The organism is Streptomyces sp. NPDC057694 (genome assembly GCF_042799415.1).
GTDB lineage: Bacteria > Actinomycetota > Actinomycetes > Streptomycetales > Streptomycetaceae > Streptomyces.
Genome location: NZ_JBHVIX010000001.1, coordinates 1,128,206 through 1,185,104, shown reverse-complemented (window position 1 = coordinate 1,185,104; position 56,899 = coordinate 1,128,206). Strand labels below are relative to the sequence as shown.

Sequence of the window (56,899 nt, the reverse complement as noted above, 5' to 3'; positions counted from 1 at the left end):
CATCGCCGGACTCGCCCTGCTGCTCGCCGTCCTCATCGGCGGCGGCGCGGGGATCGCCGCCGCGCTGCACGCCGGCGGACGCGTCGACCGGGCCGTCACGCTCGTCTGCTCGGTGCTCGCGACGCTGCCGCCGTTCCTCATCGGCATCGTCCTGATCGTCGTGTTCGCCGTCCAGTTCGGCGCACTGCCCACCGGCGGCTACGAACCGCTGAACGCGGGCGCGGGCCCCTGGCTGCGCTACGCGATCCTGCCCGCCTTCGCCCTCAGCCTGGACGCCGCCGCCTCCATCGCCCGGCAACTGCGCACCTCCCTGGTCGGGGCGCTGCGCGAGAACTACGTCATCGGCGCCGAGATGCGCGGCTTCTCCGCCCGCCGGGTCCTGTTCGGCCACGTCCTGCGCAACGCGGCCGGACCCGCCCTCACCGTCCTCGGGATGAGCGTGCCGGTCATCCTCGGCGGCGCCGTCGTCACCGAGAAGATCTTCAACCTCCCCGGCATCGCGCAACTCTCCCTCCAGTCCGCCGAACGGCACGACATCCCCGTCGTGCAGGGCACGCTCCTCGTCACCGTCGCCGTCGTCCTCGTCGCCAACATCGCGATCGACGCGGCACTCGGTGCGCTCAACCCGGCGGCCCGCAGGAGCGGACGCGCCGCGCGCAAGGGGGAGATCGCATGAGGGTGCTCCGGATCACCTGGCGACAGCGCTCGGCCAGGATCGCCCTCGCCGTGCTCGCCGTGGTGGCGGTGCTAGCCGTCGCGGGCGGCGCGCTCGCGCTGGACGACCCGCTGGCGCAGCACCCCGCCGACATGCTCCAAGGCCCCAGCGCAGCCCACCTGTTGGGCACCGACTACCTCGGCCGTGACGTCCTGAGCCGTGTCGTCTCCGGTACGGGCCTGTCGATCGGCGGCGCCCTGGAGGCCGTCGGCGCCGCCCTGCTGGTCGGCGTGGTCCCGGGACTCGCGTCCGTCTGGCTCGGCCCGGCCGTGGAATGGACGACGCAGCGGGCCGCCGACACGCTGATGATCATGCCGTTCACGGTCTTCGCGATCGCCGTCGTCGGCGCCCTCGGCAACGGCGTGCACCAGGCCATGCTGGCCCTCGGCGTCCTCTTCGCGCCGCTCTACTTCCGCGTCACCAGGGCCGCCGCGCTCGGCCTGAAGCAGGCGCAGTACGTGGAGGCCGCCGAGCTGATGGGCGCGTCCCGCCGATGGATCCTGCGCACCCACGTCTGGGGCAAGATCCTGCCGACGGTCGCGGTGACCACCGCGCAGGTGGCGGGGCAGGCCCTGCTGGTCGTCTCCTCGCTCACCTTCCTCGGCCTCGGCGTCAAGGCGCCCGCGCCGACCTGGGGCGGGATGCTCGCCTCCGACCTCGGCTACCTCGCCCAGCAGCCGTGGGCACCGCTCGTCCCCGGCGCCGCGATCATGATCACCGTCGGGGCGCTCAACCTGCTGGCGGACGCGATCCGCGACGGCGGGACGCAGCCGGTGACACGAACCCTCAATGCTCTCGCAGTGCCGACGAGTTCGGTGCCCGAGGAGCCCGTCGTCGAGCCGGCCGTCCGTGTCGAGAAGTCCGAGCAGACCGAGCAGAGCGAGGAGGCCGAGCGCCGTGTCACCACTGGCTGAAGCAGAGACGGCCGCCCCCGTCCTCACCGTCGAGGGCCTCGACGTCACGGTGGGCCGTTCCGTGGCCGCCGTCCGCGACGTGTCCTTCACCCTCGCCCGGGGCGAAGCGGTCGGCCTGGTGGGGGAGTCGGGCAGCGGCAAGAGCCTGACCTGCCGGTCCGTGCTCGGTGTCCTGCCGCAGGGGTGCGAAGTAGCCGCCGGACGGGTCGCGCTTTCCGACACCGGCTCCGCCGCCACCGACCTCACCGCCCTCACCCGCCGGGAGTGGAACGCGGTACGGGGCCGACGCGTCGGAGCCGTCTTCCAGGACCCCGCCTCGTACCTGAACCCCTCGCTCACCGTCGGCAGGCAGCTCGCCGAACAACTGCGGGTGGGCCGGGGCCTCGCCCGGTCCGCCGCACGGCAGCGCGCCGTCGAACTGTTCGCGGCGGTGGGCCTGCACCGGCCCGGCGAACTCTTCCACCAGTACCCGCACGAACTGTCCGGCGGCATGCTCCAGCGGGTCCTCATCGCCATCGCCGTCTCCTGCGAGCCGGAACTCCTCATCGCCGACGAGGCGACCACCGCCCTGGACGTCGTCATCCAGGCGGAGATCCTCGAACTGCTCCGCACCCTGCGGGCCGAGCGCGGGCTCGCCCTCCTCCTCGTCACCCACGACCTCGCCGTCGTCGCCGAGGCCTGCGACCGCGTCATCGTCATGTACGCGGGCGAGATCGTCGAGGACGGCCCGACCGCCGAGGTACTGGCCGCACCCGCGCACCCGTACACCGAGGCGCTGCTGCGGGTGGCGTCCCTCGGCGACTGGGGACGCAGGGAACTCGACACGATCCCCGGCCGGCCGCCCGAGACGGGCGCCGACCTGCCGGGCTGCCGGTTCGCCGACCGGTGCGCCCACGCGACCCGCGAGTGCGTCGACGGGCCGATCGCCCTGCGCACCCTGGACGGCGGCCGGCGCACCCGCTGCGTACGCCCGGCGAGCCTCGCCGCACCGGAAGGAGCCGCCCGATGACCACCACCCCGGAAACCCTGCTGGAGATCGACGGCCTCGACGTCTCCTTCGGCCGCCGGGGCGCCCTGCGGGGAGCCGCCCGGCGCACCCGGGTCCTCACCGGTGTCCGACTCGACGTCCGGGCCGGGGACATCATCGGCGTCATCGGCGAGACCGGCTCCGGCAAGACCACCCTGGCGCGGACCGCCGTCGGCCTGGTGCGGCCCGACGCGGGCGCCGTCCGCTTCGACGGACACGAGCTGACCGGACTCGACCGGCGGGCGCTGCGCGAGTTCCGGCGGTCCGGACAGGTCCAGTACATGTTCCAGGACCCGCTGCGCTCCCAGGACCCGGACCTGACGATCCGCCAGATCGTCGCCGAACCCCTCACGGTGGCGGGATCGCTCACCCGCCAGGAGCGGGCCGCGCGTGCCGACGAGGCGCTGGCCCTCGTCGGCCTGGACGCCGACCAGTTCGGGGACCGCGTCCCCGGGCAGCTCTCCGGCGGGCAGCGCCAGCGCGTCTCGCTCGCCCGCGCCATCGTCACCCGGCCCCGGCTGCTCTTCAGCGACGAACCCGTCAGCGCCCTCGACGCCTCCAACCGCAACCTCGTCCTCGCCCTCCTCGACCGGCTCCGCCGGGAACTCGGCCTCGCCGTCGTCGTCATCTCCCACGACCTGTCCTCACTCGCCGGCATCGCCGACCGGGTGGCCGTCCTCTACCGGGGACGGCTCGTCGAACAGGGCCCCATCGGCGACGTCCTCCAGCACCCGCGCCACCCGTACACGGCCCTGCTCACCGCCTCCGCACCCAGCGTGCGGACCGAACACCGGCTGCTTCCGGCCCAGTTGAGGGCGTCCGGCGAACGCGAGCCCTGGCCGGACGACACCGGATGCGTGTTCGCCCCGCGCTGCCGGTTCGCCGACGACACCTGTCGTACGGAGCCCGCCGCGGTCCGCACCGCCGCGCGCACCGTCGCCTGCCACCACGCCGAGACGTGGCGCGACCGCATCGGCTGAACCGTCCCTCCCCTCACCCCTTCAGGAGTCACCCCGTCATGCCCATCGACGCCACGCCCAGCGAAGCAGCGCCCATCGAGTTCATCGGGTTCGCCGCCACCCACGAGTCCAGCGAGAGCGGCCCCCGCGCCGAAGGCCCCGTCGTCCAGCCCGACTACGTACGCGAAGTCGCCCGCGTCCACGAGGCGTCCGGCTTCGACCGGGTCCTGATCGCCCACTCCTCGGCCAGCCCCGACGGCTTCACCGTCGCCGACCAGGTCCTCCAGCACACCAGCCGCCTCGGCGTCCTCCTCGCGCACCGGCCCGGCTTCGTCGCCCCGACCCTCGCCGCCCGCAAGTTCGCCACCCTGGACGCCTTCCACCCGGGCCGGGTCGCCCTGCACGTCATCACCGGCGGCGACGACGCCGACCAGGCACGCGACGGCGACTTCACGGACAAGCCGACCCGCTACCGCCGCACCGACGACTTCCTCGACGTGGTCCGCAAGGAGTGGACCGCCACCGAACCCTTCGACCACGAGGGCGAGTTCTACCAGGTCAAGGGCGGCCTCTCCGCGGTACGCCCGGCCGCCCCGATCCCCGTCTACTTCGGCGGCGCCTCCGCCGACGCCGTCCGCACCGGCAGCAGGCACGCCGACGTCTACGCCTTCTGGGGCGAGCCCCTCGCAGGGATCGCCGAGCGCATCCGCGAGGTCCGGACCGCCGCGGCGCCGCACGGCCGCGACCCCCGGTTCAGCGTCAGCCTGCGGCCCATCGCCGCCGCGACCGAGGCCGAGGCGTGGGAGCGGGCCAGGGAGATCCTGCGCCTGACCAAGGAGCGCTTCGGCGAACCGCGCAAGTCCTTCCCCCTCGACCACGCCGAGCAGCGTGGCTCCCAGCGCCTTCTGGAGTACGCCGCCCAGGGCGAGGTCCACGACAAGCGGCTGTGGACCGAGATCGCCAAGACCACGGGCGCCGCAGGCAACTCGACGGCCCTGGTGGGCAGTTACGAACAGGTCGCCGACGCCCTGCTCGACTACGTGGCGCTCGGCGTCACCACCCTCCTCATCCGCGGCTTCTCCCCGCTCGCCGACGCCCGCGACTACGCCACCCTCATCGACCTGGTGCGCACCTCCCGCGCGGCGACCGCCGCGGCGGACGAGGCCGTGGTGCCCGCGTGAGCGCGGCCCGCACGGAATCCGGGCAGGAACCCGCCGTCGAGGAAGCCGTCCTCCCAGCCCTGCGGCTCGACCGGCTCCCGGACGTCACCCGCGCCCTCGCCGCCCGCGCCGACACGCACGACCGGGAGGCGTCCTTCCCCGCCGAAGGCATCGCCCACGTCCACGAGGCGGGACTGCTCACCGCGACCGTCGCCGCCCGGCACGGCGGGCCCGGCGCCGGGCTCGCGGACACCGTCCGCATCCTGCGCGCCCTCGGCGCGGGCGACCCGGCCGTCGCGCTGATCAGCGCGATGACCCTGTTCGTGCACGCGGCCGAGGCCCGTACACCGAGATGGCCGACGGCCGCGTACGCCGACTTCCTCCACGGAGCCGCGGCCCGTCCCGCCCTGGTCAACCACCTGCGGGTCGAGCCCGAGCTGGGCAGCCCGGTCCGCGGCGGACTGCCCGCGACCACCGCCCGCCGCGACGGCGACCACTGGCTGCTCACCGGCCGCAAGATCTACTCGACGGGCGCCGTCGGCCTCGACCGCATGCTCGTCTGGGCCCGCACCGACGAGGACCCGGTGCGCGTCGGCTCGTTCCTGGTCCGCCGCGACAGCCCGGGGCTGACGATCCTGCCGACCTGGGACCACGTCGGACTGCGGGCGAGCCGCAGCGACGACGTCCTGTTCGACGGCGTACGCGTCCCCGTGGACGACGTCGTGGCGCTCGGAGCCCCCGGCCCCGCGACGCCGGACGCGGTGGGCGGCGCCTGGGGCGCCCTCGGACTGACCGCCCTCTACCTCGGCGTCGCCGGGGCGGCCCGCGACTGGCTCGTCGGCTTCCTCCACGAACGCGTCCCCACCGGACTCGGCGCCCCGCTGGCCACCCTGCCCCGCTTCCAGAGCGCCGTCGGCGAGATCGAGACCGCCCTCACCGGCGCCTCCGTCCTGGTCGACGCGCTCGCGGCCCGCGTCGACGCGGGCGACCCGGACGCCCCCGCCCAGGCGGGCACCGCCAAACTCCTCGGCACCCGCGCCGCCATCGGCGCCGTCGAACAGGCCCTCCAGCTCACCGGCAACCACGGCCTGACCCGCGCCAACCCGCTCCAGCGGCACTACCGCGACGTGCTCTGCGGCCGGATCCACACACCGCAGGACGACTCCCTCCTCACCGCCGCCGGCCGCGCGGCCCTCGACCGTCACCCCCTCGCAGCGAAGGACACCCCGTGACCACGAACCAACCCCCGGCCAGGTCAGTCGAGTTCATCGGCATGATCGGCACCCAGGACGGCTCCGAGACCCGGCCCGCCACCGGCCCGGTGATCGACGCGGCGTACACCGCCCGGTTCGCCCGCGCCCACGAGGACGCCGGCTTCGACCGCATCCTCATCGGCTACAGCTCCACCCGGCCCGACGGCCCCCAGGTCGCCGCGTACGTCGCGGCCCGCACCGAACGCCTCGGCCTGCTCATCGCCCACCGGCCCGGCGTCATCGCCCCGACGCTCGCCGCCCGCAGCTTCGCCACCCTGGACCAATTCACCGAGGGGCGCGTCGCCGTCCACACCATCACCGGCGGCAACGACGCCGAACAGCGGCGCGACGGCGACTACTTGGACAAGGAGGAGCGCTACGACCGTACCGACGAATACCTGGGCATCCTCAGGCGTTCCTGGTCCGCCGACGCGCCCTTCGGCCACGAAGGCCGCCACTACCGCTTCGAGGACTACGCGCCAGGCGTGCTGCCGTACCGGGAGTCGGGCATCCCGCTCTACTTCGGCGGCTCCTCCGAGGCCGCGTACCGGGTGGGCGGCAAGCACGCCGACACGTTCGCCCTGTGGGGCGAGCCGCTCGCCGAGACCGCCCAGCAGATCGCCGCCGTCCGCGCCGCCGCCGAGGCCGCGGGCCGCACCGAGGCCCCGGGCATCAGCGTCTCCTTCCGCCCCGTCCTCGCCCCGACCGAGGAGCTGGCCTGGGAACGCGCCCACCGCATCCTCGACACCATCAAGGGCGGTGCGGGACGCGCCTTCTTCCCCAACTCCGCGGCCGTACCGCAGAACACCGGATCCCGGCGGCTGCTCGCCGCCGCGGCCAAGGCCGACCTGCACGACCGCTGCCTGTGGACGCCGACCGCCGCCGCGACCGGCGCGGGCGGCAACACCACCGCCCTCGTCGGCACGCCCGAGACGGTGGCGCGGGCACTGCTCGACTACATCGACATCGGCGCCACCACGATCCTCATCCGCGGCTACGACCCGCTCGACGACGCCATCGACTACGGACGCCATCTGCTGCCCCTCGTCCGCCAGGAACTCGCCCACCGCGCCGCCCTCACCCCCGCAGGAAGCACCCGATGACCCATGTCGCCCCGGCCACCACCGCGCACACCTGGCGCCCGCCCGCGCCGGTCGCCCCGCGCGGCACCCTCGTCGTCCTGCCCGGACGAGGTGAACACAGCCTGGTCTACGAGCGGTTCGGCCGCCGCATCTCCGCCGACGGGTACGTCGTGCACGCGCTGGACACCACCCCGGACCACGACGACGCCGACCTCCTCGCGGCGGTGACCGGCGTCCTCGGCGCCGCCCCCGCCGCCCCGGTCGTCCTCGTCGGCAGCGACACGGGCGCCCTTCAGGCCCTGAACATCGCGGCGCGGACCGGGGTCGACGTGCCGCTCGCCGGACTCGTCCTCGCCGGGACGGCCCTGAAGACCGAAGGGGACGCCCTGGACTGGGAGTCGGAGCTGACCGCCCGCACCTCTTGCCCGACGCACCGTCAAAAGCTTTCGGAGGATAAGGAGTTCGGTCGGGGGCGGCTCACCGACCCCGTCCCCGTACACCTCCTGCCCGCAGGCCCCCTCCCCTCCGTCCCCGCACTGGTGCTGCACGGCGCCGCCGACCCGCTGACGCCCCTCGGTGAGGCCCGGGCACTGGCCCGCCGCCTGCCGCACGTCGACTTCGCCGTCGTACGCGACGGGGTGCACGACGTCCTCAACGACGCCTCCCACCGCACGACCGCGGCCGCCGTCGTCCAGTGGCTGGAACGGCTGCGCGCCGACGACGGCCTGCGCCCGATCCTCACCGTCGAGCCGCTCGACCAGCCCCGCCCGTGACCGACCGAAAGGCGAGCGCCATGACCACCACGTCCCTCCAGTCCCTCCGTCAGCCCACGGCCTCCCAGGCCGCCGATACCTCCGAGGCCCGGGGCGCCGACGCGATCCTCCGCCGCACCCTGCGCCGACACGCCTCCGGAATCACCGTGATCACGGTTCCCGGCCCCGCCGGCTTCACCGCGACGTCCTTCACGTCCGTCTCGCTCGACCCGGCCCTCGTCTCCTTCTGCCTCGGCGCCACCGCGTCGACCGCGGCCGCGGTGCGGCGCGCCGAGCGATTCGCCGTCCACCTGCTCGGCGCGGAGAACACCGACCTGGCACGGCAGTTCGCCCGCAGCGGCATCGACCGGTTCGAGGGCGTGCGGTACCGGCAGGAGACCGACGGCCTGCCCGTGCTGGCCGACGCCCCGGCCTGGCTCACCGCCCGGGTCGTCTCCCGGCAACGCCTCGGCGACCACTACCTCGTCGTCGGGCAGGTCGAATCGGGCGACGTACGGCAGGAGGCACCGGCGCTGGTGCACCACGCGGGGGAGTTCGCGGCGGTGTCCCGCGTGGCCTGAACCGGTCCGGAACGGACGAGCCGGCACACCCGGGGTTCAGGCGGTGTGCGGTTCGTCGTTCACGGCCGTCGGCGCAGCCGACGCCGGCGTCAGGGAGTGGTAGGCGGCGCGGGCATGGGCAACGCGCGCCGCCGTGGTGCCGACGAGCGTGGCGGCCAGCAGGCAGATGAGCCAGAGAGTGTCACGGTCCGCGGTCCAGCTGAGCGTTCCCGCGGGCGGGATCGCGAAGCCGTTGAGGAACAGCCAGCACAGCACGGCGGTGCCGGGCGCCGCCGTGAAGCGGGCGAAGAAGCCCAGCAGGGTCGCGAGCACGGACAGCACGGTGAGTGCGAGCAGCGCACGGCCGGGACCGGCGACCGTGTTGAGCAGTGCCACGAACAGCAGCGCGGTGGCGCAGGCCGCCGTCCACACCAGCGGCGTCGCCACGGGCCGGGGAACGGGGCGCTGCCCGGCCCTCAGGAACACCCACTTGATCACGGTCTGCTTCCTTCCGGCTGCGGCGGACGGGCAGGCCGACGCACACCGCGGACGCGGCCATGGCCGTACGGGCTGCCAGGACCGTCATTCTCCCACCCGGCGACACGCCGACCGGCCTCGGTCCCGTCCCCGTCCTCGGCCACCTCCCTCTCTGCGTCGCTGATTCGCTGCTCATCGAGGCCAGGCACCTTGGTTCTTGCCGGCCGCTGGGCGGCAGCAAGCACACGCAAGAGCGAGAAGGGCCTGTCATGGCATACGAGATTCCCGGATTCGAGTACACCCGGCTGCGGGGGGCGGACGACGTCGAACTGAACGTCGCCACAGGCGGCAGCGGCAGCCCGGTCGTCCTGCTGCACGGCTTCCCGCAGACCCACCTGATGTGGCGCCACGTCGCCCAGAAGCTGAGCGCCGACCACACGGTGATCGTCCCCGATCTGCGCGGCTACGGGGCGAGCGACAAACCCGACGCGGCCGATGAGGACATCTACTCCAAGCGCACCATGGCCGCCGACATCGTCTCGATCGCCTCGGGGCTCGGCCATGAACAGTTCGCCCTGGTCGGCCACGACCGTGGTGCGCTCGTCGCCTTCCGGGCGGGCCTCGACCACCCCGAAACCATCACCCACCTGGGCATTCTCGACGTCGTACCGACACTTGACATGTGGAACGTGCTGCAGGGACGCGCCGCGGCGGTCGGCTACCACCTGTTCCTGATGGCACAGCCGCAAGGCCTGCCGGAGACGATGATCGCCAACAGCGCCGACGCGTTCTTCGGCTCGTTCCTCGACGCCTGGGTCAAGGACCCGGCCGCACTCCCGGACGACGTACGGGCCGAGTACCTGCGGGCGAGCGCGGATGCGGTGGACTCGATCGTCGCCGACTACCGTGCCTCGGCGGGCATCGACGTCGCCCACGACCAGGCCGACTTCGACGCCGGCTCGCAGTTCGCCATGCCCGTCACCGTGATCCAGCAGGACTGGGGCGCGCAGCTCGGCTACGACGCCGCTCAGGTGTGGCGGGCCTGGGCACCCGACCTCGATCACCGACTCACCCGGGCGGGACACTTCATGGCCGAGGAGGCACCCGACGAGATCGTGTCGGCTGTCCGGGATCTTCTCGACCGCTGACACTGGGGCTGGCGACAACACTGACGGCGACGAGTCTCTTCGAGGACAGACGCGTCTCTTTAGGAAAAGGGCAGAAGCGCATGCGCATCGATGTGCTCGGCGCGGTGCAGGCGTGGCACGACGACGGCCGGCCGGTACCGCTGGGCGGGCCACGCCACCGCGAGGTGCTGGGGCGGCTCGTCGCGGCCCGGGGCCGCATGGTCCCCACCGATGTCCTGATCGAAGACCTGTGGGCGGTGCCGCCGGCCGGCGCCCTGGGCGCGCTGCGCACGTTCGTCGCCGCGCTGCGCCGGGCGATCGAACCGGATCGCGCACCCCGCACCACGTCGCGGGTACTGGTCACGCAGGGGCCCGGGTACCTCCTGCGCCTGCCGGGAGAAGCGGTGGACGTCCACCGCTTCGAGGACGCCGTGGCCGCGGCCCGCCGTTCCCCGGACGAGGCCGCGGGGCTCGGTGAGGCCCTCGCCCTGTGGCGCGGGCCCGCCTACGCCGACCTGCCCGACTCGCTGTGGCTCCAGCAGGAGCGCACCCGGCTTGAGGAACTGCGGCTGCAAGGCCTGGAACTGCGGGCGGACGCGCTGCTCACGTCCGGTGCGGGCGCCGACCTGGTCGCCGAACTGGGCGGACACGTCGCCGAACATCCCTGGCGCGAACCGGCTTGGGGGCTGCTGGCCCGGGCGCTCTACCGGGACGGGCGCCCGGCCGAGGCCCTGGACACCCTGCGCCGGGCCCGCACCATGCTCGGGGAACAGCTCGGCCTGGACCCGGGCCCGCGCTTGCGGCGTCTGGAATCCGACATCCTCAACAGATCCCCCGACCTGGAACCACCCGGCGAACGACACCCGGGCATCCCACCCCGCACCAGAAACCGGCTGGGCCCGCGCACCACCGTGGAACTCGCCCGCACTCTCGCCCTGGCCGGAGGCGACGCGCTCGTCGGCTCCCGCCGCGACCGGCTCGCCGCCATCACCGCCGCGGAACGCACCGGAGACGCCACGCTGACCGCACGCGTCATCGGCGCCTACGACGTCCCCGCCATCTGGACCCGCGCCGACGACCCCGACCAGTCGCGTGCCGTCGTCGCGGCGGCCGGACGCACACTCGCCAAGATCGGCCCCGACGGGCCTGCCGACCTGCGTGCCCGCCTGCTGGCCACCATCGCCAACGAGAGCCGAGCCGCCGACACCACGGGCTCCGCGCTCGACACCGCCCGCGACGCCGCGCGCGAAGCCGAGTCCCTGGCCCGGGACCTCAAGGACCCGGCCCTCCTGGCCCACGCCCTCAACGGCGTGTTCCTGCAGTCCTTCACCCGCCCGGGCCTCGCGGCACGGCGCGATGCCATCGGCGTCGAACTCGTCGCCGTGTCCGGTCGGCACGCGCTTCCGGCCTTCGAGATCCTGGGCCGTCTCGTCCGGCTCCAGTCCGCGTCGGCGCGCGGTGATCTCGCGGCGGCGGCCGAGCACGCCGGCGCCGCGGAACAACTGGCCACCGCACACGAATCCCTGCTCGTACCCGTCCTCACGGCATGGTTCAGAGCCCGGGTCACCGCAGCCCGCAGCGCCGAGCCCGACGGCCCCTCCGCCGCAGCGGCCGCCGCGGCCTACCGGGCCGCGGACGACGACCTGGCCGAAGCCGGGATGCCGGGACTCCATCGCGGCCTGCTCCCGCTGGCCCTGCTCGGCCTGCGCCTGCTCCACGGCCGGCCCGCCCCCACCGATCCCCGCCTCGACTGGGGGCCGTACCTGCCCTGGGCGACGCCGCTGCTCCTGCTGGCGCAGGAACGCACCGAAGAGGCCCGTGCCGCGCTGCGCGCCGTGCCCGAACCGCCGGGCGACCACATGCAGGAAGCCCTCTGGTGCCTCACCGCGCACGCCGCGACCCGCCTGGACGAACCCGGGATCGCGGCGCTCGCGGCGACGGCACTGCGTACTGCGCGGGACGAACACGCGGGCGCCACCAGCGGCATGCTCACCCTCGGCCCCGTGGCGACCTATCTCGCCGGGGCGGAATCCTGCGCCCGAGGAAGAGGCTGAGGTCGCCGGAGGTCCCGCCGCGCTGACATGACCGTCGGCGCTCAGGCCGCGGCCTCCTCCTGGCTCCTCGCCGCGACGCGGGCCAGGACCTCCGGGTCGGAGGCCCACAGGAGGGTGCCGCCGAGCCGGGTGATGCGCCAGCCGTCCGCCGTGCGGGCGGCGTCGACGCGGCAGCGCTCGCCCAGGGTGAGAGCCGGCGCCGGGACCGCCTCCGGTGCTCGTGCCGGGTCGTCGGCCACCGTGAAGATCAGCCGGTTGATGCCGATGGTGGCCCGGTCGCCGTCGATCTCGACGACCGGATCGGTGTGCAGGTGCTGGGTCGCGGCCCAGCGCCGGTGGCTGCGCGCCGCCTGGGCGGTCAGCGCCTCGATGCCGCGGCTGGTGCCACCAGGCGTCACCGCCTCCGCGTCAGAGGTGAAGATCTCCGCGGTCTCGTCGGCGGTGAAGCGGGACTCGTCCAGCCAGCGGTCCCAGCGGGCGAGCAGATCGAGCAGAGCGGTGCGGTCGTCGAGCACGGCGTCGGACACGGTATCGGACCTGACATCGGACATGAGGAACCCCTTTTTGCGTTAGTGACACTAACGTTTGTGGCACTAACGAAAGTAGGTCGTTAGGCGGACTAACGCAAGGGGTACGATCCGGCCATGCCCGCAGAGCCGTCGGAGTCCTCAGAGCCGGAGTCCCCAGAGTCCGCACCCCCGGTGCCCGCCCGTCTCGACGGCCTCCCCAGCCGTCTGCTCGCCCTCGCCGCCATGCGTGCCGAGCGGGTGGTGGGGGAGAAGCTGGCCGGCGCCGATTCCCGCCGGTGGCACTACGCGGTGCTGGCCGTCCTCGCCGAGGGCGGCCCCGCCAGCCAGGCCGAACTCAGTCGCCGCACCGGCATCTACCGCAGCGACATGGTGGCCGTCCTCAACGAACTGGCGCAGCGGCGGCACGTCGAGCGGGCCCCCGACCCCGACGACCGCCGGCGCAACGTCGTGACCCTCACCCCCTCGGGCCGCCGCCACCTCGCGCGCCTCGACGGGCTGGTCACCGAGGCGCAGCGGGAAGTCCTGGCGCCGCTGACGGATCCTCAGCGAGCGGAACTGATCCGGCTGTTGGGCCGCCTCACCGCGGGAGGGCATCCTTGACGGGGGCGGCGGCGGCCAGCCGGGCGCGGCGGGTGCGCGGACCGAAGACCGCCAGGACGAGCGCTCCGACCGTCCACGTACCGGCGATGAAGAAGAACACGCTCTGATATCCGTGGCCGTTGTAGAGCGCCGCCACGATCAGCGGTCCCGCGGCGTTGGACAGCCGGCCGAGCCCGTAGGAGACGCTCGTGCCCAGTGAGCGGCCGGGGGTGTCGAACAGCTCGGGCGAGTAGGCGTACGCGAGGGCCGTGTAGCCGCGCTCGAAGAAGTTCACCAGGAAGCCGAACACGACGATGAGCGCGGGGCTGAACGTGAGCCCGTACAACAGGCCGCACACCGCGATCACCACACCGAAGGCCGTCAGTGACCACTTGCGCTCGAACCGGTCCGTGACCAGGGAGGCGAGGTAGGAGCCCAGCGGCGCGCCGACCGTCGTCAGCGCCACGTAGAAGACGGACTTCTCCACGCTGAAGCCCTCCTTCGCGAGCAGGGTCGGCGCCCAGCTCGAATAGCCGAAGAAGCCGATGGTCTGCGTCACCCACAGGACCGTGAGCAGCAGCGTCGGGTACAGGTACTTCTTCTGCAGCAGCAGCTTCAACGGCGCCCTGGTGGAGGGGACTTCGTCGACCGGGGGCGCCGGCTCGGGGAGCGGACCCCGCTCCATGGCGACCTGTGCCTCGATCTCGCGCAGCACCGCGTCGGCGGCGGCGTGGTCGCCCCGGCTCTCGTGCCAGCGCGGCGACTCCTTGAGGTGCCGGGTGAACAGGACCAGCAGGATGCCCAGGGATCCCCACAGGTAGACCAGGCGCCACGACCAGTCGTTGTGCGGGACGACCAGGCTGGCGATGAGGTTGGTGACCGGGGTGCCGCAGATGCCGATGACGATGGCGTAGGCCTGGTACTTGCCGCGGACCGCCGCCGGGTACATCTCGTTGACGTAGACGACGGCGACCACCGTCATCGCCGACAGGCCCGCCGAGGTCAGGACGCGGAACACGCCCAGGGACACCAGGTCCCAGGAGAACACCGAGGCGAACGAGAAGAGCGCGAAGAACAACGTCGTCCACAACAGCGCCCGTTTGCGTCCCCAGCGGTCGGCGATCACGCCGCCGACGAGCGAGCCGATGAACATGCCGACGAACGACAGCGAGGTGACGTACGCGACCTGATCGACCGTCACCCCCCAGACGTCGACGAGTTTCGGCGCGGTGGTGGCGAAGCTGTTGATGTCCGCGAACTCGAAGAAGTACGCGAAGGACACGGCGAGCAGGGTCAGTTTGTGGAACCGGGATATGGGGAGCCTGTCGAGCCGGTTCAGCGCGTTGGCGGGTTGCATGGTGACGCCTTTGTCAGAGGGGGACGGGGAGGGGAGCGGTGTGTTCTGGGTGGTCAGGCGTCGTCGCCGGGCCAGTACAGGCGCATCGGATTGGCGACGAGGAGCCGGCGCCGCTGGTCCCCGGTGACCGCCACGTGGCGGACGTGGTCGACGAGGAGCCCGTCGTCGGGCATGTGGTCCGTGAGGTTCGGGTGCGGCCAGTCGGTGCCCCACAGCACCCGGTCGGGGAACTCCTCCACCACGCGGCGGCCGAACGGCACGACATCGGTGTAGGCGTGCCGTTCGCCGTCGAGGGCGGCGGGCCCGGTGACGCTCAGCCGCTCCGGGCACGTCACCTTCACCCAGACGTCGTGCCGCTCCACGAACCGCAGGAACCCGCCGAACTCCGGGCCGTCCACCGGCTGGGTCACGTCCGGGCGCCCCATGTGGTCCACGACCAGCGGAGCGGGCAACGAGCCGAAGAAGTCGGCCAGTTCGGGCAGGTCGGCGCTCTCGAAGTAGAGGACGATGTGCCAGCCCAGCGGGGCGATCTTCCGGGCGATCGTGCGCAGCGCCTCCTTGGGCGACGCGTCGACCAGGCGCCGTACGAAGTTGAAGCGGACGCCCCGCACGCCCGCGGCGTCGAGCTCGCGCAGCTCGGCCTCGCCGATGTCCGGCCGGACCGTGGCGATGCCGCGTGCCCTGCCGCCCGCGGCGCGGACGGCGTCGACCATCGCGGAGTTGTCCGCGCCGTGGCAGGTCGCCTGCACGATCACGTTGCGGGCGATGCCCAAGTGGTCCCGCAGCGCGAAGAGATCGTCCTTGCCGCCGTCGCAGGGCGTGTACTTGCGCTCGGGCGCGAAGCCGAACTCGGCCTGCGGACCGAAGACGTGACAGTGGGTGTCGACCGTCCCGGCCGGCAGCCGGAGTCCGGGCGACGACGGGTCCTGGTACCAGTCCAGCCAGCCGGGCGTCTTGGGGGAAAGCATGTGCATGGTGTTCCGGATCTCCTGAGGGTGTGCCGGTCTCGGGTCAGCGGCCCTGGCGCTTCAGCAGGGCGTCCAGGCGGGGATAGACCGCGCGGGCGTTGTGCTCCTGGACCGCCGCCAGATCGTCCGCGGGCAGCCGTGCGGCCTCGGCGTACCGGCGCGTGTCGTCGAAGTGGTGGCCGGTGCACGGGTCGATGTCGCGGACGGCGCCGATCATCTCGGAGGCGAAGAGGATGTTGCGGCGCGGTACGACGTCGTAGAGCAGGTCGGATCCCGGCTGGTGATAGACGCAGGTGTCGAAGAAGACATTGCCGAGGACGTGCTCCTCCAGCGGCGGTTTCCCGAGCGCCATCGCCAGTCCCCGGAAGCGGCCCCAGTGGTAGGGCACGGCGCCGCCGCCGTGCGGGATGACCAGGCGCAGCGTGGGGAAGTCGGCGAACAGATCGCCCTGGACGAGCTGCATGAACGCCGTGGTGTCCGCGTTCAGATAGTGGGCGCCCGTGGTGTGGAAGGCCGGGTTGACGCTCGTACTGACATGGACCATCGCCGGAATGTCGTACTCCACCATCTTCTCGTAGAGGGGGTACCACGACCGGTCGGTGAGCGGCGGCGCCGTCCAGTGGCCGCCCGACGGGTCCGGATTGAGATTCAGCGCGACCGCGCCGAACTCCTCGACGCAGCGCGTCAGTTCGGGGATGCAGGTCGCCGGGTCCACGCCGGGGGACTGGGGGAGCATCGCGGCGGGCGCGAAGCGCTCCGGATACAACTGGCTCACCCGGTGACAGAGTTCGTTGCAGATCGAGGCCCAGGCCGCCGACGTGGCGAAGTCCCCGATGTGATGCGCCATGAACGAGGCGCGCGGTGAGAACACGGTCAGGTCGATGCCGCGCTCGTCCATCAGCCGCAACTGGTGCGGCTCGACGCTCGCGCGCAGCTCGTCGTCACTGATCCGCAGCTCCGCACGGGCGGGAGTGAGCGAGGCGTCGTCGAGCGAGGCGATCTGCCGCGTGCGCCACGCCTCCAGGGCCGGTGGCGCGGTCGTGTAGTGACCGTGACAGTCGATGATCATGGTGATGCCCTCCGGTGTGCGGCTCGGGGTCGACCGCTGCACCCTGACCCCGCCCGCCCGGCCCGCCGAAAAGCCCGCGCACGGAACTAACCGTCCCTTAACATTCCGGCCCCCGGAGCCCTCACATCCCTGTGGTCTACATTCGACGGAGAGCGGTATCCGCGCAGACACCGCTGATGGGAGGCGGGAAACGTGCAGATACTGCTGGCCGAGGACGACGACGGAGTCGCCGGTGCGCTCCTGGAGGTCCTGTACGACCACGGGCATGTCACCCGGCGCGTACAGCACGGCAAGAGCGTGCTGACCTACCACCGCAGCGCCGATCTGCTCCTGCTCGACCTGGGCCTGCCCGACATGGACGGGCTCGACGTGCTGCGGTCCCTGCGGGCCGTCAGCGCGCTGCCCGTGGTCGTGCTGACCGCCCGCGGCGACGAGCGGTCGGTGGTCCGCGGCCTGCGCCTGGGAGCCGACGACTATCTGGTCAAACCGGTACGACTCGCCGAGCTGCTGGCCCGTATCGACGCCGTCACCCGCCGTGCCGCCGCGCGCGGCGGCACGGCCGCACGTACGGTCCGCGCCGGTGATGTCGAGGTCGATCTCGACGCGCGACGGGTCCTGGCCGACGGCGCCGCCGTCGAGCTGACCACCAAGGAGTTCGACATCCTCGCCGTGCTCGCCGCCCGCGCCGGCACCGCCGTCAGCCGCGAGCAGCTCCTCGACGAGGTGTGGGGCGACGCCCACCACGGCGTGTCCCGCTCGCTCGACGTGCACCTCACGCAGCTGCGCGCCAAGCTGTCCCGCCCCGAGCTGCTGACGACGATCCGGGGCTTCGGCTACCGCTTCGGCGACTCGGCCGCCTGAGGAGCCCCGCACGTGCGCCACCGGGTCCAGGCAGCGCTCCTCGCGTTCGTCGTGCTCGCCGTCGCCGCGTTCGCCGTGCCGCTGCTGCTGTTCACCGCGTCGGACCGGACCCAGGAACTCGTCCTCGCCCGCAGCTCCGACCTCGACCGCTTCGCCTCCCTCATGGACCAGGCGGCCGCCACCGGCGACACCGCCGCGCTCGTCGCCGAGGCCCGGCGCTACACCGGCCTCTACGGGGAACCCCTCGTGGTCACCGACGCCCGGCACCGGGCCGTCGTCGAGACCGGCGGCATGCGCGCCGCCGACCCGGCCGTGTCCCGGCTCATCGACGCGGCCCTGCGCAACCAGACCGCGCACCCGTCGGCATCGCTGACCCCCTGGTCACGGGGGAGCCGCATGTTCGCCGAGCCCGCAGGCGCCGGCACCCGGGTGTCGGGGGCCGTCGTCCTGCGCGCCTCGGTGCGCACCGCCGCCGCCGACATCACCTGGCGCTGGGCCGCCGTCCTCGTCGCCGCCGCGCTGGTCGCCCTCGCCTGCACGGCACTGGCCCGCGCGGTCACCCGCTGGGTGGTCAGACCGCTGCGCCGCCTCGACCGCGCCGTCGGCCAGCTCGCCGCCGGACTCCCGCCGGAACACACCCGCGCCTCGGGCCCGCCCGAACTGCAACAGCTGGCCACCGGCTTCAACCGCATGGCCGGCACCGTCACCCGCGCCCTGGAACAGCAGCGACGCCTGGTCGCCGACACCTCCCACCAGATGCGCAACCCGATGGCGGCGCTGCGGCTGCGCGTGGACGCCCTGCACACCCAGCTGCCCGCGTCGGCGCACCGCACGTACACCGGCGTCACCACCGAACTCGACCGCCTGGAGATCCTGCTCGACGACATGCTCGCCCTCGCCACGGCGGAACACCGGGCCGGCGAACTGACGGTGACCGACGGACCGCACGACCACTGCGACGCGGCGGCCGTGGCGGCCGACCAGCACCGCCGCTGGGAACCGCTCGCCCGCCGGGCGGGAGCGCACCTCACCGTGCACACCGCCGATGTCCCGGTCATGGCCGCCTGTACGGAGCACGAGCTGGTCCAGATCACCGACATCCTCCTCGACAACGCCATCAAATACGCGGGCCGGAAAGCGGAGATCACCCTGCGCTGCGCCGCCGAGGGACCCCGCACCGTGCTCACCGTGACCGACGACGGACCGGGCCTGGACACGGAGGACCTCACCCGCGCCACCGAACGGTTCTGGCGCTCCTCCCACCACACCGGCACCACGGGCACCGGCCTGGGCCTCGCCATCGCCGAACAGCTCCTCGCGGGGCGCGGCGGCCTGCTCGAACTCGGCGCCGCACGGCCCCGGGGCCTGCGCGTCCGGGCGGTCCTGCCGCGCGCCCGCGAGGAAGGAGCCCCACGGTGAACCGCCGCACCGCCCTGCGCGCCGCGCTCGGCACCGCGTCCGCCGTCGCCCTCGGCGGCGCCCTCGCGGGCGACATCGGCGGACAGGGCCGCGGCCCCAGCGGCGTCCTGCGCCTGGCGACCGGCGAACCGACCGCTTTCTACGAGGCGTTCGGCCACCTCCTCGCACAGCAGCTCGGCGCCGAGCACCCCGGCCTGAGCTGCCGCGTGCGGACCACCGCGGGCAGCGTCGACAACATCGAGCTGCTCCGCGACGACCGCGCCGACCTCGCCCTCGTCCTCACCTCCACCGCACGGGACGCCGCGGGCACCGACGTGTTCCCGCGGCCGGTGCCGCTGCGGGCGATCGGCCGCGTCTACGAGACCTACCTCCAGTTCGCCGTGCGCGCGGACGCCGGCGTACGGACCATGGCCGACCTGCGCGGACACGTCGTCTCGCTGGGCGCCGCCGGATCGGGCGCGGCCGTGTTCGGGGAGCGGCTGCTGCGCGCCGCCGGACTGTCCGCCGGCACCGACGTCCGGGTCCGCCATCTGCCGTTGAACGACGCCGCCGACGCGATGCGGGCGGGCTCCGTCGCGGGGCTCCTCGTGGCCGGCGGTGTCCCGCTGCCCGCGCTCAAGGACCTCGACCGGCGGCCCGGCCTGCGCTTCCTGCCACTGGCCGAACTGCTGCCACGCCTCGGCGGCCCCGCGGCCCGCGCCGCCGCAGGCCTGGAACAGGTGACGCTGCCGCAGGGCGCCTACCGGTCCGCGGGCGGCGTCGCCACCATCGGTGTCTCCAACCTCCTCGTGTGCCGCCCCGGCCTGGACCGCGACGTGGCCGGCGCCCTCACCCGGCTGCTGGTGCGCCGCGCGACCTCACTCGTCCCCGGCAACGCGGTGGGCACCCAGTTCCTCGACGTCCGCAGCCTCATCGGCACGGGCGGCGTCGCCCTGCACCCAGGAGCGCTCGCGGCATACCGGTCGCTGCACGGCTGAGACCGCCCCACCCCTCAATACCGTCCAGGCCACGACGGAAATCGGGACAGCCGGCCGCAGCCCGGAGAATTTATTTCAAGGTGTTGACGAAAATAAGGGGCCTGGGCAGCATGGGCCCCATGGCAGTGGTCAAGAACCCCACCGTGCTGAGCCGATTGCGGTACGGGAACGTGGAGCGGGTGCTCGCGGTGCTGCGCCGCCAGGGGCCGAGCACCCGGGCCGACGTGGCCGGGGCCACCGGCCTGTCCCGCACCACCCTCTCCGGCATCGTCGGCCAACTCCTCGCCGACGCCGTGCTGTTGGAGGAGCCCACTCCGGCGGCGGGCGCACCGGCGGGCCGCGGCCGCCCGGTCCACCGGCTCGTCCTCAATCCGAACTCGGCGCAGGCCGCGGGCGTCGAAGTGGGCCGCGAGCGCATCAAGGTCGTGATCGCCAACGCGGCGCACGAGATCACCGCCTTCGACGGCGTCCACTGCCCGCCCCGCACCAGCGCACAGGAACAGGCCGCCGCCGCGCTCGGGCTGCTCCGCGACCTCGCAGACCGCGAGTCCATCGACCTCACCGGCCTCGGCGGCGTCGGCATCGGCACCCCCGGGCCCGGCGAGACCACCGGCGGCGGCAGCGCCCCGGCCGAGGCGGGCCACGGCGTGCCCCGACACCGCCAGACCGTCGCCGACAGCTTCGCCGAGGCCCTCCAGGTCCCCGTGCTCGCCGACAACAACACCCGGCTCGCCGCCCTCGGCGAGGCCATCTGGGGCGCCGCCCGCGGCGTGGGCGACGCCCTGCACGTGACCCTGTCCTACGGCGTCGGCGGCGGGCTCGTCGCGGGCGGCCGCCTGTTCCGCGGCGCGCAGGGCGCGGCCGGGGAGATCGGCCACATCAGCGTCGACCCGGACGGCCCCCGCTGCTGGTGCGGCGGCCACGGCTGCATGGAACAACTCGCCTCCGTGCCCGCCCTGTTGCGCGCCGCAGGACGGCGCAGCTGGACCCGGTTCGGGGAAGCGCTGGCCGCGGGGGAGGAGAACGAATGCGCCGCGGTGGAGCGCGCCGCGCACGCCGTGGGCCGTGCGCTCGCCGCCGCGTGCGGCACCGCCAACCCGCAGCGCGTCGTGCTCGGTGGCGAGGTCGCCGCACTGGGCGCCGCCTTCCTCGATCCGGTCGAGGCCGCCTTCCGCCGGTACACGCCCACCCGTGTGCACCGCGGCGTCCAGCTGGTGCCCGCCGTGCTCGCCGACCGGGCCGGGCCGCTCGGCGCCCTCGCCCTCGTCTTCCACGAATCCCCGCTGCTCGCCGGCTACACCACACCCGGCGCCGAAGCCCCCGACACCTCGGCGACCGAGGCCTCCTGACCGCCGCCCGGGCCCGGCCCGGGCACCGGCACGGACCGCAACCGAACGACCCGCCACGACCCGAAAGGCACCGCCGTGCGCCACAACATGCTCTTCCTGATGACCGACCAGCACCGGGTCGACACCCTCGGCGCCTACGGCAACCCGCACGTGCGCACCCCGAACCTCGACCGGCTCGCCGCCGAGGGCACCCGCTTCGACAGCGCCTACACGCCGACCGCGATCTGCACCCCGGCCCGCGCCAGCCTGCTCACCGGCGCCGCGCCCTTCCGGCACAAACTGCTCGCCAACTACGAGCGCAACGTGGGCTATCTGGAAGACCTCGCCGACGACCAGTTCACCTTCGCCGGGCAACTGCGCGACGAGGGCTACAACCTGGGCCTGCTCGGCAAGTGGCACGGCGGTGTGCGGCGCACCGCGGCCGACTACGGCTTCGAGGGCCCGGACCTCGCGGGCTGGCACAACCCCGTCGACCACCCCGACTACCTGGCGTATCTGAAGGAGAACGGCCTGCCCGAGTACGCCATCAGCGACCGCATGCGCGGCACCACCCCCAACGGCAGCCCCGGCAACCTGCTGGCCGCCCGCCTCCACCAGCCCGTCGAAGCGACCTTCGAGCACTACCTCGCCACCCGCACCATCGAGATGCTCCGCCGGTTCGCCGAGGGGGAGCGCGACGGCGACGGCGCCCCGTTCTTCCTCGCCACCCACTTCTTCGGCCCGCACCTGCCGTACATCCTCCCGGACGCCTACTTCGACCTGTACGACCCGGAGCTGGTGGAGCTCCCGAAGTCCATGAGCGAGACCTTCGCGGGCAAGCCGCCGGTGCAGAGCAACTACAGCAAGCTGTGGGCGTTCGACACGATGCCGCTCGAGGACAGCCGCAAACTCATCGCCGTCTACTGGGGCTACGTCACCCTCATCGACGAACAGATAGGCCGCATCCTCGACGCCGTAAGGGAGTTGGGGCTCGACGAACGCACAGCGGTGTGCTTCACCGCCGACCACGGCGAGTTCACCGGCGCCCACCGGCTGCACGACAAGGGGCCCGCCATGTACGAGGACATCTACCGCATCCCGGGCCTGCTGAAGGTGCCGGGGGCGGTGCCCGGACAGGTGCGGGACGAGTTCGTCTCCCTCACCGACTACACGGCGACGATCCTCGAACTCGCGGGCAGCGACCCGGCCCCCGCCGTCGACAGCCGCAGCCTGCTCCCCCTGGCCCGCGGCGAGCACCCCGAGTGGGACGGCCACCACCTGGCCGAGTACCACGGCCACCACTTCCCCTACCCGCAGCGCATGCTGCGCACCCGGCGGTACAAGCTGGTGGTCAACCCCGAGTCGCACAACGAGCTGTACGACCTGGAGAGCGACCCGGACGAACTGCTCAACCGCTACGAGCACCCCGAACTGCACGACGTACGGACCGCGTTGATGCACCGCCTGTACCACCTGCTGAGGGACCGCGGCGACAACTTCTACCACTGGATGACGCCGATGTACGACGTGCCGACCGACTACGACACCACGCTCTCGGCGTTCGAGACGGAGGAGGCCGGGCAGGCGCGGGCATGACGGGACCCGCCGTCGGCCCCGCACGGATGCGGGGCCGACGGCGGGCGTGTCATCGAAGCAGTGCTCAGGCCCGGCGCTTGACGTACAGGCGGTTGCCCTGCGGCCCCGTCCACTCCAGCCGCACGACGCCGGCCACCGCGCCGTCATCCGTACGGGAGGGATCGGCCCAGTAACCGGCGGCCGGATTACGGAAGAAGGTGGCCCACAGGTCTCCCTTGTGGTCCTTGAAGAAGTTGTTGTGCCCGGCGCCCACACCCGCCGTCCAGCGCTGGGAGTACGGCCCCTCGAACCGGTCGGCGACGGCGACGATCGCGTCGTACTGGTACTGCGTGCGCCCGGCCGCGGCCGTGTCGTAGGCGTGGCGGGCGCTTCCGTCGGCGGCGGTCGAGGTGCGGTCCCACGCGGCCTGGACCAGGTAGTACTTGCCGCCGTGCTTGAAGACGTAGGCGCCTTCGAGGTAGGGCTCGGGCGTGTACGCGGTCTGCTGGAACGCCGGGAGGTCCGTCGGCGTGACGATGTCCTCCATGTCGGGCCGGAACTTGGCGTACAGGTTGTTGTGCAGCACCAGCCACGCGTCACGGCCCTCCGAGTAGAGGCTGCCGTCGATGTGGAAGTACGCGCCGGGCTCGATGAACGACGGCCCGCCGATGAAGGACTCGCCGAACGGCTTGTCGAGATTGCCCTTGGCGAGCCGGTACGGGCCCGCGACCCCGCCGTCGCTCACCAGCAGGAACGAGCCGACCTTCTTCGAGTGGTCGCCCATGCACGCGACCATGTACCACTTGCCGCGGAAGTAGTGCAGTTCGGGCGCCCACGCGTTGCCGCGCTTGCCGAACTGGCCGTCGTCGTACCAGTGCTCCTGCCACGGCGCGACGACGGTGCGGCCGGGGCGGTTCTCCCCGACGAACTCGGGGGACCACACCTTTCCGCGCTCGGCGCCGGGCCGGATCTTCGTGGTGTCGGCCAGCTTCCACGGCCCGTGCAGCGACCGCGCCGTCCACACGAAGATGCCGTCGTTCCAGGGACCGGCCGCGGCCAGGCCGGGCACCCGGGTGGTGCCGGTGGCGACGTACAGCGGCCGGCCGTCGACGACGAAGCAGTTGACGTAGGTGTCGCGCATCCAGACGCGACCCAACTCCTCGTCGCGCGGGCGCAGTTCGAGCGGCAGCACGAAGGAGTTGTCCTCGCGCGGCCACAGATCCTCGCGGACGTCGGCGATGCCGTACGGCTCGGGCTGCGGCCAGTTCGACGGATACCCGTGGTGTCGTGCGGCGTCCGGCGACGGGAGCGCCTGGGCGGCGGCCGAGGGCAGCGCCACGGCCCCCATCGAACCGGCGATACCGGCCAGCAACGACCGTCGGCCCAGGTGCGGCGCGTTCTCCGGTCTCGTCATCAGTCGAGTCTCCTTCGTCGTCCGGGGTGCGGGTGCCTGCGGGGGGTGGCTGCCGCCCAGCATCAAAGGCCCCGGTGAATTTCGTCAAGAGGTCGGAAAATTAATCCCGGGACCGGCCCCGAGGGGTCGAGGGGCGCCGGGATACGGGAAGTGTCGTCGTCAGGGCCGGGCGAACGCCACCCGGGCCGGTGCACGCCACGAGATGTTCATACGAGGCCGAGCATGGCAATCGTGTTGCGGAAACATTGCAGGGCTGCCGGAGTTGTCCCGTCGGGGTCATCATTCATGCAGGTCAGGGGAGTTGAAGCCGGGATTCTCCGGTGGTACGGACGGCTGTGACATTTTCTGTCCGACTCATTGACGAAAATGCGCGCTCCTCACATGCTGTCGGGCATGCACGAACACGACGGTCCGCTGACGCGGCTCCGACGCAGCCACGAGCACTCCGTCCTCGACCTGCTGCGCAAGCACGGTCCGCTGAGCCGCGCCGAGTTGGGCACCCGCAGCGGGCTGTCCCGCACCACGCTGTACGACATCGTCGCCGGACTCGTCGGCAGCGGTGCCGTGGTCACCAGCACCCCGCACGTCGAGGTGCGCAAGCGCGGCCGGCCCGTGGAGAAGCTCAGCCTCAACCCGGCGGCGGGGGAGGCCGTGGGCATCGACTTCGCGCGCCGGGCGGTGCATGTCGCGGCCGTCAACTTCGCCCACGAGGTGATCGGTTCGGCGAGCGAGCCGCACACCGCGGACCTGTCCTGGCCCGAGCGGGTCGACATCGCGGAGCGACTCCTCGGTACACTGGCCACCGTCCCGTTCGACGACCCCCCGCTCCCGGGCGACGCGGCCGGTGACCGCCCGGCCGCGGTCCACCTGGACGCGCTCAGCGCCATCGGCGTCGGCGTCGTCGGCCCGATCACCGACCCGGGCAGCGAGCGGGCCCACGCGCAGGGCATCGACGGTCTCCCCGACCTGCTGCGCAAGAGATTCGGCGTGTCGGTGCTCATCGACAACAACACCCGGCTCGCGGCCCTCGCCGAAGCCGTCTGGGGCGCGGCCGCCGACAGCAGCGACGTGCTCTATCTCCGGCTGTCGCACGGTGTCGGCGGCGGACTCGTGGTGGGCGGCGCCCTGCACCGGGGCCGGTACGGCCTGTCCGGCGAGTTCGGGCACGTCGTCGTCGACCCCGTCGGCCGTCAGTGCGAATGCGGCGGAACCGGCTGTCTGGAGACCCGCGCCGCCCTCGACGCGGTCCTCAACCGCTACCGGGAGGCCGGCGGCCGCGCCGGCGACCTGGCCGGATTCCTCGCCGCGGCCGCCGCGGGCGAACCCCCCGCCCTCCAGGTCCTGGAGCGGGTCGGACACGACGTCGGCAGCGTGCTCGCCGCCGTCTGCCACGCCGTCGGCCCCGGCGTCATCGTCGTCGGCGGCGAACTCGCGGAGGCCGGCCCCGCACTCCTCGAACCCGTCGAGCGGTCACTGCGCCAGCACCTGATGCCGATGGCCCGCCACCACATCGACGTCCGGCGCGCGACGCTCGGCGAGGCCGGCAGCGCGCTGGGCGGCATCGCCCTCGTTCTCCACGAGTCCCCCCTCCTTTCCCACTATCCGCGGCCCGTCTCCGAGGAGAACGCGTGAAGCCACCAGCGAGGTACCCATGGCTGTGATCACTCCGGTGCAGAAGACCGCCCCCGAAGAGCCCCGGCAGCAGCCGCGGCGCTCCCGGCGCCGTCCCCTGATCCTCAACGCCGTCGCGGTGGTGGCCGGAATCGTCCTGTGGGCCGTGGTGGCCGCTCTCGGCCTGGTCGAGAACCTGCCCGCCCCCGTGGCGGTGGCGCAGAAGGCCGGCAGCATGATCGCCGACGGCACCCTGGGGACCGACATCCTCGCCAGCCTGCGCCGCGTCCTGATCGGCTACGCCCTCGGCGTCGTCGTGGCCGTCCCCGTCGGCTTCCTGATGGGCTGGTACCCGACGGCACGCGCGCTGATCGAGCCGTACATCCAGTTCTTCCGCACCATTCCGCCGCTCGCGCTGATCCCGCTCGCGGTCGTGCTGCTCGGCATCGGCGAGGTCCCGAAGATCGCCGTGATCTTCCTGGCCTCGTTCATGTCCTGTGTCGTCTCCGCCTTCCAGGGTGTCGTCGACGTCGACAAGACGCTGATCAACGCGGCCCGGGTGCTCGGCGCGTCGGACCGCACCATCTTCGCCAAGGTGGTCGTCCCGGCCTCCACCCCGTTCATCCTCGTCGGCATGCGGATCGGACTCGGCGCGTCCTGGGCCACCGTGGTCGCCGCCGAACTCATCGGCGCGCAGGAGGGGCTCGGCTACCGGATGCAGAAGGCGTCCACCTGGTTCGAAATGGACACGATCTTCGTGTCCCTGATCACGATCGGCGTGCTCGGGCTCGTCATGGACCGGCTGCTGCTGCTGGCCGAGCGACGCCTGACCGGCTGGCAGGAGCGACGATGAACAGCAAGATCAGTTTCCGGGACGTCGTGAAGACCTTCCCGCTGAAGGGCGCCACGTTCACCGCGCTCGGCGGCGTCAGCCTCGACATCGCGGACCAGGAGTTCGTCACCGTCGTCGGCCCGTCCGGCTGCGGCAAGTCCACCCTGATGAGCATGGCCGCCGGACTCCAGGAGCCCGACTCCGGCGAGGTCCTCGTCGACGGCACCCCCGTGTCGGGCCCCGGCCCCGACCGCGGGGTGATCTTCCAGCAGTACGCGCTCTTCCCCTGGTTGACGGTACGTCAGAACGTCGAGTTCGGCCTGAAGCTCGCCTCCGTGCCCGGACCGGAGCGCCACCGCAAGGCCCAGCAGGCCATCGACCTCGTCGGCCTCGGCGACTTCGCCGACGCCCTCCCGAAGACCCTCTCCGGAGGCATGAAGCAGCGCTGCGCCATCGCCCGCGCCTACGCCGTCGACCCCCAAGTCCTCCTGATGGACGAGCCGTTCGGGGCCCTGGACGCGCTGACCCGGGTACAGCTCCAGGACCAGCTGCTGCGCACCTGGAGCCAGGAGAAGCGCACCGTCCTGTTCATCACCCACGACGTCGACGAAGCCGTCTATCTCGCCAGCCGGGTCGTCGTCATGGCCGCGCGGCCCGGCCGCGTCCACCGGATCATCGACGTCGACCTGCCCTATCCCCGCACCGAGGAGATCCGGCTCTCGCCCGAGTTCCGGCGCATCCGCAACGAGGTGTGGACCTCGGTCTACCACCAGGAAGCGCCGCCCCGGGCCGCCTGAGCCGCGCTCCGTCCCCTCCCCGTCACCCCCCTTCACGCGCACCACCCCGAGAGGAACCTTCAGCATGCCCGGAAAGACCATCAGGCACGGCTATCGCGCCCTGCCCGTCGCGATGTTGCTCGTCCTCCCGCTCAGCGCCTGCTCGGGCAGCGACTCGGGGGACGACTCCACCGTCCGCTTCGGTTACATCGGCGACTACAACGGCGCCAGCCTGCTGGCGATCGCCGACAAGCAGGGCCTGTGGAAGAAGGAGGGCCTGACCGCCAAGGTGAAGGTGTTCAACAACGGGCCCGTGCAGATCCAGGCGCTCAACGCCGACAGCCTCGACTACGGCTACATCGGCCCCGGCGCCATGTGGCTCCCCGCCTCCGGCAAGTCCAAGGTGATCGCCGTCGACACCCTCACCTACGCCGACCGCGTCATCGGCCAGCCCGGCATCAAGTCGATGAAGGACCTCAAGGGCAAGAAGGTCGGCGTCCCCGAGGGCACCTCGGGCGACATGGTCCTCAACATCGCCCTGGAGAAGGCGGGGATGACCGCCGACGACATCGAGAAGGTCAACATGGACCCCTCGACCATCGTCTCCGCGTTCTCCTCGGGGAAGATCGACGGCGCGGGCTTCTTCTACCCCGCCATCGACACCATCAAGAAGAAGGTCCCCGGCCTCCATGAGATAGCCAGCACCAAGGACACGGGCGACGCCTTCCCCACCGCCTTCGTCGCGGGCAACAAGGTCTCCGAGGGCAAGAACACCAAGGTGATCAAGGTGCTCCAGCAGGCCAACGACTGGCGCAGCGCGCACCCCGACGAGACCATCGCGCTCACCGCCAAGATGCTCAAGGTCACCGAGGCCCAGGCCAAGGCGGACGCCTCGCACGTGCAGACGCTGTCCACGAAGGACCTGGTCGCCAAGACCAAGAGCGGCGAGGTCGACTCCTGGCTGAAGAAGCTCGGCGACTTCTTCGTCCGCAACAAGGAGCTGGACGAGAACACCGACCCGGGCAAGTACTACGACGGCGACCTCTACACGAAGACGTACGCCAAGTAGAGCGCCCCGCGGGCCCGCCCGACGCTGTTTCCCCGGCGCCGCCGCGGGAGTCCTGTGACACGGTGAGTGCGTGAAAGTGACGCTACGTGCACAGGGCGCCGCCGATGTGGACACGGTGTGGCAGCGCTACGCGCGACCCGCCCTCTGGCCGACGTGGGCCCCGCAGATCCGGTCCGTCGAGAGCGAACCAGAACTGCGGGCCGGAATGCGGGGCAAGGTGCGCCCCATCGCCGGACCGGCGGTGCGATTCGTCGTCACCGCCGTCGACCACGAGGCCCTCACCTGGACGTGGCGCGTGCAGGCGGGGCCGTTCAGCCTGCTTCTGCGGCACGCGGTCGACCGGGGCGGAAGCGCGGGCGCCGTGACGCGGCTGACCGTCGAAGGGCCCGCACCCGTCGTCCTCGCCTACGCACCGGTGGCCCGTCACGCACTGCGCCGGCTGGTGCGCCCCTGAATCCCGGCGGCGGCCTCCGCATCTGAATGTCGGATTATTCGAGAAAGGTTCCTTGTAGGCGCATTCGCTTCGCTATGTACCGATATTGCGGTCGCATCGAAGCGCCCTTCAATTTGCGCGTCCCTGGAGGAATCGTGATCGTCAAGAAGCTGCATGAAGCGGGTCTGAAGAGCGAACACGCGTATCTGGCCGCGGTCGGCTCCATCGGGCTGTCGCTCGCCTCGTGGGTCACGTCCAGCAGGAGCGAGAGTCTGGAACGCGCGGATCGCTGGGGCATCTTCGTCGGTGAGTGGGCCCCCACGTTCTTCGCTCTCGGCCTCGCGCTCGCGAACTACGAGGACCGGGAATGACCGCGCGGGTCCCTTCCCCTGCCACCTGAGTGAACGCGGGGGCCGAGGCAGTCACTTGGGTGGCGCCTCGGCCCCCGCTGCGTGTCCGGCAGCGTCCTCTCCGACGGGGCGGGCCCTGAGGTACTCCGCGGCGAGGACCTGCGCCATGCGCCGCACCGAGTAGTCCCGGCGCACCGTGTCCTGCCCGGCCCGGGCGAGCCGCACGCGCTGATCCGTCGACAGACGGGCGACGCGCCGCAGGCCGGCGGCGAGGCCCGCCCGGTCACCGGTGTCCCACAGGATGCCGTTCACGCCGTCGTCGACGTAGTGCGGAACCCCGCCGGCCCGTGGCCCGGCCACGGGCAGTCCGGCCTCCATGGCCTCCAGGACGGCGATGCCGAACTCCTCCTTCGCGCTCGGGCACACGTACCAGGCGGGGACGCCGCGTGCGGGATCGGCGAGGGCGCGCTCCAGACACCTGACCCGGTCGTTGGACATGGCCGGAAGCAGCGCCAGCCGGCGGCGGGCCGTCAGGTTGTCGCCGAGGAGGCGGTCGATCGCGCGCCGCATGCCCTGCTCCACGTCGGTCGCCCGGCTCCTTGACCCGCCGATGAGGGCGAGCGTCGAGACGCGCCACATGCCGGTTTCCAGCCAGGCGCGGACCAGTTCGTGCTGTTGCTTCGTCGGGTGCAGACGGCCCACGCACAACCAGACGGGCAGGGACATGTCCTCGGCGCCCAGGGCGTCGGGGCGCCTGCTGTCGGCGTACAGGGTGCGCAAGGCCGACGCGCCCAGCGCGGGCTCGTGCCGGGTGGCGCAGTACGGGGTGATGCCCTCGGGGGCGGAGGTCGGGCCCGTGCCCGCGTTGACGGCGCGGATCTGAGGGAAGTACCGGCTCAGCTGCTGCGCGTGGTCACGGCCGGGGATGGCCACCACCCTCGCGGCGCGGGCCAGCAGGCGGTCGGCCACGAAGACCTTGTGCAGATCGAACCTGAGCTCCGCCATGGCGCGGGTGTCGTGGACGCGCGTGTCCCGGTGTCGTTGCCGCAGCTGACGATGAGGGTCGGGCGTCACCGTGAACACCACCTCGCTGCCGAGGTGTTCCGCCGCCTGGGCCAGCGCCAGGCTGCCGTCGTCGGCGTAGCGCAGATGCATGAGGTCGACGCGCGGCAGCCCACGCAGGAGCAGAGTGGTCCACCAGGTCAGCGCGGCGCAGTGGCGGTGCATGGCGGCCTGCGCGGGCACCGTAGGCGCGTCGACGGGTACACGCACGACACAGTGACCCGGGCCGCGCTGGTACCACAGCCGCGGATCGTCGAGGAAGTCCTGGTGCCCGGCGGCGACCAGGGTGATCACGCGGCCGATGCCAGGTCTGCGGGCCAGCTCGTCGCCCAGGCCGCCCAGCAGCACCGACAGCCCGCCGCTCGCGCCCTCGCCCGGAGTGTCGAGCCCGCCGAGCAGCATGCTCTGGACGACGCAGAGCTCCGCGCCGTCCGGCTGCGGCGGCAGCGCCGGCCGGGGCGGGCTCAACAGCATCCGTTCGTAGGGGTCGGACGCCGTGGCGGGGTCCGGCAGCCGGCTCCGCGCGGCGGTGCGCTGGTGGAGGTAGCGCCACAGCGCGTGGCGCAGGCCGCGGTCCTCCGCGTCGGCGAGCAGGCGAACGGCGTCGTCGGCGGTGAGCGGGCGAAGGTCCGCCGCCACGGCCAGGTCCAGCAGGAACGTGCTGCTCCGAGGCGAGGGGCCGGCCGCCAGCGCCGAGCGCAGTCGCTGTTCGGCGTGCGCCGCGCCGCATGTGCGCACCGTGCCGGGCCACAGGTCGGCCACCGCGGCGGTGACGTGCGGTCCGCAGTGGGCGTGGGCCAGCAGGATGTCGACCGACAGGGAACGCCCGTCCCTGGCGGCCCGGCGCAGCGCGGCCGCCGCGACATCGTCCCGGCTCAGCCCGGAACGGTCCTCGGCGGCACGCGGGTGTGCCTCGCCCCGGCCGTACTCGGCTTGGAGCAGGTTCTCCAAAGGGCTGTGGCCGTCGGTGGGCAGGGCACAGGCGTGCGGATCGCCGAGCGTCGCCCGTGCCCTGAGGAACGGGTCCGCCGCGTGGGGTGGACGGGGCGCGCACGACGTGGTCGAGGGGTGGGGGGAGGCCACGGGCAACTCCTTGTCGAGAAGAGCCGGCGCGGAGCGTTTCGGCGGTGGAGACCGGACCGGATGCGGCCGGGCGCTCGCGGCGGGTCAGGCCGCGGCGGGCGCCGGGGGCGCGTCGGTGAGCGCGGCCATGACGAGCGCGACGGCCGCGGGGACGGACAGCCCCGGGGGCAGCCGGGGCGGACGCCCGGCCACCGCCCGCCCGGCGAAGCCGGTCTCGACGTGGGGCAGACGGAGATCGACGAGCGTGACGTGGCGCCTGCGCTGTTCCTTGCGCACGGCTTCCACCCAGGCGGCTAGGGCGGACTTCGCGGCTGCGTAGTCCGCCATGTGCGCGGGCGGGGCGTCGGCGACGACACCGGTGAGCGCCACCAGGACACCACCGGATGTCATGTGGGGGAGCGCGGCGCGGAGGAAGGCGACGGGCGCCAGCGCGTTCACGGTCATGAGGTGTTCCGCGACGGCGTCGCTCACCGTCTCGGCGGGGCCGAAGGCCGGAACCCCGACGCAGGTCACCACCGCGTCGAGACCGCCGAGACGTTCGGCGGCCCGGTCGGTGAGGGCTGCGCAGCCGTCCAGGTCGTACGCGTCGAACGTGCTGGTCAGCACGCCGGGCAACTGCTCCCCGAGCGTACGCAGCACAGCCTCGTCCCTGCCCGCCAGGTGCAGCAGGGCGCCGCTGCCGTGCAGGGTGCGGGCCAGGGCCGAACCGATGGCACCGGTGGCCCCGGGGACGAGCACCCTCGCTCCCTCGATGTCCATCACCGGGCTCCTTCCGCGGCGGGATCGTGCATCGCCCAGCGGATCAGGCCGGTGATCAGCCGGCCGGTGGGCAGGACCGTCCACCGCTCGGCACGCTCCCAGCGCGGCAGCTTCAACTCCGCCGCCGCCCAGCCGGGCAGCAGGGCGACCGCATTGGACGCGAGGGCCGCGTAGAACGGCAGGGCGGCCACCGGGAGCGGGGGATCGAGGAGCAGGTACCGGGCGGTGTCGAGGGCCTCCGGCGTGGCCCGCAGCTCGGGGCGGTACGCCGTGAACCGGGCGCGCAGCTCGGTCACCGTTCGCGGAGGCCCGGGCACGCCGATCTCCTCGGCGACCCGGGCGGTCTGAGCGACGTAACGGTCGCATTCGCTCCGTGTCAGGCGATGCGCCGCGAAGCGCTGGTGGGCGCGCAGGAACGAGTCGATCTCGGCGATGTGCACCCATTCGAGCAGGTGTGGGTCCGAGGCGTGATAGGCGACGCCTTCGTCGGTGACCCCCCGGATCCGAGCGTGGACGGCGTTGAGCCGGTCGCAGGCGGCCCGCGCGCTGTCCGCCGTTCCATAGGTCGTGGTCGCCAGAAAGGTGCTGGTGCGGTGGAGGCGGCCCCACGGATCGCCGCGATAGCCGGAGTGCGCGGCGACGGCCGCCATCGCGGTGGGATGCAGCGTCTGGAGGAGCAGCGCGGACAGACCGCCGACGAACATGGCGCTGTCGGCGTGGACCCGGCGGATCGGGCTCTCCCGCGGAAACCAGCGTGGCCCCGGAGTCTCGTGGATCTCCGCGCGGTTGCGCGGCCCCTCCGGGCCGGCGACGCGTGCGAACAGCGCCTTTCCGGCCCGTAGTCGAAGCGGCTCGACGACGCGCGCCGTGACGACGGCCATACGGCACCTCTCAGATCCGACGGATGACGGCGCGCGGGGACCACCGTCGCGGCCGCGCAGGGAATTCGGCTCCAGGGCGAGTCGGTTCGCCCGACCGTCCACACCCTTTTTCGTCCTGCCTCCCGTGACAGATGCGGCACCAGCGCGATTTGCTGCAGCGCATCCATCGGCGCGCGGCTCCCGAAAGGGAGGCGGTGCCGCACACCGCGGCACACAGATCTGCCGCGAAAGGGACAGCATGCCGCGCATCGTGGTGGTGAGCCCGCCGTTCGCCTCGCACGCACGACCCTTGGCCTCCCTCGCCGCGGCGCTCCGCGGGGCCGGAGCCGATGTGCACTTCGCGTGCGGCAACGGCTTCGAGGACCTCGCCCGGTGGGCCCGGGTCCGCTTCGAGCCGCTCGCCGTGACCCGCAACGCGAACACCGGTGTCGCGGAGTCCACTCCGCAGGCCGTCCGAGAGGCGGAACGTCTCGCCGACTTCGTCGACGCCACCCGGCGAGGCGCGATCCCAGCCCTGCTCACCCAGGCCGCGCACCGGCGGGCGGACATGCTCGCCGACCCGCACGGAGTGCTCACCGCCGTGCGCGGCCTGCACGAGCGGGTGCGACCGGACTGGTACGTCGCCGACCAGCTGAGCTACCCGGTCACTCTCGCGCTGCACTGTCTGCGGGTGCCCTACGCGACGCTGTGTCCCGGGCATCCCAGCTACGTGCTCGGCGAGGCGGACGCATACTTCGGGCTGCCGCAGGCGTGGCCGTCGCGGATCCGGCCCGCCCCGCACGAACTGCTCGCGCTGCGGGCGTCGGTGAAGGACAACGACGAGGCCTTCACCGCCGCCTTCGCGGCGGTCGCCCGCACCGCGGCGCCGGGTGCCCCGGCGCCGGGCCGTGCCTTCGCCCTCACCTCGCCGCACGCGGTCCTGTACTCCTACCCGCAACTGCCCTGGCTGCCGGTCCGGCCCCGCGGCCGGGCCCACTTCTTCGCCGGCCACATGGTCGGGCAGGAGGAACCGCTGCCCGCGTCGTGGGCGCACCGTGTCACGGCACTGCGGGCCCGCACCCGGCGGGTGGTCCTGGTGGCGCTCGGCACGTTCCTGTCCGCTCGCGACGACGTGCTGCGCACCGTGACGGAGAGCATCCTGCGGGCCCACCGCGACGTCGGCGTCATCGTGGCCGCGGGAGCCCGCACGGACGCCCTCGCGGACCTGGCCGGCCCCCGGTGCCTGGTGTTCCCCTCCGTCCCGCAGCAGGAACTGCTGCCGCACGTGGACGCGATGGTCCATCACGGAGGCGCCAACTCGTTCACCGAGTGTGTACGCGCCGGTGTCCCCGCCGTCGTGCTGCCCTTCTCCAGCGACCAGTTCAGCGTGGCCGCGGACGCCGAGCGGGCCGGAGTCGGCGCCGTCCTGGACCCCAACGCCCTGGGGGAGCGGGACGTGCCCCAGGCGCTGCAGATCCTCTGGACCGGCCGACGGCGGCCGCTGGACATCGTGTCCACGGCCACGATGCGCCGACGGGGCCCCGCCTGGGCGGCGGCCCGGCTGCTGGCGGTCATGAACCGGGTGTGAACGGCGCCCGCGGGCTCTTCGGCGTGCGATCACCGGGCATCGGGAGGACCGTGGAGACATGACCCCACCACTTGTCCCGCCGTCGGAGACCCCGCCGGCGGAAGGATCCATCGCCGAGGCGCACCAGGAACGGGCCGACGGCGGGATCTGGGAACACCCCTACTTCTGGGTGCTGCTCATCCTCGTCGGCTCCGTCCTGGTGGCGGGCTTCTTCGTGGCACGCATCTGGGGAATGTGACCCGTCAGGTGCGACCGCCGCGTCAGTGGGGGAGTTCGGTGCGCGTGCGCAAGGTCCAGCGGCGTTCCGCGTAGGCGAGGTCGTCGCGCCACAGCCGCTTCGCCGCGGCCCTCATCACGGGGCGCAGCGCGAAGGCGGCATGCCGGGCCACGGTGAAACCGGGCCGATCGGACGTGGCGATCACCGCCTCCACCACAGCGGTCCGCGGCGCCGGGTGGCCTGCCGGTGTCAGCGGTGTCGCGTGGGTCTCCACCACCGAGTCGCGTCCCTCTCCGTCCGTGATGTGCATGACCACCGTGCGCGGCTCCGGGGCGGTGAAGACGGCACGGACGGGCACCACCAGCCGGGAGGTGAGCCGGAAGGACACGTCCACGGCGAACCCGTCGTCCGCCGGATCCGCGCCGTCACCGGACGGACTGTCGGTGACCCGCAGGTCGACGAACGAGTACGGGTGGAACCAGGCACCGTGCCACGGGTCGAGCCGGTTGGCGACGACGTCCTCCGGCTCGCAGCGGCCGAACCCGGTGTAGACGGCGGCCACCGAGCGGCCCTGATCAGGGCGCGGCGGAATGACGGGCCGCTCCAGGGGTCCTTCACCGCCGGCGCCGTCCAGCCTGACCCAGACCAGGACGCCGTCGTCGTGGACGGGCAGGGTCCGCCAGCCCGCCGTGCCCTGCGCGCCCAGCGTGAGCCCGTGCCAGTGGCAGACGAGCGTGCCGCACCGCACAGGGCTGTCCTTGAGCGGCGCGCCCAGGTGGGGGCAGGCGCCCGGCCCCGCGACGAGTTCTCCGTCGGCGTCGCGCCAGACGACCAGCTCACGGCCGGCCACGGTGCGCCCGAGCGGCGCGTCGGACGGTACGTCGGCGGTGGCGCCGACGACGTACCAGTTGCCGGAGGGCCGTGTCTGGGACCGCTTCAGGGCGCTCTCGATCACGGCGGGCCGTGCCTGGCGCCAGGTGGGTTCCTGCCGCTCCCACGCCTGCGGGTTCTTGCGGACCGTCAGCGGAATCCGTGCCGACCACGGCTGCCTGCTCACGCCGCCTCCTTGTCCGCGAGCGGGGCGCGTCCCACACGGGCGGGCACGCCGTGCGCGTCCGGCCGGTGCGGGAGTGCGGCGAGGGGAGTCTGGCGGTGGCGGATCCGGGCGTGCGCGATGCGGACGAGCCCGTCGAGGGCGACGACCGCGCGGCGGCGCCGGGGCACGACGGCCCGTCGGTGCAGCACGCTGTACCGGTCGTCGGCGACGGCGTCGAGAATGCCCGCGTACAGCACGAAGGCGCTGCGGATGCAGGGCCGGGACACCGGGTCGAGGAGCGCGATGCCGGGGACCGCCTCCCGGTAGACGTCCCGGGTGAGCGCCTCGAACGCCTTCAGCGCGTGCGTGATACGGGGATCCCGGCGGCCGGTGTCCCGGCTCCACCGCAGCAGGCCCCGGTCGACGCCGTGCGCGGCCAGCAGGTCCGCGGGCAGGTAGACGCGCCCGCGGTCGAGGTCCTCGCCCACGTCGCGCAGGAAGTTGGTGAGCTGGAAGGCCACTCCGAGGGCGGCGGCGTGCGGCTCCGCCTCGGCGCGGGGCACCGTGGTCCCGAGGACGGGCAGCATCTGGAGTCCGATCACCGCCGCCGAACCGTGCATGTAGCGGCGCAGATCGTCGTAGCCCGGATAGTCCGTGACCGTCAGGTCGTCGCGCATCGCCGTCATGAAGTCCTGGAAGTGCGCGTGATCGATCGCGTAGCGCTGCGCGGTGTCCGCGAGAGCACGGACGACGGGCTCGGCGCTGTCTCCCGTGGCGAGCCCCTGCCGAAGCTCCGCCGAGAGCTTCTCCAGCGCTGCGGCGCGCTCCTGCACCGGGGTGTCCGCGCCGTGGCAGTCGACGATGTCGTCGGCCCAGCGGGCGAAGCCGTACAACGCGTGCACGGCGGGCCGGCGGTGGGCGGGCAGCAGCCGGGTGGCCAGGAAGTAGGTCTTCCCGTGGCGGGCGTTGAGCCCGCGGCACCGGGTGTAGGCACTGCGCAGCCCGGGGTCGGTGATGCCCGCGGCATCGAGTTCTCGCGCGGTCACAGGTGTGCCCCTCCAAGTGTGTCGTGCGGGGAGCGGGACCGGGCCGGCCCGCTCGTGCGGACGCCGGTGATCCGCGCGGCGGCGAGCTTCCCCGACAGCAGCACCGTGGGCACGCCGACCCCGGGCGTCGTCCCGCAGCCGGCCAGCACCGCGTTCTCCGTACCGCGGACGAGGTTGCGGGGACGGAAGGGCCCGGTCTGGGCGAAGGTGTGCGCGGCCGAGAACGGGGTGCCCGCGGCGTGCTCCTGGGCGTGCCAGTCGGCCGGGGTGACGAAGCACTGCTCGTCGATGGCGTCACCGATGCCGTCCAGGCCGCGCTTCTCCAGCTCGGTCAGCAGCTCGGCGCGGTAGCGGGGCGCGAGATCGCCCCACTGGGCGGGGCTCGGCCCGATGTCGGTGTTCGGGCAGGGCGCCAGGATGTAGTGCAGATGCTTGCCGGGCGGCGCCAGCGTCGGATCGGTCGCCGTGGGCCGGGTGATGAGCAGCGAAGGGTCGCTCATCAGCCGCCCGCGCCGGGTCAGCTCGTCGAACGTGTCGTGCCAGGCGTCCCCGAACGAGATGGTGTGGTGGGCGAGTTGGGGCCAGGTGCGGTCTGTCCCGGCGTGCAGGATCACCGCCGAGGGGGCGTGCCGCAGCGCCACGGAGCGGCGCGGGGCGCGGCCCAGCAGCCGGTAGACGACCGGCAGATCGGGGGTCAGCACGACGGCGTCGCACGGGATCCGCTCGGTGTCCGTCACCACGGCGGTGACCCGGTCGCCGGAGCGCTCCAGGCTGCGTACCGTCCGACCGAACCGCAGGTCGGCGCCTGCCGCGCGGGCGGCGTCCGCCATCGCGCGGGGCAGCGCGTGCATGCCGCCGCGCGGAAAGTACACGCCGGCGACGGTGTCCATGTAGGCGATGACGGCGTACGCGGCCAGGGCGCGGGCCGGTGGCACACCCGCGTACAGGGACTGGAACGAGAAGACGCGGCGCAGCCGTTCGTCCTCGATGAACCGGCCGATCCGGGCGTCCATGCGGCCGAAGCCGCCGAGCGCGGCGAGGCGGGCCAGGTCCGGGGTGAGCAGTTGCAGCGGCGAGTCGAAGTTGGTGTCGATGAAGTGCTTCATCTGCGCCCGGTAGAGCCGCTCCAGCCAGTGCCGCAGCCGCACGTACCCGGCTGCCGCCTTCGGCCCGGCGAACTCCTCGACGGCCTGCTCCATGGCCTGCGCGTCGGTATGGACGTCGATGGAGCTGCCGTCGGCGAACGACGCCCGGTAGGCGGGGTGCAGCTCGATCAGGTCCACCCGGTCCCGAAGGCGCTCCCCGACGGAGGCGAACGCCTCGTCGGCCAGGTGGGGCATCGTCATGACGGTCGGTCCTGTGTCGATCCGATAGCCCTGCCGGGACAGCAGCCCGGCCCTGCCGCCGGGCTGGTCGTCGCGCTCGACGAGCGTCACCTTCCGTCCGGCGCCCAGCAGATGGAGGGCCGCCGCCAGGCCGGACAGGCCCGCGCCGACGACGACCACATGGTCGGTCCTGCCGCGTACGGTCCTCACCGGGCCGCTCCTTCGACCACGCCGGCCGACCGGTTCGGCGACGTGGGGGTTCCGGCCACCTGCCGGAGCAGGAGGCGCAGCCGGGTGTGGGCCACGGGGTCGAGCGGAGCGGAATCCAGATGGCGTGCGCTCTGCGCGGCCAGATGGCGGATCTTGTCCTCGACGAGCTGCCGGGCGCCGGTGCGTTCGAGGACGTACCGCAGATCGTCCAGATCGTCGTCGTCCAGGTCCTGACTGCCCGACCGGGCGAGGATGGCCAGGGACCGGTGGTCGTCGTCCCGTTCGGCGCGGGCGTGGGCCAGCGCGACCAGATACGTGGGTTTGCCCGCCCGGAGATCACCGGCCGCCGGCTTGTCCCGCCGGACGGGGTCGCCGAACGCGTCGTCGAGATCGTCGCGCAGCTGAAAGGCGAGGCCCGCGCCGCGGCCCGCCGAGCACAGGGCCCGCAGCGTCGTCTCGTCCGCCCGGCCGAGGATCGCGCCGAGCTGCAGCGGGCGCTCCACCGTGTACAGAGCGGTTTTCAGACAGGCGGCACGGATGGCCTGCCGGAGCGACCTGTTCCGGGTGTGCTCGCCCTGGACGTCCAGGTACTGCCCGGCGACCATCTCCAGGCGCATCTGCGACCACGTCTCGCGCAGCCGGCGCGCCTGCGGGCCCGTCAGATCCAGGGCCGCCGCCTCGTCGTCGGCCCAGGCCAGCGCGAGATCTCCGGCGAGGATCGCCGCCGACTCGCCGAACCGGGCGCCGTCCGCGGGCGCCGACGGCCGGTACTGCGCGGTGAAGTCGACGTGCAGGGCCGGGCGGCCGCGACGGACCGGGGCCTGGTCCATGACGTCGTCGTGCACGAGGGCGCAGGTCTGTATGAGTTCGAGCGCCGCCCCCAACTGGAGGGCCGCCTCGATCTGTTCGTCGTCGGGGAGACCACAGGCCCGCAACCCCCACCACAGGAACTGCGGACGGATGCGCCGCCCGCCGCCGAGCGTGAACCGGGCGACGCGCTCGGCGACATCGGCGCCGAACGTCGCGTCGACCGCGGTGGCCTGCGCGACACGCCGGGCCAGCAGCCGGGTCAGCCGCTCGTGCACCGTGCGGGGCAGCTCGGCATCGATCCGGCGCACCCGCACGGACCGGGACGGGAGCACGCCACGCGCGGGGTCGGCGGCGTTCCGACAGGGCGTCCCGCCGTGGGGCACCACCGCCGTGGCGACGCCCATGGCCTGATCGGGGGGCATGTCAGCTCCTTAGGGATGCCGGTGACCGGGGAGAGTATGTAGGGCATTCCTCGCCGGTCACGTGATCGGATGCGGTGGATTGCGGCAACCGGAGCAACGTCGTTCACGCGTCGTGGGCGCGAAGCCGTGAAACGGCGCATCCACGGCCGGGGCGGCGGGAGAAGGGTGTCCGGAGCAAAGTGTCTCGACACAGGAGGTGAGCGTTGCGGTCCGACGTGGTGATCATCGGCGCCGGTGCCGCCGGGCTCTCGCTGGCGGAGCGGCTGTGCACGGCGTCGGCGGGCCCGGCGCCCGCCGTCCGGCTCATCGACGCGCCCGCGGGTCCGCTGCGGCCCCCGCCGCGCACCTGGTGTTTCTGGGAGCGCGGAGCCGGCCGCTACGACGACGCCGTCACCGCGTCCTGGAACCGGATCAGGGTCCGGGGCCCCGACGGACACCTGGTCGACGCCGACACCGGCGCGCTGCGCTACAAGATGATCCGCTCCACCGACTTCGAGGCGACGGTCGCGACCCGGCTCGCCGCCCACGGCTCACTGACCCGCACCCGGGCGACGGTCGAGACGGTCGAGGAGGACGCGAACGGCGCGCGTGTGATCGTCCGCACCACGGAGGGCCGGCGCGAGAGCGTCCCGGCCCGGTGGGTGTTCGACTCGCGACCGCTCGGCAGCCTGCCGCCGGCCCGCACGACGCTGCTCCAGCACTTCCGCGGCTGGTTCGTCCGCACCGAACGGCCCGCCTTCGACCCGAGCGCCGTCGAACTGATGGACTTCCGCACCCCGCAGCCGGAGCGGGGCCTGGCCTTCGCCTACGTGCTGCCGACCGGCGAACGCACCGCGCTGGTGGAGTACACCCAGTTCTCCAGGTCCGTCCTGCCCACCGAGCGGTACGACACCGCCCTGCGGGCCTACCTCCACGACGTGCTCGGCATCCGCGACGTCCACATCGAGGCACGCGAGGAAGGGGTGATCCCCATGACCGACGCCCGCTTCGCCCGCCAGGTCGGCCTGAGCACCTTCAGGATCGGCGCGGCCGGCGGCGCCACCCGGCCCGCCACGGGCTACACCTTCGCCGCCATCCAGCGCCAGACCGCGGCGATCGCCGCGGCCCTGCTCGCCGGACGCGACCCGGCACCGCCGCCCCCGCACTCGAAGCGGTCGATGGCCATGGACGCCGTCCTGCTGCACGGCCTCGACAGCGGCCGCATCGACGGAGCGGCCTTCTTCACCCGGCTCTTCTCACGCGTGCCCATGGAGCGCCTGCTGCGCTTCCTCGACGGCGCCACGGCCCTGCACGAAGACCTGTCGATCGGGCTCAACAGCCCGATCGTGCCGCTGCTGCGCAGCGCGGTGGAGCTTCCCGCCCGCCCGCTGCGGCCCGCCCCCACACCCTGACCCGCCCGGGCCCGGAGGAGAACCATGCCCACGATGCGCGATGCCGCGCTCGCCTCAGCTTTCGACCATGCCGCGCGCACCTACGACACCCTCGTGAACGCCAACCCCGGCTACCACGCACACCTGCGACGCTCGGCACGCCGCCTGGGCCTGCCCGCACAGGGACGCGGGCTGCGGGTCCTGGACCTGGGCTGCGGAACGGGGGCGTCGACCGCCGCGCTGCTGTCCGTGCTCCCCGACGCGGAGATCACGGCCGTGGACGCCTCCGCCGGCATGCTGGAGCGGGCCGCGGCGAAACGCTGGCCGTCGAGCGTCACCTTCGCCCACACCCCGGCCGAACACCTCGCCGACGCCGGGATCGGCAGCGAGTCCGACGGCAAGTTCGACGCGGTGTTCGCCGCCTACCTGTTCCGCAACACGGCCGACCCCGACCGCGTCCTGACCTCCGTACGGGGAGCGCTCGGACCCGGCGGCCGGGTGGCGGTGCACGAGTACACCCTCAGCGGCAAACACCGCCACCGTGCCGTGTGGTCGGCGGTCTGCGCCGGACTGCTGCCCGTCACCACCGCGCTGGGGGACGGCGCCCTGTACCGGCATCTGTGGCGCAGCGTCGTCGAGTTCGACACCGTCGCGCTGTTCGCCCGGCGGGTGGCGGCCGCGGGCTTCGCCCGGGTCGCCGTCCTTCCGCTGCCCGGCTGGCAGACCGGCATCACCCACACCATCGTCGGCCAGGTACCGCGCGAGAGGACCCGAGGATGAAGCGCCGGGCACAGCTGCCACCGCAGGCACGGGACCGCCGGGCGGCGCGCATCCCGGCCGGGCCCGGAGCGTCCCGGGTCACGGACCCCGCCCCCACGACGGCCGTCGTCGGCGGCGGGATCGCGGGACTCGCCGCCGCCGTCGCCCTGGCCGAACGCGGCGTGCGCGTCACCCTCTTCGAACGGGAGGCCACCCTCGGCGGACGCCTGGCAGGCTGGACCACCGAACTGTCCGACGGCTCGTCGGCCACGATGAGCCGCGGCTTCCACGCGTTCTTCCGCCAGTACTACAACCTGCGGGCCCTGCTGCGCCGCACCGATCCGCACCTGGAACGGCTCACCGCGCTGCCCGACTACCCGCTCTGGCACGCGGACGGCCTGCGGGACAGCTTCCGGCACGTCCCCCGCACCCCTCCGTGGAGCGCCCTCGGCTTCGCCCTGCGCAGCCCGACCTTCACCGTGCGCGACCTGCCCCGGATCAACGCGCGGGCGGCCCTCCCGCTGATGGACGTACGGGTACCGGAGGTCTACGACCGGCTGGACGGCGTCAGCGCGCACGACTTCCTGCACGCCATCCGATTCCCCGAGGCCGCCCACCACTTGGCGTTCGAGGTGTTCTCCCGGAGCTTCTTCGCGGACCCGCGCAAGCTGTCGGCCGCCGAGATGGTGCTGATGTTCCACATCTACTTCCTGGGCTCGGCCGAGGGCCTGCTCTTCGACGTGCCCGACGACCCCTTCCCGACCGCCCTGTGGGACCCCCTGGGCCGCTATCTCGAAGGGCTCGGCGCGGACATCCGCGTGGCGCAGCCGGTCGACCGTCTCGCCTCGTCGTCCGACGGCGGGTTCACCCTCACCGCCGGGGCGCACACCCGGCACTACGACGCCTGTGTCCTCGCCCTCGACACCGGCGGCCTGCAACATCTGGTCCGGCACAGCCCGGACGTCGCCGACGCGTCCTGGTACACCCGGATCGCCCGGCTGCGGACGGCGCCGTCGTTCCTCGTCTCGCGGCTGTGGCTCGACCGGCCCGTCGCCGCCGACCGGGCCGGCTTCCTCGGGACCAGCGGCTACGGCACCCTGGACAACGTCAGCGTGCTGGACCGCTGGGAGAAGGAGGCACACCAGTGGTCCCGCCGCACGGGCGGATCGGTCGTGGAGCTCCACGCCTACGCCCTGGACGGCCTCGTCGACCGGCGCACCGAGGAGAAGCGGCTCGTCGACCAGCTGCACCAGGTGTATCCGGAGACCCGCGAGGCACGTGTCGTCGACGCCCGGCACGAGTGGCGCGACGACTGCCCGATGTTCGCCGTGTCGGGGTACGCGGACCGGCCGACGGTCCGCACCTCCAACCCCCGCCTCATGATCGCCGGTGACCTGGTGCGCACCGACCTGCCGGTCGCGCTGATGGAACGCGCCGCGACCAGCGGCATGCTCGCCGCCAACGCGCTGCTGCGCCAATGGCGGGTGCGGGGGCACGAGTTGTGGACCGTGCCGCTGCGCGGGCGCGATCCGCTGCTGCGACAGATGGCGCGCTGGAGCACGGGTCCGCGACGCGGGGAGGCCGCGCGGCCCCGCGGATGAGACGGCCCGCCCGGCTCAGGGCGTCAGCACGATCCTGCCGAACACCTCTCCCACGTCCATCGCACGGTGGGCGGCCGCCGCCCGGCCGAGCGGCAGGATCGCGTGCACGACCGTACGCAGTTCCCCGTGCGCGGCAGCCGTGAACTGGGCGGCCCGCACGGCCTGCCGGTCCGGGCCCGGCACGGTGTCGGTGCTGAGGGTGGCGAACGACAGCGACGCGCGGAAGGCGTCCATGAGCCGTGTGCCGAAGTCCGCCGGAGGCTGCCCGCCGACCACACCGACCGCGACGTACCGCCCGTTGGGGTTCAACCTGTCGAGGAAGGACGGCAGTTGGGGTCCGGCGACCACATCGACCACCACGTCGAAGCCCTTGGGTGCGTCGTCCCCGGCGCCCGAGCGGTCCAGGACATGGGTCGCGCCCAGGTCCCGCAGCCGCGCGCCGCGCTCCGCCGACGACGTGGTGACCGCCACCGCGCCCGCTCCGCCCCGGGCCGCGAGCTGGACCGCCGTGATCCCGATGCTGCCCGCCGCACCCCGTACGAGCACCGACTCGCCCGGCGCGAAACGGGCCCGGTCGAGGGCGAAGTGGGCGACGACACCGGAGCCGCCGAGCGCCACCGCGTCGGCGCCGCTCAGGCCGTCCGGCAGCGGCAGGACGTCGTCGAGCGCGGCGACCGCCTGCTCGGCGTACCCGCCGGACAGCCCGGTGAAGGCCCAGACGCGCCGGCCGGCCCACGCCTCGTCCACGCCCTCGCCCACGGCGCTGACGCGTCCGGCGACCTCGCTGCCGAGGAGGTGGCCCTCGCGGAAGCCGTAGGCGGCGAGGGTGCCCCGGCGGATCACGGCGTCCACGCCGCCCACCCCGATCGCCTCCGTGGCGATCCGCACCTGTCCCGGGCCGGGCACGGGCTCCGGGACATCGACGACCTCCAGGCCGTCCGGTTCGCCGAACGTCCTGATGACGACTGCTTTCATCGCTGCTCCTCGGGGGCGGGATGGTGGGATGGAGGGGGCGGCAGCACCGCCATCGGACCGTAACGGACACCCCCGTCCGCTTGACCGAAGTGAGAAACGATGACCGGCCATTTGTCTCGGACCGCCCGCTCCGACGCCCGCGACAACCGGGCCCGCATCCTGGACGCCGCCCGCGCGGTGTTCGGCGAGACGGGCCTGAGCGCGCCCATGCGCGAGATCGCCCGGCGGGCGGGCATCGGCCCCGCCACGCTGTACCGGCACTTCCCGACCAAGGCGGACCTGATCACGGAGACGTTCGCCGAGCAGCGGCGGGCCTGCCGCGCCGCCGTGCGCGACGCCCTCGCGGACCCGGATCCCTGGCACGGATTCCGCGAGCTGATCGAGCGGGTCTGCGAACTCCACGCACACAGCCTGGGCTTCGCCGACGCCTTCATGGCGGCCTATCCCGAGGCCATGGACTTCACCGCCGACCGGGAACAGACCCTGCGCGCGGTCACCGAACTGGCCCGCCGGTCCCAGCGGACCGGCGAGCTGCGCCCCGGCTTCGTCATCGACGACCTGATCCTCATGCTCATGGCCCACCGCGGCCTCCACGACGCGCCCCGCGCCGCACGCGTCACGGCCTCCCGCCGCTTCGCCGCGTACGTGATCGAGGCGTTCCGCGCCGGACCGGAGACGGCCGCGCCCACCCCGCTGCCGCCCCCCGCGCACCTGCGCGGTGCCGAGGTTCAGCGCACGGGGAAGCCGAACGAATAGCCCTTCTCCTTGAGCTGGGGGAGGACCTGGCGCAGGGCTTCGACCGTCTGGGTACGGTCGCCGCCCGCATCGTGGAAGAGGAGCGTCGGCCCGTTGGGCAGCTCCTGATCCACGGTGGCGACGATGGCGGCCGTGCCCGGGCGCTCGAAGTCCTTGGTGTCCACGTTCCAGCCCAGCGGGCGCATCCCGCGCGAGGCGGCGAGGGTGCGGCTGTACGGGGTGAACGCCCCGCCGGGCGCCCGGTAGTACATGGGCCGCACCCCGCCGGACGCCTTGGTGATCATGCGCTCGGCGTCGAGGATCTGCTGCGACTGGTACGACTCGGGCCGCTTGTCCATGGCGGTGTTGTGCGACACCGTGTGGTCGCACAGGCGGTGCCCGGCCGCGACGACCTTCTTGACGAGATCAGGGTGGGCCTGCGCCTGGGTGCCCACCATGCAGAAGGTGGCCTTCACCCCGTACTCCTCCAGCACGGCGAGGACTTGAGGGGTCCAGACGGGGTCGGGGCCGTCGTCGATGGTGATGTTCACGCCGCGGGCCCCCGCGTCGGAGGCGTGCGCGATGGTCTTCGCGACCGCCTCCGCACCCTTGTCCCGCGCGGTGGCGCTCGCCCTCGGCGCCGTCCCGCTCGCCTCGCCGGCCTGCGCGGTCCACACGGAGACGCCCCCGGCGAGCACGGTCACCGCGAGCGCCGCCCCGACCACTCTGCTGTTCCAGCCCTGTCCACCGCTCCGCCGTGTCATGTCCGTTCCTCCCGCGCCGTGCCTCGCCGATGCCGCCGACCTTGCGGCCACTTGGCAGGACGAGGCGGACGGGCCCGCGGATCCGTCCGTTACCGATCACGGACAATTCCGGGGGCGTTCGCGGACACAACGGCGAAGGGCGGGCGTTGCGCTGCCTACCGCCCGTCCTTCGGGCGCACCGCGAAGGACGCCAGCCGCACCCCCTCCGAGAGGATCAGACAGAGCGTGTCCCGCCCGCCGGGCACGCCGTCGAGGCGAGCCGTCACCGTGGTGTAGTCGTAGACCGACGCGGTCGCGGGGAACGTCACCGTGCCCAGCAGGCGGCCCCGCGGACCTCCGGCGCGGATCTGCACGCTGCCCGCTCCGCCCGCCACACGCGCCGTGAAAGTGGCCGCACCGCGCGGGAGTTGGGCGTCCGCGAAGGACAGCCACGTGCCTTCGGTGGTCGCCGAGACGGCTGTGCCGCGCTCCTTCGACTCGTCCACCAGACGGAGCGCGGGGTGGCCGGTGCAGTCGTCGAAGGTCTCCGCGCGCGTCGTGCGTGCGAGGTCGCGGGGTGGGACGGTCTCGCCCGTCACCTTCCAGGTCGTCCGCGCCCGGATGTCCGCCGACGAGGCGCCCACCAGGATGTCGTACGTGGCGGACTCCACGATCCACCGGTCGCGGGTGACGTCCCAGTGCGCGAGGTCCGCGCGGGAGAGGGGGAGGCGGACCGTCTTCGTCTCGCCCGGCGCCAGGGAGACCCTCGCGAAGGATCTGAGCCGTCGCAGCGGCTGGACGTCGCGGGAGGTGCGCTGATGGACGTAGAGCTGGACGACCTCGTCACCGGCGCGCCGGCCGGTGTTCGTGACGGCGACCTCGTAACCGCCGTCGAAGCGCTTCACCTTCCCGTAGCCGAAGGAGGTGTACGACAGGCCGTGGCCGAAGGGGTGGAGGGGCGTGCCCTTGAAGTACCAGTACGTGCGCTCCTCCTTGATGATGTCGTAGGCGAGGAGGGGCGGGAGGTCGTCCTCGGAGCGGTACCAGGTCTGGGTCAGCCGCCCCGCCGGGTTCGCGTCGCCGAAGAGGAGGGCGGCGAGGGCGTTTCCGGTCTCCTGGCCCGCGTGCGAGGTCCACAGCAACGCCGGTACGCGCGCGGCCAGTTCACCCAGCGCCGTCGGATAGCTGTTCTCCACGATCACGACCGTGCGCGGGTTGGCCGCGGCCACCGCCGTCACGAGGGCGGCCTGCGCCGGGGCGATGTCCAGGCTCCGGCGGTCGTGGGCCTCACGGCCGTTGATCGCGGGCATCGAGCCGATGACGACGACCACCGCGTCCTTGTCCCGGGCCGCCTCGACCGCGTCGTCGGTGCCGGAGCGGACCACCTCGCGCGCATAGGAGGCGGCCGCCGCCTTCTCCACCAGGCCCAGCGTGCCGTCCGCGCCCGTCGGCCCCAGGTACAGCGGTGAGGACCACCAGGACTCGGTGGTCTCGTATCCCGCGTACTTCAACAGGCAGGTGGCGTCCGGCTGTTGCTCCAGGCTGAACTGCTGCTGCACGTACCAGCCGTTCGGCTGGGTCTGGTCGTTGACGAATCCCGTGCCGCTGCTGCCCACGTAGAGGCCGTTCGCCACCGCCCGCAGGGTGACGACGCCGGAGCCCCAGTCGAAGACGTCGAACTGTGCCGTCGCGTCGCTCGCCGCGGCGTCGCTCTCGCGCAGCGGCGCGCCGGCCGTACCCGCACCGGCCGTGATCCGGTCGCCCGTCGCGGTGTTGCGCAGGGCGATCCGGTCCACGCCCTCACTGGCGGTCACGGCGTCCGCGCCCAGGACGCCCGCGATGCCGTCCTTCGGGGTCACCGCGTAGGGCAGCGTGCCCGAGTACCAGTCCGTGTACAGGGTGTCGGCGAGCGGGCCGACCACCGCCACGCTCCTGGTGCGGGTCCGGTCGAGGGGCAGCGTGCCGTGCGCGTTCTTCAGCAGCACCGCCGCCTTCGTCGCCGCCTCGCGGGCGAGTCGGCGATGGGCGGGGGTGTCGATCGCGTCCTTGCCGATCGCGCCGTACCGGCCGCCGCCCGGGTCGAACTCGCCGAGCCTGACCCGGATCGCGAGGACGTGCCCCGCCGCCCGGTCGATGTCCGACCGCGTCGACAACCCTTCCGATACGGCCTTCTTGAGAGCCGTCGTCGTGGGTGAGGAGTCGGTGTCGTCCGTCGTGAAGCTGTCGATGCCCGCCTTGAGGGCCGCCGTGTCCGCCTCGGCGGGGGAGGAGTAGTAGTTCTGCGAACCGTTGCCGGTGACCAGGTTGTTGGGCGCCCAGGCGTCCGTCACGTTCAGCAGATCACGGTCGGTCCAGGAGCGGACGGTGGTGTCGAGATCCGGATCGACCGTGCAGGGGCGGCCGTTGACCAGGTTGTACGCGGCCATCACTCCCGTGGCGGCGTCCGCCTCGATCGCGGGCCGGAAGGCCGCCTCGTCGTATTCGTGCAGCACGCGCGGACGCAGATCGCTCGACGTGGTCGTGCGGTCCACCTCGTTGTTGTTGGCGAGGTAGTGCTTGAGCGTGGGGGCCGTCTTGAGATGGTCGGGATCACCGCCGGTCAAGCCCTTGCCGTACGCCGTCGAGAGCACGCCCGTCAGATACGGGTCCTCCGAGTAGCCCTCCTCGTTGCGGCCCCAGCGCGGGTCGCGCAGCAGATTCACCACGGGCGCCCACAGATTGAGGCTCCACCCGGCGGGCCGCTCCTGCTGGAAGCCGCGCGCCTCGTCGCCGACGGCCGCGCCGACCCGGGTCAGCAGTCCGGGATCCCAGGCGGAGGCGAGCCCGACGGCCTGTGGGAACACGGTCGCCTTCCCGAGCCACGCGACACCGTGCAGGGCCTCGGTGCCGGTGCGGAACGAGGCGATGCCGAGCCGCTCGATCGCGGGCTGGTACTGGTGCAGGAGGGAGATCTTCTCGTCGAGCGTGAGGCGGCCGAGCAGGTCCTCGACGCGGGCGGCGACGGAGCGGGTCGGGTCGCGGAAGGGGTGCGCGGCCGCCGCCGCGCCGGGTGCGGCCGTGGCGAGCACGGTGCCGGGGACGGCGAGCGCCGCGGTCGCCGCGGCGATCAGGGTGCGTCTGCTGATGCCTGAGCCGGAGGGGCCCTCGGGTCTTTCGCGGTCGTCGTGCACGGCTGACTCCTCGATGAGAGTGAGGTAACGGAGGCCTGTGCTGGGTCACTTGACGGCGCCCGCGGCGATGCCGCGGGCCAAGGTCCGCTGGAAGAGCAGGAAGAACACGATCGCGGGCAGGACGCCGAGCAGCGCCGCCGCGTTGGTCATCGTGGCGTCCATCAGGCGCTGCCCCTGGAGGACGCCGAGCGCCACCGACACGGTCTGGTGGTCGTTGGAGAGCAGCATGACGAGCGGCAGCAGGAACTCGTTCCACGTCCAGATGAAGAAGAAGACGAGCAGCACCCCGATCGTCGGGCGGTTCATGGGCACGACGATGCGCCACAGGACCTGCCACTTCCCCGCGCCGTCGATCCGTGCCGCCTCGACCACCTCACGCGGGAAGCGGCCCAGCACCGACGCCAGGAGATACGTGCCGAACGCCGACTGGATCACCGTGAAGACGATGATCACGCTGAGCCGGGTGTCGTACAGGTCCACCTTCTTCGCCAGGAAGTAGAGCGGGTAGACGAGCGACTCCTGCGGCAGCATGTTCGCGAGGACGAAGAAGGCCAGCACCCAGGTGCGGCCCTTCACCCGGCCGATGCCGATCGCGTACGCGGTGAGGATCGACAGCAGGACCGCGAGGACGGCCACCGAGCCGCTGATGAGCGTCGAGTTCCACAGCTTCTGGCCGAAGTCGACCCGCTCCCAGAAGCCGGTGATGCCGTCGGTGTAGAACCCGTCGGGCAGGGCGAGCGGGCCGTTGTTGGAGTACTCCTCGGGGGACTTGAAGGCGTTGACGACGACGATGAGGAACGGGGCGACCATGAACAGCGCCGCGACGAACAGCGCGGCGAGCACCGGATGGCGGCGTACGGATCCCCTCATGCGGCACGTCCTTCCTCGGCGTCCTCGGCCCGCGTCTGGAGTCGCAGTCCGGCGAGCGCGAGCAGCAGGATGATCACGGTCAGGACGGTGGAGATCGCGGCCCCGTAGCCGACCTGGGTCTGCTCGAAGAACGTCGTGTACGAGAAGTACGACGGCACGTCGGTCGCGCCGCCCGGGCCGCCCTTGGTGAGGACGTAGATCGCCCCGAAGACCTTCAGCGCCGCGATGGTGCACCACAGGAGCACGACGTAGATCTCCGGCCTGATCTGCGGCAGCGTCACGTGCCAGAGCCTGCGCCACCAGCCGGCCCCGTCCAGCTCGGCGGCCTCGTACAACTGCGGGTCCACGCGCTGCAGTCCGGCCATGAAGACCACCAGCGGGAAGCCGATCTGCACCCACGCCATCACGCCCATGACGGACCAGAGCGCGAGGTCGGGGTCGCCGAGCCAGTCCTGCTGCCAGGAGCCGAGCCCGACCGCCTTGAGGAAGGCGTTCAGCGCGCCGTCGTCGGGCGCGAGGATCCAGCTCCACACGATGCCCGCCACCGCGATCGGCAGCACCTGCGGCAGATAGAAGCAGGCCCGCAGCACGGCCGCGAGACGGCTGCCGTAGTGCTTGGCGACGAAGTCGAAGAGGGTGGCGGCGAGCACCAGGCCGATGACGGTCGGGACGACGGACATCGACAGGACCATGAAGAGGCTGTGCCGGAAGGAGGCCCAGAACTCCGCGTCCTGAAGCAGCTCACGGTAGTTGGAGAGCCCGGACCAGTGCAGGGGCCCCACCCCCTGCCAGTCGGCGAAGCTCCACGCGGTGTTCATCGCGAACGGGGCGACGATCACGGCGAGGAAGGCGAGCGCGCCCGGCAGGAGGAAGAGGGCGTAACTGTCACGGCGCGGGCCGCGCGGCGGACGTCCGGGTCCGCCGCGCCTGCTCCTGGCCGCGTGCTCCTTGCGCAGTGCGGTCAGGCTCATCCCTTGGACGCGCCCTTGTCGTAGGCGGCCTGGAGCGCGTCGAGGTACTGCTCGGGTGAAGCGCTTCCGGTCATCAGCCGCTGGGTCTGCGATACGAGCGTGTCGTAGAAGCCGGCCACCGGCCAGTCCGGGTAGTAGGCGAGGCCGTTCTTGTCGGACAGCGAGTTGAAGTCCTCGATCAGCGCTTGAGACTTGGGGTCCTTGATGGCGGAGGCGTCGGCCGCGACGGGCACGCCGCCCTTGTTGCCGAGCAGGTTCTGGATCTTCTTCGACATGGTGATGTCGATGAAGTCGTAGGCGAGTTCTTTGTTCTTCGACTTGGCGGGCACCACCCACAGGTTGCCGCCGGAGCCGGGCGTGAGCGCGGCGCCGGGGAAGAGGCCGGACGACCAGTCGAACTTCGCCTCGTCCTCGAAGCGCCCGAACCACCAGGTGCCGGAGAAGATGATCGGCGCCTTCTGCTGGAGCCAGGAGACACCCGCCTTCTCGGCCGTGGCGCTGGTGGTGTCCTTGCTGATGTAGCCCTTCTTCACCCAGTCGGCGAAGGTGGTCGCCGCGTACGTCCAGGCCGCGTCGTGGAAGTCGGCCTTGCCCTTCAGCTCGTAGTCGTCGACCCAGGCGCGGTCCGCCTCGGTGAGGGCGAGCTGGTAGACGTACTGGTGGGCGAGGTATTCGGCGCCGGAGTTGGCGAGCGGCGTGACGCCGTGTTTCTTGAACTCGGCCAGTGCGGAGGTGAGTTCGTCGAACGTCGTCGGGATCTCGATGCCGTACTTCTTGAAGAGGTCCTTGTTGTAGTACGCCTGGAGGAACTCGCCGTAGTTCGGCACGCCGTACCACTTGCCCGAGCCCATGGTGCCGGTCGGTGAGTAGCGGCTCGTGGTGGTGATCGACGGGGAGAGCTGCTTGTCCCAGCCGCGCTTGGTGACCTCGGCGGTCATGTCGGTCAGCAGGCCCTGCTTCGACAGCAGGCCCGCCGTGGCGTTGCCCTTGTTGTACTCCATGAGGTCGGGGGCGTCGTCGGAGCCGAGGACCATGGACGCGGTCTTCTGTATCTGGTCGAAGCTCTTCTCCTCGAACTTGACCTTCACGCCCGGGTGTTGGTCCTCGAACTCCTTGATCGCCTCGTTCCAGGCCGCGCCCATCGCGCTGTTGGCGGCCTCGTAGTGCCACAGGCGCAGGGTCTTCGACCCTCCGCCGCTGTCGTCGTCGCTGCCGCCGCCGCAGGAGGTGAGGGCGAGGACGCAGGTCAGGGCCGATGCGGCGGCGGCCAGGGTGCGGGGGCGTCGGCCTCTGGTGTGCGTGGTGCTTCGTATCGTCAACATCCGCGGCTCCCTCAGAGCTCGGCAAGGGTGTGTCGAAGCGCTTCGACGGGTGACGGTAGGCTGCGCGGCGCGGGGGGTCAATGGGGTGGACGGGATCGGGGCGGGTGCCGTGGCCCGGCGGGGTCGTTGTTCGGCTGCGGGTCGGTGGGGGGTGGTCGCGCAGTTCCCCGCGCCCCTTGTGGGGTTGTCGGTCTGGTGCGGGCCGGTGGCCGCTTCTCGCGCAGTTCCCCGCGCCCCTGGAGATGCGCACTTCGTGCGCTATCTCCATCGGGGCGCGCCATCTGCCCAAGGCGGAGGCGCGGCCCCTGCCTCGGGTGGAGGCGCGGCCCCTGCCCCGGGTGGAGGCGCCTCCCTCGGTCCCGTGTGGGGACGCGTCCCCCGGCCCGTGTGGAGGTTGCGGCCCCCTGTCCCGTGTGGAGGCGCGGCTCCCTGTGGCGTGTGTAGGCGCTTCGCCCTCTGTCCCGCGTGGAGGCGCGCGCAGCGCAGCCTCCGAGGGGAGGCGGCGCGAAGCGCCTGCCTCAGGGGCGCGGGGAACTGCGCGAGAAGCGGCCACCGGCCGGCAGATGACGAACAACCCAGGGGCGCGGGGAACCGCGCGATCGGGAGTTGGCCAACCCGGGACCCCCAACTCGTGGGCCGGGATTAGGATGTGGCGCTTGTCCGGCCCGGGGTCGGACGGGCTCAGGCAGACCTGGAGCGGGCCCGCCCGTGCTCCGGGGAATGCGCGGACCTCGACGTCAGGACCCGATGCCAGCCACGCGTGCAAACGCAGAACTCGGCCTGCTCGAAGCGGAGATGAGCGACCGGCCCGAGGCCCTCGCCCTCTTCACCGGAGGACGCGCGGCCCCACCGCGCACCCTCGTGGACCTTCTCGATGAGACGGTACGGGCGCACCCCGACGAGCCCGCCCTCGACGACGGCACCCGCCAACTGACGTACCGCGGGCTGGCCGCAGCGGTGGAAGAGCTACGGCGCAGACTCGACACGGCAGGCGTGGGCCACGGCGACCGGGTCGGGATCCGCGTACCGAGCGGCACGAACGAGCTGTACGTCGCGATCCTCGCCGTCCTCGCCGCCGGCGCGGCCTACGTCCCGGTCGACGCCGAGGACCCCGACGAGCGCGCCGACCTCGTCTTCGGCGAGGCGCGGGTCAGGACCGTCATCGGCGCCGGACACCGCTTCACGGTGGACAAGCCCGCGGACGTTTCGGCCGCCCGGCCCGGGCCCGACGACGACGCGTGGATCATCTTCACGTCGGGGTCGACCGGCAGGCCCAAGGGCGTCGCCGTCCACCACCGCGGCGCCGCCGCGTTCGTGGACGCCGAGGCCGCGCTGTTCCTCACCGACGATCCGGTCGGCCCCGGCGACCGGGTGATGGCCGGGCTGTCGGTCGCGTTCGACGCCTCCTGCGAGGAGATGTGGCTGGCCTGGCGGCACGGCGCCTGCCTGGTCCCGGTCCCACGAGCGCAGGTGCGCGGCGGCGCCGACCTCGGGCCGTGGCTCGTGGAGCAGGAGATCACCGTGATCTCCACCGTGCCGACCCTCGCCGCCCTCTGGGAGCCCGAGGCCCTCGACGACGTCCGGCTGCTGATCTTCGGCGGCGAGACCTGCCCGCCCGGACTCGCCCGGCGGCTGGTCACCGAGGGCCGCGAGGTGTGGAACACCTACGGCCCCACCGAGACCACCGTCGTCGCCTGCGCCGCCCTGATGACCGGCACCGAGCCGCTCCGCATCGGACTGCCCCTGAACGGCTGGGAGTTGGCCGTCGTCGACGAGGAGGACCGGCCCGTACCGATGGGCGGGAGCGGCCAGCTCGTCATCGCCGGCGCGGGACTCGCCCGCTACCTCGACGCCGACAGGGACGCGGAGAAGTACGCGCCGCTGGAGTCGCTGGGCTGGCAGCGGGCCTACCGCAGCGGTGACCTGGTCAAGGCCGACCGGGAAGGGCTGGTCTTCCTCGGGCGCGGCGACGAACAGATCAAGCTCGGCGGCCGCCGCATCGAACTCGGCGAGGTCGACACCGCCCTGTCGGCGCTGCCCGGCGTCGCGGGCGCGGCCGCCGCCGTCCGCACGGCCCCCGGCGGCAACCAGCTCCTCGTCGGCTACCTCGTCACCCAGGACGGCTTCGACCGCACGGCCGCACTCGAACGTCTCCGCGCCGAACTGCCCGCCGCACTCGTACCGTTGCTGGCCCAGGTCGACGACCTGCCCACCCGTACCTCCGGCAAGGTCGACCGCGACGCGCTGCCCTGGCCGCTGCCCGGCACGGACACCGGCGCCGACGGCGCGGCCGAGCAGCTGTACGGCACCGAGGCCTGGCTCGCCGAGCAGTGGAGCGACATCCTCGGCATCCCCGTGACCGGCGCCCGCGACGACTTCTTCGCGCTCGGCGGAGGCAGCCTGGCCGCCGCCCGGCTCACCACGCAACTGCGTACGCGCTACCCGAACGCCGCCGTCCTCGACATCTACGAACGGCCCGTCCTGCGCAAGCTGGCCCGCAGGCTGGAGAAGTCCGCGCAGAACGACGGCTCCGCCCGGTTCGTCACACCCGTGCCCCTGCGTACCCAGGCGGCCCAAACCGCCCTGTTGCTCCCGCTGTTCACCCTCGTCGGGCTGCGCTGGACCGTCGCCCTCGCGGCCCTCGGCAACGTACTGCACCTGCTCGGTCCCTACCCGTGGGCGCCGTCCGCCTCCTGGTGGCTCGTCGCCGTCTGCGCCCTCGTCCTGTACAGCCCGCCGGGACGCCTGGCCATCGCGGCGGGCGGCGCCCGCCTGCTCCTGCGTGGCGTCGGGCCCGGCACCTACCCGCGCGGGGGCCGCGTCCATCTGCGCCTGTGGACCGCCGAACGGCTCGCCGAGTACAGCGGCGCGACCTCCCTGACCGGCTCCTGGCTCGAACGGTACGCGCGAGCCCTCGGTGCCCGGATCGGCCCCGACGTCGACCTGCACTCGCTGCCCCCGGTCACCGGCCTGCTCAAACTCGGCCGCGGCTGCGCCGTCGAGACCGAGGTCGACCTGTCCGGGCACTGGCTGGACGGCGACCGGCTGGAGATCGGCGCCCTCAAGGTCGGCGCGGGCGCCGTGGTCGGCACCCGCAGCGTCCTGTTCCCGGGCGCCCGGGTCGGCAAGCGCGCCGAGGTCGCCCCCGGCTCGGCCGTGCGCGGACAGATACCCACCGGCCAGCGCTGGGCGGGCTCACCCGCCGTCAAGCTCGGCCGGGCCCGGCGCGACTGGCCGCGCGAGCGACCACCGCGCGCCGTGCACTGGCGCGCCATGTACGGCCTGACGGGGAGCACCCTCAGCCTCCTGCCGGTCCTCGCCGCGCTCCCCGCACTGTGCCTGGCGCGCGCCTTCGTGCCCGCCGACGCGGCCCTCGGCGAGGCCGTGGCCGGCGCACTGCGCGCACTCGTCCCCGCCACCCTCCTCTTCGGCCTCACCTATGCCGCGCTGATCCTCGTCGGCGTCCGCCTGCTCAGCCTCGGCCTGCGCGCCGGCACCCGCCCCACCCACAGCCGCACCGGCTGGCAGGCGTGGACCGTCACCCAGCTGATGGACCTGTCCCGGCAGACCCTCTTCCCGTTGTACGCCGGGCTCGTCACCCCCGTATGGATGCGGTTGCTCGGCATGCGCGTGGGGCGCGGCGCCGAAGTGTCCACCGTGCTCGGGCTGCCCGGACTGACCACGGTGGGGGAGGGCGCCTTCCTCGCCGACGACACCCTGACCGCCCCCTACGAGCTGGGCGGCGGCTGGATCCGGGTCGGCCGCGCGGACATCGGCCGACGGGCCTTCCTCGGCAACTCCGGGATGACCGCACCCGGCCGCGCCGTACCCGACGACGGCCTGGTCGGCGTGTTGTCGGCCACCCCCAAGAAGGCCCGGCGGGGCAGCTCCTACCTGGGCCTGCCACCGGTCGAACTGCCGCGCACGGCCACCGCCCACGACGACAGCCGCACCTACGCGCCGCCCGCCCGTCTGAAGCTGGCCCGCGCCCTGGTCGAACTGTGCCGGCTCGTCCCGGTCCTCTGCTCGGCGGCACTCTTCGTCCTCGTGGCCGCGACGCTCACCGCCGTCGCGGCCCACGGCTGGTGGGCGGCGGCGCTGTTGTCCGGCGCCGTCCTGCTCGGGGCGGGCGTGCTCGGGTGTCTCGTCTCCGTCGTCGCCAAGTGGCTGCTCGTCGGCCGGCACAGCCCCGGGGAACATCCCCTGTGGTGCGGTTTCGTCTGGCGGGGCGAACTCGCCGACACCTTCGTCGAGACGGTCGCCGTGCCCTGGCTCGCCGGAGCCGTCCCCGGCACCCCGGTGCTCACCCTGTGGCTGCGCGCGCTCGGTGCGCGGATCGGCCGGGGCGCGTGGTGCGAGAGTTACTGGCTGCCGGAGACCGACCTCGTCACCATCGGGCCCGCGGCGAGCGTGAACCGGGGCTGCGTCCTCCAGACCCACCTCTTCCATGATCGGATCCTGCGGACGGATACTGTGGTTCTCCGTGCGGGTGCCACGCTGGGCCCGGGCGGAATCGTCCTGCCGGGCAGTGAGATCGGAGCCCGTACGACCCTGGGCCCCGCGTCCCTCGTCATGGCCGGCGAGTCGGTACCGGCGGACACCCGCTGGCTGGGCAACCCGATCGAGGCCTGGCGCCCCTGAGGCGGGGGGGGGACGGGGAGGGGAAAGAGCTCGGGGAAAGGGCAAAGGGAAAAGGAAAAGGAAAGGGAAAAATCGGGGCGAACGAACAAAAAATAT

Annotated in this window: 49 protein-coding genes (1 of these 49 only partly in view); 30 read left to right on the top strand and 19 right to left on the bottom strand. The window is 72.8% G+C overall.

Going from position 1 to position 56,899, the window contains the following annotated elements:
• The 9 genes in view from ACFVDP_RS05365 to ACFVDP_RS05325 are tightly spaced (at most 41 nt apart) and all read left to right on the top strand, a layout consistent with a single transcriptional unit that may run on beyond the window.
• Positions 1-676: the 3' portion of an ABC transporter permease gene (locus ACFVDP_RS05365; protein WP_383483523.1), read on the top strand. 356 nt of this gene lie to the left of the window's left edge; the window shows 676 of its 1,032 coding nt (coding positions 357-1,032); the start codon falls outside the window, past its left edge; it ends in the stop codon at positions 674-676.
• Positions 673-1,629, top strand: a complete 957-nt coding sequence (locus ACFVDP_RS05360; protein ID WP_383483521.1) for an ABC transporter permease — start codon at positions 673-675, stop codon at positions 1,627-1,629. The genes ACFVDP_RS05365 and ACFVDP_RS05360 overlap by 4 nt, the downstream gene beginning before the upstream one ends.
• Positions 1,613-2,638 carry an ABC transporter ATP-binding protein gene (locus tag ACFVDP_RS05355; RefSeq protein WP_383483518.1) on the top strand — a complete coding sequence of 342 codons (1,026 nt, stop codon included), beginning with the start codon at positions 1,613-1,615 and terminating at the stop codon, positions 2,636-2,638. Before ACFVDP_RS05360 ends, ACFVDP_RS05355 begins: the two co-directional genes overlap by 17 nt.
• On the top strand, positions 2,635-3,636 hold the full coding sequence (locus ACFVDP_RS05350) for an ABC transporter ATP-binding protein (protein WP_383483515.1): 1,002 nt from the start codon (positions 2,635-2,637) through the stop codon (positions 3,634-3,636). The genes ACFVDP_RS05355 and ACFVDP_RS05350 overlap by 4 nt, the downstream gene beginning before the upstream one ends.
• Positions 3,637-3,674: 38 nt before the next feature.
• The gene (locus tag ACFVDP_RS05345; protein ID WP_383483512.1) at positions 3,675-4,796 is read left to right on the top strand and encodes an LLM class flavin-dependent oxidoreductase; all 1,122 of its coding nucleotides are present in this window, start codon (positions 3,675-3,677) and stop codon (positions 4,794-4,796) included.
• Positions 4,793-6,007 (top strand): acyl-CoA dehydrogenase family protein, encoded by a 1,215-nt coding sequence (locus tag ACFVDP_RS05340; protein ID WP_383483509.1) that lies wholly within the window; start codon positions 4,793-4,795, stop codon positions 6,005-6,007. Before ACFVDP_RS05345 ends, ACFVDP_RS05340 begins: the two co-directional genes overlap by 4 nt.
• A gap of 41 nt (positions 6,008-6,048) precedes the next feature.
• On the top strand, positions 6,049-7,131 hold the full coding sequence (locus tag ACFVDP_RS05335; protein ID WP_383484353.1) for an LLM class flavin-dependent oxidoreductase: 1,083 nt from the start codon (positions 6,049-6,051) through the stop codon (positions 7,129-7,131).
• A complete protein-coding gene (locus ACFVDP_RS05330; protein ID WP_383483506.1) occupies positions 7,128-7,883 on the top strand; it encodes an alpha/beta hydrolase in 756 nt (251 codons plus the stop codon). Before ACFVDP_RS05335 ends, ACFVDP_RS05330 begins: the two co-directional genes overlap by 4 nt.
• Before the next feature lie 20 nt (positions 7,884-7,903).
• The gene (locus tag ACFVDP_RS05325) at positions 7,904-8,443 is read left to right on the top strand and encodes a flavin reductase family protein (protein WP_383483503.1); all 540 of its coding nucleotides are present in this window, start codon (positions 7,904-7,906) and stop codon (positions 8,441-8,443) included.
• Positions 8,444-8,479: 36 nt separating this feature from the next.
• Here ACFVDP_RS05325 and ACFVDP_RS05320 read toward each other — a convergent pair whose 3' ends face one another.
• Positions 8,480-8,920, bottom strand: coding sequence for a hypothetical protein (locus tag ACFVDP_RS05320; RefSeq protein WP_383483500.1), 441 nt, complete (start codon positions 8,918-8,920; stop codon positions 8,480-8,482).
• 248 nt (positions 8,921-9,168) lie between these two features.
• On the opposite strand from ACFVDP_RS05320, the gene ACFVDP_RS05315 reads away from it, so the two are divergent.
• Entirely contained in the window at positions 9,169-10,047 is an 879-nt protein-coding gene (locus tag ACFVDP_RS05315) for an alpha/beta fold hydrolase (RefSeq protein WP_383483497.1), read from the top strand.
• An 80-nt stretch (positions 10,048-10,127) separates the two neighbouring features.
• Complete coding sequence (locus ACFVDP_RS05310) at positions 10,128-12,080, top strand: BTAD domain-containing putative transcriptional regulator (RefSeq protein ID WP_383483494.1); 1,953 nt, start codon at positions 10,128-10,130, stop codon at positions 12,078-12,080.
• Between the two features lie 41 nt (positions 12,081-12,121).
• Here ACFVDP_RS05310 and ACFVDP_RS05305 read toward each other — a convergent pair whose 3' ends face one another.
• Positions 12,122-12,631 (bottom strand): nuclear transport factor 2 family protein, encoded by a 510-nt coding sequence (locus ACFVDP_RS05305; RefSeq protein WP_383483491.1) that lies wholly within the window; start codon positions 12,629-12,631, stop codon positions 12,122-12,124.
• Positions 12,632-12,724: 93 nt separating this feature from the next.
• Here ACFVDP_RS05305 and ACFVDP_RS05300 point away from each other — a divergent pair, with 93 nt between their 5' ends.
• Positions 12,725-13,210, top strand: a complete 486-nt coding sequence (locus tag ACFVDP_RS05300) for a MarR family winged helix-turn-helix transcriptional regulator (protein ID WP_383483488.1) — start codon at positions 12,725-12,727, stop codon at positions 13,208-13,210.
• Here ACFVDP_RS05300 and ACFVDP_RS05295 read toward each other — a convergent pair.
• Genes ACFVDP_RS05295 through ACFVDP_RS05285 form a run of 3 tightly spaced genes read right to left on the bottom strand, consistent with a single transcriptional unit; the run spans position 13,188 to position 16,583 of the window.
• Entirely contained in the window at positions 13,188-14,546 is a 1,359-nt protein-coding gene (locus ACFVDP_RS05295; RefSeq protein WP_383483486.1) for an MFS transporter, read from the bottom strand. The genes ACFVDP_RS05300 and ACFVDP_RS05295 overlap by 23 nt on opposite strands.
• Before the next feature lie 53 nt (positions 14,547-14,599).
• Positions 14,600-15,520: an amidohydrolase family protein gene (locus ACFVDP_RS05290; protein ID WP_383483483.1), complete on the bottom strand. Its 921-nt coding sequence runs from the start codon at positions 15,518-15,520 to the stop codon at positions 14,600-14,602.
• 37 nt (positions 15,521-15,557) lie between these two features.
• The gene (locus tag ACFVDP_RS05285) at positions 15,558-16,583 is read right to left on the bottom strand and encodes an amidohydrolase family protein (RefSeq protein WP_383484350.1); all 1,026 of its coding nucleotides are present in this window, start codon (positions 16,581-16,583) and stop codon (positions 15,558-15,560) included.
• Between the two features lie 192 nt (positions 16,584-16,775).
• Here ACFVDP_RS05285 and ACFVDP_RS05280 point away from each other — a divergent pair, with 192 nt between their 5' ends.
• The 5 genes from ACFVDP_RS05280 to ACFVDP_RS05260 all read left to right on the top strand — a co-directional run bounded on the left by ACFVDP_RS05280 (position 16,776) and on the right by ACFVDP_RS05260 (position 22,764).
• A complete protein-coding gene (locus ACFVDP_RS05280; RefSeq protein WP_383483480.1) occupies positions 16,776-17,444 on the top strand; it encodes a response regulator transcription factor in 669 nt (222 codons plus the stop codon).
• 12 nt (positions 17,445-17,456) lie between these two features.
• Positions 17,457-18,863, top strand: coding sequence for a sensor histidine kinase (locus tag ACFVDP_RS05275; protein ID WP_383483477.1), 1,407 nt, complete (start codon positions 17,457-17,459; stop codon positions 18,861-18,863).
• Positions 18,860-19,840, top strand: a complete 981-nt coding sequence (locus ACFVDP_RS05270) for a TAXI family TRAP transporter solute-binding subunit (protein ID WP_383483474.1) — start codon at positions 18,860-18,862, stop codon at positions 19,838-19,840. The genes ACFVDP_RS05275 and ACFVDP_RS05270 overlap by 4 nt, the downstream gene beginning before the upstream one ends.
• Positions 19,841-19,959: 119 nt before the next feature.
• On the top strand, positions 19,960-21,189 hold the full coding sequence (locus ACFVDP_RS05265; RefSeq protein ID WP_383483471.1) for an ROK family protein: 1,230 nt from the start codon (positions 19,960-19,962) through the stop codon (positions 21,187-21,189).
• An 87-nt stretch (positions 21,190-21,276) separates the two neighbouring features.
• A complete protein-coding gene (locus tag ACFVDP_RS05260; protein WP_383484347.1) occupies positions 21,277-22,764 on the top strand; it encodes a sulfatase-like hydrolase/transferase in 1,488 nt (495 codons plus the stop codon).
• 64 nt (positions 22,765-22,828) lie between these two features.
• Here the strand turns inward: ACFVDP_RS05260 and ACFVDP_RS05255 are convergent, their stop codons facing one another.
• Positions 22,829-24,157: a family 43 glycosylhydrolase gene (locus tag ACFVDP_RS05255; protein WP_383483468.1), complete on the bottom strand. Its 1,329-nt coding sequence runs from the start codon at positions 24,155-24,157 to the stop codon at positions 22,829-22,831.
• Positions 24,158-24,538: 381 nt separating this feature from the next.
• On the opposite strand from ACFVDP_RS05255, the gene ACFVDP_RS05250 reads away from it, so the two are divergent.
• The 6 genes from ACFVDP_RS05250 to ACFVDP_RS05225 all read left to right on the top strand — a co-directional run bounded on the left by ACFVDP_RS05250 (position 24,539) and on the right by ACFVDP_RS05225 (position 29,249).
• The gene (locus ACFVDP_RS05250; RefSeq protein ID WP_383484344.1) at positions 24,539-25,789 is read left to right on the top strand and encodes an ROK family protein; all 1,251 of its coding nucleotides are present in this window, start codon (positions 24,539-24,541) and stop codon (positions 25,787-25,789) included.
• Between the two features lie 19 nt (positions 25,790-25,808).
• Positions 25,809-26,621 carry an ABC transporter permease gene (locus ACFVDP_RS05245; RefSeq protein ID WP_383483465.1) on the top strand — a complete coding sequence of 271 codons (813 nt, stop codon included), beginning with the start codon at positions 25,809-25,811 and terminating at the stop codon, positions 26,619-26,621.
• Positions 26,618-27,397, top strand: coding sequence for an ABC transporter ATP-binding protein (locus ACFVDP_RS05240; RefSeq protein ID WP_383483462.1), 780 nt, complete (start codon positions 26,618-26,620; stop codon positions 27,395-27,397). The genes ACFVDP_RS05245 and ACFVDP_RS05240 overlap by 4 nt, the downstream gene beginning before the upstream one ends.
• A gap of 64 nt (positions 27,398-27,461) precedes the next feature.
• A complete protein-coding gene (locus ACFVDP_RS05235) occupies positions 27,462-28,445 on the top strand; it encodes an aliphatic sulfonate ABC transporter substrate-binding protein (RefSeq protein ID WP_383483460.1) in 984 nt (327 codons plus the stop codon).
• 76 nt (positions 28,446-28,521) lie between these two features.
• On the top strand, positions 28,522-28,899 hold the full coding sequence (locus tag ACFVDP_RS05230; protein WP_383483458.1) for an SRPBCC family protein: 378 nt from the start codon (positions 28,522-28,524) through the stop codon (positions 28,897-28,899).
• A gap of 134 nt (positions 28,900-29,033) precedes the next feature.
• A complete protein-coding gene (locus tag ACFVDP_RS05225) occupies positions 29,034-29,249 on the top strand; it encodes a hypothetical protein (protein ID WP_383483455.1) in 216 nt (71 codons plus the stop codon).
• 51 nt (positions 29,250-29,300) lie between these two features.
• Here ACFVDP_RS05225 and ACFVDP_RS05220 read toward each other — a convergent pair whose 3' ends face one another.
• From ACFVDP_RS05220 to ACFVDP_RS05210, 3 genes are all read right to left on the bottom strand, one after another.
• Entirely contained in the window at positions 29,301-31,373 is a 2,073-nt protein-coding gene (locus tag ACFVDP_RS05220) for a glycosyltransferase family 4 protein (RefSeq protein WP_383483453.1), read from the bottom strand.
• Between the two features lie 84 nt (positions 31,374-31,457).
• Positions 31,458-32,132, bottom strand: a complete 675-nt coding sequence (locus ACFVDP_RS05215; protein WP_383483451.1) for an SDR family NAD(P)-dependent oxidoreductase — start codon at positions 32,130-32,132, stop codon at positions 31,458-31,460.
• A complete protein-coding gene (locus ACFVDP_RS05210; RefSeq protein WP_383483448.1) occupies positions 32,132-33,013 on the bottom strand; it encodes an oxygenase MpaB family protein in 882 nt (293 codons plus the stop codon). The genes ACFVDP_RS05215 and ACFVDP_RS05210 overlap by 1 nt, the downstream gene beginning before the upstream one ends.
• Before the next feature lie 238 nt (positions 33,014-33,251).
• On the opposite strand from ACFVDP_RS05210, the gene ACFVDP_RS05205 reads away from it, so the two are divergent.
• Together ACFVDP_RS05205 and ACFVDP_RS05200 are read left to right on the top strand one after the other, a co-directional pair.
• Positions 33,252-34,580 carry a nucleotide disphospho-sugar-binding domain-containing protein gene (locus ACFVDP_RS05205; RefSeq protein ID WP_383483445.1) on the top strand — a complete coding sequence of 443 codons (1,329 nt, stop codon included), beginning with the start codon at positions 33,252-33,254 and terminating at the stop codon, positions 34,578-34,580.
• Positions 34,581-34,638: 58 nt separating this feature from the next.
• Positions 34,639-34,818, top strand: coding sequence for a DUF6480 family protein (locus ACFVDP_RS05200; protein WP_383483442.1), 180 nt, complete (start codon positions 34,639-34,641; stop codon positions 34,816-34,818).
• Positions 34,819-34,840: 22 nt separating this feature from the next.
• Here the strand turns inward: ACFVDP_RS05200 and ACFVDP_RS05195 are convergent, their stop codons facing one another.
• The 4 genes from ACFVDP_RS05195 to ACFVDP_RS05180 are packed head-to-tail and all read right to left on the bottom strand — an operon-like array spanning position 34,841 to position 39,646.
• Positions 34,841-35,854: a DUF5914 domain-containing protein gene (locus ACFVDP_RS05195; RefSeq protein ID WP_383483439.1), complete on the bottom strand. Its 1,014-nt coding sequence runs from the start codon at positions 35,852-35,854 to the stop codon at positions 34,841-34,843.
• Positions 35,851-36,879, bottom strand: a complete 1,029-nt coding sequence (locus ACFVDP_RS05190; protein WP_383483436.1) for a phytoene/squalene synthase family protein — start codon at positions 36,877-36,879, stop codon at positions 35,851-35,853. Before ACFVDP_RS05190 ends, ACFVDP_RS05195 begins: the two co-directional genes overlap by 4 nt.
• Positions 36,876-38,414: a phytoene desaturase family protein gene (gene crtI / locus ACFVDP_RS05185; RefSeq protein WP_383483433.1), complete on the bottom strand. Its 1,539-nt coding sequence runs from the start codon at positions 38,412-38,414 to the stop codon at positions 36,876-36,878. Before crtI ends, ACFVDP_RS05190 begins: the two co-directional genes overlap by 4 nt.
• Complete coding sequence (locus ACFVDP_RS05180; protein WP_383483430.1) at positions 38,411-39,646, bottom strand: polyprenyl synthetase family protein; 1,236 nt, start codon at positions 39,644-39,646, stop codon at positions 38,411-38,413. The genes crtI and ACFVDP_RS05180 overlap by 4 nt, the downstream gene beginning before the upstream one ends.
• 203 nt (positions 39,647-39,849) lie before the next feature.
• On the opposite strand from ACFVDP_RS05180, the gene ACFVDP_RS05175 reads away from it, so the two are divergent.
• The 3 genes from ACFVDP_RS05175 to ACFVDP_RS05165 are packed head-to-tail and all read left to right on the top strand — an operon-like array spanning position 39,850 to position 43,376.
• A complete protein-coding gene (locus ACFVDP_RS05175) occupies positions 39,850-41,037 on the top strand; it encodes a lycopene cyclase family protein (protein ID WP_383483428.1) in 1,188 nt (395 codons plus the stop codon).
• Between the two features lie 24 nt (positions 41,038-41,061).
• On the top strand, positions 41,062-41,796 hold the full coding sequence (locus tag ACFVDP_RS05170) for a methyltransferase (protein ID WP_383483425.1): 735 nt from the start codon (positions 41,062-41,064) through the stop codon (positions 41,794-41,796).
• Positions 41,793-43,376, top strand: a complete 1,584-nt coding sequence (locus tag ACFVDP_RS05165) for an FAD-dependent oxidoreductase (protein ID WP_383483422.1) — start codon at positions 41,793-41,795, stop codon at positions 43,374-43,376. Before ACFVDP_RS05170 ends, ACFVDP_RS05165 begins: the two co-directional genes overlap by 4 nt.
• Positions 43,377-43,391: 15 nt before the next feature.
• On the opposite strand, the gene ACFVDP_RS05160 is transcribed toward ACFVDP_RS05165, so the two are convergent.
• Positions 43,392-44,351, bottom strand: a complete 960-nt coding sequence (locus ACFVDP_RS05160) for a zinc-binding dehydrogenase (protein ID WP_383483420.1) — start codon at positions 44,349-44,351, stop codon at positions 43,392-43,394.
• 99 nt (positions 44,352-44,450) lie between these two features.
• Between ACFVDP_RS05160 and ACFVDP_RS05155 the strand changes: the two genes are divergently transcribed.
• Positions 44,451-45,107, top strand: a complete 657-nt coding sequence (locus ACFVDP_RS05155) for a TetR/AcrR family transcriptional regulator (RefSeq protein ID WP_383483417.1) — start codon at positions 44,451-44,453, stop codon at positions 45,105-45,107.
• On the opposite strand, the gene ACFVDP_RS05150 is transcribed toward ACFVDP_RS05155, so the two are convergent.
• The 5 genes from ACFVDP_RS05150 to ACFVDP_RS05130 form a co-directional block, all read right to left on the bottom strand.
• Positions 45,080-45,850, bottom strand: a complete 771-nt coding sequence (locus ACFVDP_RS05150; RefSeq protein WP_383483414.1) for a polysaccharide deacetylase family protein — start codon at positions 45,848-45,850, stop codon at positions 45,080-45,082. The genes ACFVDP_RS05155 and ACFVDP_RS05150 overlap by 28 nt on opposite strands.
• A 155-nt stretch (positions 45,851-46,005) precedes the next feature.
• A complete protein-coding gene (locus ACFVDP_RS05145) occupies positions 46,006-48,999 on the bottom strand; it encodes a glycoside hydrolase family 3 C-terminal domain-containing protein (protein WP_383483411.1) in 2,994 nt (997 codons plus the stop codon).
• Between the two features lie 45 nt (positions 49,000-49,044).
• Positions 49,045-49,869 carry a carbohydrate ABC transporter permease gene (locus ACFVDP_RS05140; protein WP_383483408.1) on the bottom strand — a complete coding sequence of 275 codons (825 nt, stop codon included), beginning with the start codon at positions 49,867-49,869 and terminating at the stop codon, positions 49,045-49,047.
• Positions 49,866-50,840: a carbohydrate ABC transporter permease gene (locus tag ACFVDP_RS05135; protein WP_383483405.1), complete on the bottom strand. Its 975-nt coding sequence runs from the start codon at positions 50,838-50,840 to the stop codon at positions 49,866-49,868. Before ACFVDP_RS05135 ends, ACFVDP_RS05140 begins: the two co-directional genes overlap by 4 nt.
• Positions 50,837-52,162, bottom strand: coding sequence for an extracellular solute-binding protein (locus ACFVDP_RS05130; RefSeq protein ID WP_383483402.1), 1,326 nt, complete (start codon positions 52,160-52,162; stop codon positions 50,837-50,839). The genes ACFVDP_RS05135 and ACFVDP_RS05130 overlap by 4 nt, the downstream gene beginning before the upstream one ends.
• Positions 52,163-52,909: 747 nt before the next feature.
• On the opposite strand from ACFVDP_RS05130, the gene ACFVDP_RS05125 reads away from it, so the two are divergent.
• On the top strand, positions 52,910-56,803 hold the full coding sequence (locus ACFVDP_RS05125; protein WP_383483399.1) for a Pls/PosA family non-ribosomal peptide synthetase: 3,894 nt from the start codon (positions 52,910-52,912) through the stop codon (positions 56,801-56,803).
• The last annotated feature ends 96 nt before the right edge of the window (positions 56,804-56,899 follow it).

Coding starts and splice junctions, on each gene's coding strand:
- ACFVDP_RS05360 (WP_383483521.1), top strand. CDS start 673: ATGAGGGTGCTCCGGATCACCTGGCGACAGCGCTCGGCCAGGATCGCC.
- ACFVDP_RS05350 (WP_383483515.1), top strand. CDS start 2,635: ATGACCACCACCCCGGAAACCCTGCTGGAGATCGACGGCCTCGACGTC.
- ACFVDP_RS05345 (WP_383483512.1), top strand. CDS start 3,675: ATGCCCATCGACGCCACGCCCAGCGAAGCAGCGCCCATCGAGTTCATC.
- ACFVDP_RS05335 (WP_383484353.1), top strand. CDS start 6,049: ATGATCGGCACCCAGGACGGCTCCGAGACCCGGCCCGCCACCGGCCCG.
- ACFVDP_RS05330 (WP_383483506.1), top strand. CDS start 7,128: ATGACCCATGTCGCCCCGGCCACCACCGCGCACACCTGGCGCCCGCCC.
- ACFVDP_RS05325 (WP_383483503.1), top strand. CDS start 7,904: ATGACCACCACGTCCCTCCAGTCCCTCCGTCAGCCCACGGCCTCCCAG.
- ACFVDP_RS05315 (WP_383483497.1), top strand. CDS start 9,169: ATGGCATACGAGATTCCCGGATTCGAGTACACCCGGCTGCGGGGGGCG.
- ACFVDP_RS05310 (WP_383483494.1), top strand. CDS start 10,128: ATGCGCATCGATGTGCTCGGCGCGGTGCAGGCGTGGCACGACGACGGC.
- ACFVDP_RS05305 (WP_383483491.1), bottom strand. CDS start 12,631: ATGTCCGATGTCAGGTCCGATACCGTGTCCGACGCCGTGCTCGACGAC.
- ACFVDP_RS05300 (WP_383483488.1), top strand. CDS start 12,725: ATGCCCGCAGAGCCGTCGGAGTCCTCAGAGCCGGAGTCCCCAGAGTCC.
- ACFVDP_RS05295 (WP_383483486.1), bottom strand. CDS start 14,546: ATGCAACCCGCCAACGCGCTGAACCGGCTCGACAGGCTCCCCATATCC.
- ACFVDP_RS05290 (WP_383483483.1), bottom strand. CDS start 15,520: ATGCACATGCTTTCCCCCAAGACGCCCGGCTGGCTGGACTGGTACCAG.
- ACFVDP_RS05285 (WP_383484350.1), bottom strand. CDS start 16,583: ATGATCATCGACTGTCACGGTCACTACACGACCGCGCCACCGGCCCTG.
- ACFVDP_RS05265 (WP_383483471.1), top strand. CDS start 19,960: ATGGCAGTGGTCAAGAACCCCACCGTGCTGAGCCGATTGCGGTACGGG.
- ACFVDP_RS05260 (WP_383484347.1), top strand. CDS start 21,277: ATGCTCTTCCTGATGACCGACCAGCACCGGGTCGACACCCTCGGCGCC.
- ACFVDP_RS05255 (WP_383483468.1), bottom strand. CDS start 24,157: ATGACGAGACCGGAGAACGCGCCGCACCTGGGCCGACGGTCGTTGCTG.
- ACFVDP_RS05250 (WP_383484344.1), top strand. CDS start 24,539: ATGCTGTCGGGCATGCACGAACACGACGGTCCGCTGACGCGGCTCCGA.
- ACFVDP_RS05245 (WP_383483465.1), top strand. CDS start 25,809: ATGGCTGTGATCACTCCGGTGCAGAAGACCGCCCCCGAAGAGCCCCGG.
- ACFVDP_RS05240 (WP_383483462.1), top strand. CDS start 26,618: ATGAACAGCAAGATCAGTTTCCGGGACGTCGTGAAGACCTTCCCGCTG.
- ACFVDP_RS05235 (WP_383483460.1), top strand. CDS start 27,462: ATGCCCGGAAAGACCATCAGGCACGGCTATCGCGCCCTGCCCGTCGCG.
- ACFVDP_RS05215 (WP_383483451.1), bottom strand. CDS start 32,132: ATGGACATCGAGGGAGCGAGGGTGCTCGTCCCCGGGGCCACCGGTGCC.
- ACFVDP_RS05210 (WP_383483448.1), bottom strand. CDS start 33,013: ATGGCCGTCGTCACGGCGCGCGTCGTCGAGCCGCTTCGACTACGGGCC.
- ACFVDP_RS05205 (WP_383483445.1), top strand. CDS start 33,252: ATGCCGCGCATCGTGGTGGTGAGCCCGCCGTTCGCCTCGCACGCACGA.
- ACFVDP_RS05200 (WP_383483442.1), top strand. CDS start 34,639: ATGACCCCACCACTTGTCCCGCCGTCGGAGACCCCGCCGGCGGAAGGA.
- ACFVDP_RS05180 (WP_383483430.1), bottom strand. CDS start 39,646: ATGCCCCCCGATCAGGCCATGGGCGTCGCCACGGCGGTGGTGCCCCAC.
- ACFVDP_RS05170 (WP_383483425.1), top strand. CDS start 41,062: ATGCCCACGATGCGCGATGCCGCGCTCGCCTCAGCTTTCGACCATGCC.
- ACFVDP_RS05165 (WP_383483422.1), top strand. CDS start 41,793: ATGAAGCGCCGGGCACAGCTGCCACCGCAGGCACGGGACCGCCGGGCG.
- ACFVDP_RS05160 (WP_383483420.1), bottom strand. CDS start 44,351: ATGAAAGCAGTCGTCATCAGGACGTTCGGCGAACCGGACGGCCTGGAG.
- ACFVDP_RS05155 (WP_383483417.1), top strand. CDS start 44,451: ATGACCGGCCATTTGTCTCGGACCGCCCGCTCCGACGCCCGCGACAAC.
- ACFVDP_RS05150 (WP_383483414.1), bottom strand. CDS start 45,850: ATGACACGGCGGAGCGGTGGACAGGGCTGGAACAGCAGAGTGGTCGGG.
- ACFVDP_RS05140 (WP_383483408.1), bottom strand. CDS start 49,869: ATGAGGGGATCCGTACGCCGCCATCCGGTGCTCGCCGCGCTGTTCGTC.
- ACFVDP_RS05135 (WP_383483405.1), bottom strand. CDS start 50,840: ATGAGCCTGACCGCACTGCGCAAGGAGCACGCGGCCAGGAGCAGGCGC.
- ACFVDP_RS05130 (WP_383483402.1), bottom strand. CDS start 52,162: ATGTTGACGATACGAAGCACCACGCACACCAGAGGCCGACGCCCCCGC.
- ACFVDP_RS05125 (WP_383483399.1), top strand. CDS start 52,910: ATGCCAGCCACGCGTGCAAACGCAGAACTCGGCCTGCTCGAAGCGGAG.